Annotated in this window: 54 protein-coding genes (1 of these 54 cut by a window edge); 17 read left to right on the top strand and 37 right to left on the bottom strand. The window is 55.8% G+C overall.

The annotated features are described in order from the left end of the window. Positions 1-320: 320 nt before the first annotated feature. Positions 321-1,244, bottom strand: coding sequence for a transcriptional regulator LrhA (gene lrhA, locus RCF31_RS19480; RefSeq protein WP_033791641.1), 924 nt, complete (start codon positions 1,242-1,244; stop codon positions 321-323). A 968-nt stretch (positions 1,245-2,212) separates the two neighbouring features. Here lrhA and RCF31_RS19475 point away from each other — a divergent pair. Then, positions 2,213-3,430: a pyridoxal phosphate-dependent aminotransferase gene (locus tag RCF31_RS19475; RefSeq protein WP_084876123.1), complete on the top strand. Its 1,218-nt coding sequence runs from the start codon at positions 2,213-2,215 to the stop codon at positions 3,428-3,430. Between the two features lie 70 nt (positions 3,431-3,500). After that, entirely contained in the window at positions 3,501-4,100 is a 600-nt protein-coding gene (gene yfbR, locus RCF31_RS19470) for a 5'-deoxynucleotidase (RefSeq protein ID WP_299445317.1), read from the top strand. A 57-nt stretch (positions 4,101-4,157) separates the two neighbouring features. On the opposite strand, the gene RCF31_RS19465 is transcribed toward yfbR, so the two are convergent. The 3 genes from RCF31_RS19465 to yfbV all read right to left on the bottom strand — a co-directional run bounded on the left by RCF31_RS19465 (position 4,158) and on the right by yfbV (position 5,918). Further along, positions 4,158-4,817, bottom strand: a complete 660-nt coding sequence (locus tag RCF31_RS19465; RefSeq protein WP_416412018.1) for a sugar phosphatase — start codon at positions 4,815-4,817, stop codon at positions 4,158-4,160. A gap of 14 nt (positions 4,818-4,831) precedes the next feature. Beyond that, positions 4,832-5,326, bottom strand: coding sequence for a YfbU family protein (locus RCF31_RS19460; protein ID WP_084876126.1), 495 nt, complete (start codon positions 5,324-5,326; stop codon positions 4,832-4,834). 139 nt (positions 5,327-5,465) lie between these two features. Then, the gene (gene yfbV / locus RCF31_RS19455; protein ID WP_084876127.1) at positions 5,466-5,918 is read right to left on the bottom strand and encodes a terminus macrodomain insulation protein YfbV; all 453 of its coding nucleotides are present in this window, start codon (positions 5,916-5,918) and stop codon (positions 5,466-5,468) included. A 339-nt stretch (positions 5,919-6,257) separates the two neighbouring features. On the opposite strand from yfbV, the gene ackA reads away from it, so the two are divergent. Together ackA and pta are read left to right on the top strand one after the other, a co-directional pair. After that, complete coding sequence (gene ackA, locus RCF31_RS19450) at positions 6,258-7,460, top strand: acetate kinase (protein ID WP_299445312.1); 1,203 nt, start codon at positions 6,258-6,260, stop codon at positions 7,458-7,460. A 70-nt stretch (positions 7,461-7,530) separates the two neighbouring features. Further along, on the top strand, positions 7,531-9,675 hold the full coding sequence (gene pta, locus RCF31_RS19445) for a phosphate acetyltransferase (protein WP_208715910.1): 2,145 nt from the start codon (positions 7,531-7,533) through the stop codon (positions 9,673-9,675). A gap of 110 nt (positions 9,676-9,785) precedes the next feature. On the opposite strand, the gene RCF31_RS19440 is transcribed toward pta, so the two are convergent. Beyond that, complete coding sequence (locus tag RCF31_RS19440; RefSeq protein WP_416412016.1) at positions 9,786-10,871, bottom strand: ABC transporter ATP-binding protein; 1,086 nt, start codon at positions 10,869-10,871, stop codon at positions 9,786-9,788. Positions 10,872-11,146: 275 nt separating this feature from the next. Beyond that, positions 11,147-12,643, bottom strand: a complete 1,497-nt coding sequence (locus RCF31_RS19435; protein ID WP_299445306.1) for a PLP-dependent aminotransferase family protein — start codon at positions 12,641-12,643, stop codon at positions 11,147-11,149. Between the two features lie 122 nt (positions 12,644-12,765). On the opposite strand from RCF31_RS19435, the gene RCF31_RS19430 reads away from it, so the two are divergent. The 4 genes from RCF31_RS19430 to RCF31_RS19415 all read left to right on the top strand — a co-directional run bounded on the left by RCF31_RS19430 (position 12,766) and on the right by RCF31_RS19415 (position 17,345). Further along, positions 12,766-14,025: a 4-aminobutyrate--2-oxoglutarate transaminase gene (locus RCF31_RS19430; RefSeq protein ID WP_416412015.1), complete on the top strand. Its 1,260-nt coding sequence runs from the start codon at positions 12,766-12,768 to the stop codon at positions 14,023-14,025. Between the two features lie 117 nt (positions 14,026-14,142). Beyond that, positions 14,143-15,168, top strand: coding sequence for an ABC transporter substrate-binding protein (locus tag RCF31_RS19425; RefSeq protein WP_299445302.1), 1,026 nt, complete (start codon positions 14,143-14,145; stop codon positions 15,166-15,168). A 69-nt stretch (positions 15,169-15,237) separates the two neighbouring features. Further along, entirely contained in the window at positions 15,238-16,506 is a 1,269-nt protein-coding gene (locus RCF31_RS19420; protein ID WP_416412014.1) for an ABC transporter permease, read from the top strand. An 11-nt stretch (positions 16,507-16,517) separates the two neighbouring features. Then, a complete protein-coding gene (locus tag RCF31_RS19415; RefSeq protein ID WP_299445298.1) occupies positions 16,518-17,345 on the top strand; it encodes an ABC transporter permease in 828 nt (275 codons plus the stop codon). 32 nt (positions 17,346-17,377) lie between these two features. Here the strand turns inward: RCF31_RS19415 and yfcD are convergent, their stop codons facing one another. Continuing rightward, complete coding sequence (gene yfcD, locus RCF31_RS19410; RefSeq protein WP_299445296.1) at positions 17,378-17,896, bottom strand: NUDIX hydrolase YfcD; 519 nt, start codon at positions 17,894-17,896, stop codon at positions 17,378-17,380. Between the two features lie 111 nt (positions 17,897-18,007). Further along, the gene (gene yfcF / locus RCF31_RS19405; protein WP_299445294.1) at positions 18,008-18,649 is read right to left on the bottom strand and encodes a glutathione transferase; all 642 of its coding nucleotides are present in this window, start codon (positions 18,647-18,649) and stop codon (positions 18,008-18,010) included. A gap of 192 nt (positions 18,650-18,841) precedes the next feature. Between yfcF and RCF31_RS19400 the strand changes: the two genes are divergently transcribed. Continuing rightward, on the top strand, positions 18,842-19,735 hold the full coding sequence (locus tag RCF31_RS19400; protein ID WP_416412013.1) for a TIGR01777 family oxidoreductase: 894 nt from the start codon (positions 18,842-18,844) through the stop codon (positions 19,733-19,735). Between the two features lie 94 nt (positions 19,736-19,829). Here RCF31_RS19400 and hisP read toward each other — a convergent pair whose 3' ends face one another. The 16 genes from hisP to RCF31_RS19320 all read right to left on the bottom strand — a co-directional run bounded on the left by hisP (position 19,830) and on the right by RCF31_RS19320 (position 36,794). Further along, positions 19,830-20,603 carry a histidine ABC transporter ATP-binding protein HisP gene (gene hisP / locus RCF31_RS19395; RefSeq protein ID WP_084876139.1) on the bottom strand — a complete coding sequence of 258 codons (774 nt, stop codon included), beginning with the start codon at positions 20,601-20,603 and terminating at the stop codon, positions 19,830-19,832. A 7-nt stretch (positions 20,604-20,610) separates the two neighbouring features. Continuing rightward, positions 20,611-21,327, bottom strand: coding sequence for an ABC transporter permease (locus tag RCF31_RS19390; protein ID WP_084876140.1), 717 nt, complete (start codon positions 21,325-21,327; stop codon positions 20,611-20,613). Continuing rightward, positions 21,324-22,010, bottom strand: a complete 687-nt coding sequence (locus RCF31_RS19385; RefSeq protein ID WP_299445286.1) for a histidine ABC transporter permease HisQ — start codon at positions 22,008-22,010, stop codon at positions 21,324-21,326. The genes RCF31_RS19390 and RCF31_RS19385 overlap by 4 nt, the downstream gene beginning before the upstream one ends. Positions 22,011-22,083: 73 nt before the next feature. Next, positions 22,084-22,866 carry a lysine/arginine/ornithine ABC transporter substrate-binding protein ArgT gene (gene argT, locus RCF31_RS19380; RefSeq protein WP_208715920.1) on the bottom strand — a complete coding sequence of 261 codons (783 nt, stop codon included), beginning with the start codon at positions 22,864-22,866 and terminating at the stop codon, positions 22,084-22,086. 275 nt (positions 22,867-23,141) lie between these two features. Then, a complete protein-coding gene (locus RCF31_RS19375) occupies positions 23,142-23,711 on the bottom strand; it encodes a UbiX family flavin prenyltransferase (RefSeq protein ID WP_084878532.1) in 570 nt (189 codons plus the stop codon). A gap of 202 nt (positions 23,712-23,913) precedes the next feature. Beyond that, positions 23,914-26,247 (bottom strand): inverse autotransporter beta domain-containing protein, encoded by a 2,334-nt coding sequence (locus tag RCF31_RS19370; RefSeq protein WP_416412012.1) that lies wholly within the window; start codon positions 26,245-26,247, stop codon positions 23,914-23,916. A 598-nt stretch (positions 26,248-26,845) separates the two neighbouring features. Next, entirely contained in the window at positions 26,846-28,363 is a 1,518-nt protein-coding gene (purF, locus tag RCF31_RS19365; RefSeq protein WP_299445281.1) for an amidophosphoribosyltransferase, read from the bottom strand. A gap of 36 nt (positions 28,364-28,399) precedes the next feature. Continuing rightward, positions 28,400-28,885, bottom strand: a complete 486-nt coding sequence (gene cvpA / locus RCF31_RS19360; RefSeq protein ID WP_084876145.1) for a colicin V production protein — start codon at positions 28,883-28,885, stop codon at positions 28,400-28,402. A gap of 252 nt (positions 28,886-29,137) precedes the next feature. Beyond that, entirely contained in the window at positions 29,138-29,875 is a 738-nt protein-coding gene (dedD, locus tag RCF31_RS19355) for a cell division protein DedD (RefSeq protein WP_416412011.1), read from the bottom strand. Then, complete coding sequence (folC, locus tag RCF31_RS19350) at positions 29,865-31,133, bottom strand: bifunctional tetrahydrofolate synthase/dihydrofolate synthase (RefSeq protein WP_416412010.1); 1,269 nt, start codon at positions 31,131-31,133, stop codon at positions 29,865-29,867. The genes dedD and folC overlap by 11 nt, the downstream gene beginning before the upstream one ends. Positions 31,134-31,199: 66 nt before the next feature. Further along, on the bottom strand, positions 31,200-32,108 hold the full coding sequence (accD, locus tag RCF31_RS19345) for an acetyl-CoA carboxylase, carboxyltransferase subunit beta (RefSeq protein WP_416412009.1): 909 nt from the start codon (positions 32,106-32,108) through the stop codon (positions 31,200-31,202). A gap of 132 nt (positions 32,109-32,240) precedes the next feature. Continuing rightward, positions 32,241-32,903: a DedA family protein gene (locus tag RCF31_RS19340; protein ID WP_299445273.1), complete on the bottom strand. Its 663-nt coding sequence runs from the start codon at positions 32,901-32,903 to the stop codon at positions 32,241-32,243. Between the two features lie 32 nt (positions 32,904-32,935). Beyond that, the gene (truA, locus tag RCF31_RS19335; RefSeq protein WP_084876150.1) at positions 32,936-33,742 is read right to left on the bottom strand and encodes a tRNA pseudouridine(38-40) synthase TruA; all 807 of its coding nucleotides are present in this window, start codon (positions 33,740-33,742) and stop codon (positions 32,936-32,938) included. Continuing rightward, positions 33,742-34,752, bottom strand: a complete 1,011-nt coding sequence (locus tag RCF31_RS19330) for an aspartate-semialdehyde dehydrogenase (RefSeq protein ID WP_299445269.1) — start codon at positions 34,750-34,752, stop codon at positions 33,742-33,744. Before RCF31_RS19330 ends, truA begins: the two co-directional genes overlap by 1 nt. A gap of 70 nt (positions 34,753-34,822) precedes the next feature. Further along, positions 34,823-35,962, bottom strand: coding sequence for a 4-phosphoerythronate dehydrogenase PdxB (gene pdxB, locus RCF31_RS19325; protein ID WP_416412008.1), 1,140 nt, complete (start codon positions 35,960-35,962; stop codon positions 34,823-34,825). Positions 35,963-36,014: 52 nt separating this feature from the next. Then, positions 36,015-36,794 (bottom strand): AraC family transcriptional regulator, encoded by a 780-nt coding sequence (locus tag RCF31_RS19320; protein WP_416412007.1) that lies wholly within the window; start codon positions 36,792-36,794, stop codon positions 36,015-36,017. Positions 36,795-36,889: 95 nt separating this feature from the next. On the opposite strand from RCF31_RS19320, the gene RCF31_RS19315 reads away from it, so the two are divergent. Continuing rightward, the gene (locus RCF31_RS19315) at positions 36,890-37,795 is read left to right on the top strand and encodes a DMT family transporter (RefSeq protein WP_416412006.1); all 906 of its coding nucleotides are present in this window, start codon (positions 36,890-36,892) and stop codon (positions 37,793-37,795) included. Here RCF31_RS19315 and RCF31_RS19310 read toward each other — a convergent pair. Further along, positions 37,782-39,161, bottom strand: coding sequence for a sensor histidine kinase (locus tag RCF31_RS19310; RefSeq protein WP_416412005.1), 1,380 nt, complete (start codon positions 39,159-39,161; stop codon positions 37,782-37,784). The two genes, RCF31_RS19315 and RCF31_RS19310, sit on opposite strands and share 14 nt — an antisense overlap. Beyond that, positions 39,152-39,823 carry a transcriptional regulator TctD gene (tctD, locus tag RCF31_RS19305; protein ID WP_416412004.1) on the bottom strand — a complete coding sequence of 224 codons (672 nt, stop codon included), beginning with the start codon at positions 39,821-39,823 and terminating at the stop codon, positions 39,152-39,154. The genes RCF31_RS19310 and tctD overlap by 10 nt, the downstream gene beginning before the upstream one ends. A 165-nt stretch (positions 39,824-39,988) precedes the next feature. Between tctD and RCF31_RS19300 the strand changes: the two genes are divergently transcribed. The 4 genes from RCF31_RS19300 to flk all read left to right on the top strand — a co-directional run bounded on the left by RCF31_RS19300 (position 39,989) and on the right by flk (position 44,023). Continuing rightward, positions 39,989-40,921: a Bug family tripartite tricarboxylate transporter substrate binding protein gene (locus RCF31_RS19300; RefSeq protein ID WP_416413298.1), complete on the top strand. Its 933-nt coding sequence runs from the start codon at positions 39,989-39,991 to the stop codon at positions 40,919-40,921. Between the two features lie 11 nt (positions 40,922-40,932). After that, positions 40,933-41,364 (top strand): tripartite tricarboxylate transporter TctB family protein, encoded by a 432-nt coding sequence (locus tag RCF31_RS19295; RefSeq protein ID WP_416412003.1) that lies wholly within the window; start codon positions 40,933-40,935, stop codon positions 41,362-41,364. A gap of 12 nt (positions 41,365-41,376) precedes the next feature. Continuing rightward, on the top strand, positions 41,377-42,885 hold the full coding sequence (locus RCF31_RS19290; protein ID WP_416413297.1) for a tripartite tricarboxylate transporter permease: 1,509 nt from the start codon (positions 41,377-41,379) through the stop codon (positions 42,883-42,885). 106 nt (positions 42,886-42,991) lie between these two features. Continuing rightward, a complete protein-coding gene (flk, locus tag RCF31_RS19285; RefSeq protein ID WP_416412002.1) occupies positions 42,992-44,023 on the top strand; it encodes a flagella biosynthesis regulator Flk in 1,032 nt (343 codons plus the stop codon). A 1-nt stretch (position 44,024) separates the two neighbouring features. Here the strand turns inward: flk and RCF31_RS19280 are convergent, their stop codons facing one another. Further along, on the bottom strand, positions 44,025-44,468 hold the full coding sequence (locus RCF31_RS19280) for a rhodanese-like domain-containing protein (protein ID WP_416412001.1): 444 nt from the start codon (positions 44,466-44,468) through the stop codon (positions 44,025-44,027). 86 nt (positions 44,469-44,554) lie between these two features. Between RCF31_RS19280 and RCF31_RS19275 the strand changes: the two genes are divergently transcribed. Next, the gene (locus RCF31_RS19275) at positions 44,555-45,994 is read left to right on the top strand and encodes a PLP-dependent aminotransferase family protein (RefSeq protein ID WP_416412000.1); all 1,440 of its coding nucleotides are present in this window, start codon (positions 44,555-44,557) and stop codon (positions 45,992-45,994) included. Here RCF31_RS19275 and RCF31_RS19270 read toward each other — a convergent pair. Both RCF31_RS19270 and fabB read right to left on the bottom strand, forming a co-directional pair. After that, positions 45,957-47,138 (bottom strand): MFS transporter, encoded by a 1,182-nt coding sequence (locus RCF31_RS19270; RefSeq protein ID WP_409521655.1) that lies wholly within the window; start codon positions 47,136-47,138, stop codon positions 45,957-45,959. The genes RCF31_RS19275 and RCF31_RS19270 overlap by 38 nt on opposite strands. A gap of 210 nt (positions 47,139-47,348) precedes the next feature. Beyond that, on the bottom strand, positions 47,349-48,569 hold the full coding sequence (fabB, locus tag RCF31_RS19265; protein WP_299449222.1) for a beta-ketoacyl-ACP synthase I: 1,221 nt from the start codon (positions 48,567-48,569) through the stop codon (positions 47,349-47,351). A gap of 155 nt (positions 48,570-48,724) precedes the next feature. Here fabB and mnmC point away from each other — a divergent pair, with 155 nt between their 5' ends. Beyond that, a complete protein-coding gene (gene mnmC / locus RCF31_RS19260) occupies positions 48,725-50,737 on the top strand; it encodes a bifunctional tRNA (5-methylaminomethyl-2-thiouridine)(34)-methyltransferase MnmD/FAD-dependent 5-carboxymethylaminomethyl-2-thiouridine(34) oxidoreductase MnmC (protein ID WP_416411999.1) in 2,013 nt (670 codons plus the stop codon). A gap of 20 nt (positions 50,738-50,757) precedes the next feature. On the opposite strand, the gene RCF31_RS19255 is transcribed toward mnmC, so the two are convergent. The 6 genes from RCF31_RS19255 to prmB form a co-directional block, all read right to left on the bottom strand. Further along, positions 50,758-51,039 (bottom strand): YfcL family protein, encoded by a 282-nt coding sequence (locus RCF31_RS19255; RefSeq protein ID WP_416411998.1) that lies wholly within the window; start codon positions 51,037-51,039, stop codon positions 50,758-50,760. 62 nt (positions 51,040-51,101) lie between these two features. Then, positions 51,102-51,647, bottom strand: a complete 546-nt coding sequence (locus RCF31_RS19250) for an elongation factor P hydroxylase (RefSeq protein ID WP_416411997.1) — start codon at positions 51,645-51,647, stop codon at positions 51,102-51,104. 67 nt (positions 51,648-51,714) lie between these two features. After that, positions 51,715-52,512, bottom strand: coding sequence for a sulfite exporter TauE/SafE family protein (locus RCF31_RS19245; RefSeq protein ID WP_416411996.1), 798 nt, complete (start codon positions 52,510-52,512; stop codon positions 51,715-51,717). Positions 52,513-52,520: 8 nt separating this feature from the next. After that, entirely contained in the window at positions 52,521-53,345 is an 825-nt protein-coding gene (gene mepA, locus RCF31_RS19240; protein WP_299449228.1) for a penicillin-insensitive murein endopeptidase, read from the bottom strand. A gap of 4 nt (positions 53,346-53,349) precedes the next feature. Next, a complete protein-coding gene (aroC, locus tag RCF31_RS19235) occupies positions 53,350-54,435 on the bottom strand; it encodes a chorismate synthase (protein ID WP_416411995.1) in 1,086 nt (361 codons plus the stop codon). Between the two features lie 38 nt (positions 54,436-54,473). Further along, positions 54,474-55,406 carry a 50S ribosomal protein L3 N(5)-glutamine methyltransferase gene (prmB, locus tag RCF31_RS19230; RefSeq protein WP_299449204.1) on the bottom strand — a complete coding sequence of 311 codons (933 nt, stop codon included), beginning with the start codon at positions 55,404-55,406 and terminating at the stop codon, positions 54,474-54,476. A 159-nt stretch (positions 55,407-55,565) separates the two neighbouring features. On the opposite strand from prmB, the gene smrB reads away from it, so the two are divergent. Beyond that, the gene (gene smrB / locus RCF31_RS19225; RefSeq protein WP_208715946.1) at positions 55,566-56,114 is read left to right on the top strand and encodes an endonuclease SmrB; all 549 of its coding nucleotides are present in this window, start codon (positions 55,566-55,568) and stop codon (positions 56,112-56,114) included. A gap of 34 nt (positions 56,115-56,148) precedes the next feature. Here the strand turns inward: smrB and sixA are convergent, their stop codons facing one another. Continuing rightward, the gene (sixA, locus tag RCF31_RS19220) at positions 56,149-56,631 is read right to left on the bottom strand and encodes a phosphohistidine phosphatase SixA (protein WP_299449197.1); all 483 of its coding nucleotides are present in this window, start codon (positions 56,629-56,631) and stop codon (positions 56,149-56,151) included. Positions 56,632-56,826: 195 nt separating this feature from the next. Continuing rightward, positions 56,827-57,671, bottom strand: the 3' end of a protein-coding gene (gene fadJ, locus RCF31_RS19215; protein WP_416411994.1) for a fatty acid oxidation complex subunit alpha FadJ. The gene runs 1,285 nt beyond the window's last position; only the last 845 of its 2,130 coding nucleotides appear in the window; its start codon lies off the right edge, out of view; its stop codon occupies positions 56,827-56,829.

Here is a 57,671-nt window from a genome sequence, read left to right as displayed (position 1 = left end):
CTTGTCCTTTTCAGGGCTATTTTCTTGATCCAGGACACATAACAATGCTTTTTGCTGTAAAAAGAGACAATTCTTGCTGACAGATGCCCAGGGAAAGATGGCACGAAATGAGAAAATCGTTCCACTTCAGATGAAAATGGAACGCATTTCATTTTTTCAGGCGGGGGGAAATTTATTGCAGGCTTGTCAGCATCAGAATGGCAGAGATAAATGACATAAAAAAAGCCTTAGCAGAAAAAAATCATGCTAAGGCTTATTTATCTAAGTTTTAACAATTGCCTGGTATTCTATTTGAGAATGATTACCCGCGCAGATTGTGCTTACTCTTCGTCGTCCAGCAACAGTGTGCCGTCCGGATTTGCACTCAGATTGTACGGATCATTAGTGGACTGCATAGCATTGAAGATGGCCAGCGCCAGTTCATTATCGCTGTCCGGATTACGACACAGCAGATATTGGGTATCCGGCAGAACAGGCAAGCCTTCAGCAGCACCCATCACACGCAGTTCCGGGCTCATCATTTCCACCGGACGCGCGGTAACGCCAAGACCGGCTTTTACTGCCGCACGGACTGCCGCCAGTGTCGAGGCCACATAGGAAATACGCCACGGAATACCCGCTTCGTTCAGATGATCAATTGCCATGTCGCGGTACGGGCTTGGTTCATCCAGCAGCACCAGTGGAATCGCTTCACCGCGCTGGAAGATGTAATCAGCCGCACAATACCACAGGGTCGGCGAGGTACGCAGAACCTGGTGGGTAAAGCTACCCGGACTGGAAGTGGTGACCACCAAATCCACTTCTCCCTGGTTCAGCATTTCCATCATAAATGGATTACGCTTCACGCGGACATCAATCGCCAGCTTCGGATAAACCGAGGTCACACGATTGAGCAGGAAAGGCAGAATGGTATCTGAGGTGTCGTCAGAAGCGCCAATGGTCAGCACGCCCTGAATATTGCTATACATCAGAGAGGTACAAGCTTCGTCATTGAAACGAAGGATTTTTCTGGCGTAGCCCAGCAGTTGGATGCCATGCTCCGTCAGTAATTTATTACGTCCATGTCTGGCAAACAGCTCTTTACCTACCAATTGTTCCAGACGCTGCATCTGCTGGCTTACTGCTGATTGCGTTCTGCACACGGCCGCAGCCGCAGCCGCAAAAGTGTTCAGGTCAGCAACGGCGACGAAAGTTCTCAGCAGATCGAGGTCGAGATTCAGTATCGGACGATTTGCATTAGTCATGTTTTTTCTTCACTTATAAGATTTTTTACAAACTACTACCCTGGTGTATTACCTTACTTATCATTGGGATAAGAGGTAATGGTGCTTAATGACAGTCCTGTGTGGAGACTGTCATGAAAAAACTGGGTCAGGCGGATTCCAACGATTACGTCACTCTGAAAACAGAGCAGCGGCGTCACAAAGACAGAACAACTTCTCGGGCCGAAAGCGTAAATCGCGCAAATGCAGGAAGCTGTGTAGTTGCCTGGTTTCCCGCCAAAAGTGTGCGCGGGTCAAAAAATGATAACTGTATGTTATGGTGATGCGAAGAGGTAAAGTGCATCAAATAATAAATTATACTTAATCATTTTTGCGCCAGAAATGGAAATGTTTTTGTTAGAAAGCTCGTAATTTTTGACCTGTCCCCTTTTCCCGCACATCCTGCCACAAAGCTGTTCATTTTTTAAGCCCCCCTGGTTCCGAAACTTCATAGGGAAAGCTTAAGTTTCAGCGCAAATGCTATTTAATACAGACTACGGACACCGCCCTGCTGCCGATAGTTCTCTGATTCTGTCTCTGAAACTGAATGAGAATCGGGGACAGTTTCTGACGCCAGCGGACAATAAACTGGCAATGACTAATTATTCGACTTCCTACAAGGATTCTTTAACTATTTCATTACGTCGCTAACGATTCAATGCGACAGTTGTGAATAAAAATATACGCAATCCCCTTCTTTACGTCTGGATTAAGGAGTTTACAGCTCCCCGCCCCCCTGTCAGCATTAAATATCAACCCTGGTAACTTTACTGGATAATTCAACCAGATTAATCAGTGTAAAATGCCTTTTCAGCCAGTATCAGCATAAAAAATTGCCAAACTCGCCAAAACCTTTCGTTACCCTTCTTTTGTTCCGGGGAGAGGAGTAAATTGGGCGGGTTTGTTTTTTGAGGCAGGTTAAATGGACTCTGCCCGTTAAGGCGGTAGCGATGAATTTTCAAATTGATAAATCCGGCAAGCTGGATAATGTCTGTTATGACATCCGTGGCCCGGTACTGAAAGAGGCGAAACGTCTCGAAGAAGAAGGCAACAAAGTTCTCAAACTCAACATTGGCAACCCTGCCCCGTTTGGTTTTGAAGCCCCCGATGAAATCCTGGTTGATGTCATCCGCAACCTGCCCAGTGCCCAGGGATATTGTGACTCCAAAGGTCTCTATTCAGCGCGCAAAGCAATCATGCAGCATTATCAGGCGCGCGACATGCGCGATATGACGGTTGAAGACATCTATATCGGTAACGGTGTTTCGGAACTGATTGTGCAGGCCATGCAGGCGCTGCTGAACAGCGGTGATGAAATGCTGGTACCTGCACCGGATTACCCGTTGTGGACCGCCGCCGTCTCCCTTTCCAGTGGTAAAGCGGTACATTATCTGTGTGATGAATCCGCCGGCTGGTTCCCGGACCTGGATGATATCCGCAGCAAAATCACCCCGCGCACGCGCGGCATCGTGATTATCAACCCGAACAACCCCACCGGTGCGGTGTACAGCAAAGAATTGCTGATGGAAATCGTTGAGATTGCCCGCCAGCATAACCTGATCATCTTTGCCGATGAGATTTACGACAAAATCCTGTATGACGAAGCGCAGCATCATTCTATTGCCGCGCTGGCACCCGATCTGTTGACCGTTACCTTTAACGGCCTGTCAAAAACCTATCGCGTTGCCGGTTTCCGTCAGGGCTGGATGGTGCTGAACGGTCCGAAGAAACACGCGAAAGGCTACATTGAAGGTCTGGAAATGCTGGCCTCAATGCGTTTGTGTGCCAACGTACCCGCACAACACGCGATTCAGACCGCGCTGGGTGGCTATCAGAGTATCAGTGAATTTATCGTGCCTGGCGGCCGCCTTTATGAGCAACGCCAGCGCGCCTGGGAATTGATTAATGACATCCCGGGCGTCAGCTGCGTCAAGCCGCAGGGTGCGCTCTATATGTTCCCGCGCATTGATGCGAAGAAATTCAATCTGTTCGACGATCAGAAAATGGTGCTTGATTTCCTGCTCCAGGAAAAAGTGCTGCTGGTGCAGGGTACCGCGTTCAACTGGCCATGGCCGGATCACGTGCGCATCGTTACCCTGCCCCGCGTTGACGATCTGGAAATGGCCATCACCAAGTTTGGTCGCTTCCTGCAAGGGTATCGTCAGTAGCGTCACACGCGTATAGTGAGTGTATTTCGGGGAGAGGCTTCTCTCCCCGCCGTCCGATCAGGAACTGCTCATGACCCGTAGCCACTTTTTCGCCCATCTCTCCCGTCTTAAACTGATCAACCGCTGGCCACTGATGCGTAACGTACGCACCGAGAATGTCTCTGAGCACAGCCTGCAGGTCGCCATGGTCGCCCATGTGCTGGCCGTGATTAAAAACAAAAAATTCAACGGCAATCTGAATGCCGATCGCATTGCCATGCTGGCGCTTTATCATGATGCCAGTGAAGTGCTGACCGGCGATCTACCGACCCCGGTGAAGTATTACAATGCGCAAATTGCCCATGAATACAAAAAGATCGAGAAGATAGCCCAACACAAACTGATTGAAATGCTCCCGGCGGAACTGCAGGAAGAGTTTCGTCCGTTGCTGGATGAGCATCTGCATAGCGAAGCGGAACAGGCAGTGGTGAAGCAGGCCGATGCCCTGTGTGCGTATGTCAAATGCCTTGAAGAACTGTCTGCCGGTAACAATGAGTTTTTGCTGGCAAAAGCGCGTCTGGAAAAAACGCTGGCCCAACGCCGTTCTCCGGAAATGGATTATTTTGTTGAGGTTTTCATCCCCAGCTTCAGCCTGTCGCTGGATGAAATTTCGCAGGATACGCCGCTGTAGCGGCGCGATTTATCGCGCGTCTTTTAAAAACAGCGCGATAAATCGTGCCGCTACAAATTATGCTTGCAGCGACAGGGTAAAACCGCCCTTGCCGTCACCGGTCACTACCAGGGCTTCCAGCGTGGTAAGCGCAAAAGTTACCTCGTCAAGACGCGGAGTATCTTTCGGCGCATTCACCGCAATCACCGCACTGCCCGCATTCAGTCCGGCCAGCACGCCAGCGGGGGCATCTTCCACCACCACGCATTCGGCAGCTGCCAGTCCCAGCTTTTCTGCCCCCAACAAATAGGCATCCGGTTCCGGCTTGCCGCGTTTTACATTCTCGGCGGTGATAAACACGGCAGGTGCAGGCAATCCGGCGGCTTTGTGACGCGCATGGGCAACCGGGACTGAACCTGACGTGACAATCGCCCACGGAATTTGCAGCTCGTTGAGTGTCGCCAGCAGTGCCTGTGCACCCGGCAAAGCACACACCCCGTCAGTATCTTCCGCTTCGATACGCTCCAGACGCAAAAACTCCGCCTGAATCGCCTCCTCGCTCTGGCCCGCCATAAAATGGCGCAGCGAGGTAATTGCCTGTTTACCATGAATGAAGCTCAGGATTTCTTCCGCCGCAAAACCATGACGTTCACCCCATTGGGTCCACGCGCGCTCAACAGCAGGCAGCGAATCCACCAGCGTGCCATCTAAATCAAACAGAAAACCCCTGTACTTCACTCGATGCTCCTTCTTCAGGCATTAAGGATTTGCGCGATCTCGTTCGCGCTCAAATGATACTGACGCGGACAAGTGTGCCACACCGCCAGCATACGTTGGTATTTTTCCCACATCGGCGTTTGGGCATTAAACCCGTGGGTGCCGGAATCAAAGTGGGTGTAGCGCCCTTCGGTATTGACCATAAAACGCACATAGCCGAGGTAGCGTGCTTCCGTGGCGGCGTCAAAACCGAGAAAGGCCAGACGACGTTCCTCAATCAGCGCGGAATCTTTGAGATTGGACCAGGAAACATGCAGCGCGTGGTGCATCTCCATAATATCGATCAGGGTGCGACAGGTGTCTTCGCTCAGCTCGCCGAACTCTTTATCCAGTTCGCGTAACTGCAGGCCATAGCCACGTTCAATGATGGTCTGATAACGGCGGTAACGTTCAGCGTTGTCCGGCTCCAGCATCGCCATCATTTTGTACTGATTCGACAGGATGAGCCGCTGTGCGTGGGTCATTTCCATGGTTGTTCTCCCGGGGCATCAATTTAGGTATAGAGAAATGATTGCACAAGGGAACAGATGCGGGTATGTCCGCACCACTTTTCTTTGATTTGAACCGGGATCAGCGGCGAATTCTGTCCCGGCGGGAAACGTTTATCGATCAAAGATCGTCAAGGAAGGTCCGATCCAGCTGTTTAAATGCCCGTTTCAGCACATCGGCCAGTGCCTGGTAGGTCGGTTTACCTTCGACCGGCGCAATCGCCTGTCCGGCTTCTTCCAGTTTGGCGCGGACCTCATGGAACCATTGCAGTAAAGAAGGTGGCAACGGTGTCATCGAGCGTTTACCCAGCCACCATAAACCCTGCATCGGCAGGCTACAGGCAAACAATGCCGTCGCCACCGCTGGCCCCAGCTGTCCCCCCATGGCGATCTGCCACGTCAGGGTAAAAATTGCCAGGGGAGGCATAAAGCGAATGGAAAAACGTGTCGCCGTCACCACACGATTTTCAGGAAACACCGGAGCCAGGCGTTTATCGGCTGGCCAGGTCTTCATGTAATGCTGGCCGCGCTGAAATAAGCCGAACCAGCCTGGATTACCTGTATCATTCGCCATGGTAGACCTCAACTATTACTGCAAGATTTAAAATAAACTGACAACCACACAACTTTACGTGACATCCTTCAAAAGTTTTTGTCTTTAAGGGTGACACTGGGTATTCTGACGCCGTTTTAGCAACATTACCGGAAGCTTCTGCTCAATAAAAGCGCAGTTTAGAGCCATGTTTCGCTAAGCTGATTTAAAAAAATCGCGTAAAATTACCAAAATTTTTTTGCGGATCGGTCTCTTTTTGACTACCGCATGATGTTAATCATTAATTTACCAGCTTTCATGAACTACGCTGTTAGTCTGATTGCGTTATTTCTCGCCACTATTTAACCAATAGGTACTTCCATGTCGACGAAGTTAGTTCTGGTTCTGAACTGCGGCAGCTCCTCACTCAAGTTTGCCATCCTCAACCCCGCCAACGGCGACGAATTCCTCTCCGGTCTGGCTGAATGCTTCCACCTGCCTGAAGCGCGTATTAAATGGAAACTCGAGGGTAGCAAACAGGAAGCCCCTCTGGGCGCGGGCGCAGCGCACAGCGAAGCCCTCAACTTCATTGTTAAAACTATTCTGGCACAAAAACCAGAGCTTTCGGCACAAATCGCTGCAATCGGCCATCGTATCGTTCATGGCGGCGAACAGCTGACGAAATCTGTCGTGATTGATGAGTCCGTTATTCAGGGCATTAAAGATGCTTCTTCATTTGCTCCGCTGCACAATCCGGCACATCTGATCGGTATCGACGAAGCAATGAAAAATTTCCCGCACCTTTCAGATAAGAATGTGGCGGTTTTTGATACAGCATTCCATCAGACAATGCCTGAAGAATCGTATCTCTACGCTCTGCCGTATAAATTGTATAAAGAACACGGCGTACGTCGCTATGGTGCCCACGGTACCAGCCACTACTACGTGACCCAGGAAGCGGCAAAAATGCTGGGTAAACCGGTAGAAGAGCTGAACGTCATCACCTGCCACCTGGGCAACGGCGGTTCTGTTTCTGCCATTCGTAACGGCATTTGCGTCGATACCTCAATGGGTCTGACGCCACTGGAAGGTCTGGTGATGGGCACCCGCAGCGGTGACATCGATCCGGCCATCGTCTTCTTCCTGCATGACACCCTCGGCATGAGCGTTGATGCCATCAACAAACTGCTGACCAAAGAGTCTGGCCTGCTGGGTCTGACCGAAGTGACCAGCGACTGCCGCTACGTGGAAGATAACTACACCACCAAAGAAGATGCCAAACGCGCCATGGACGTGTTCTGCCATCGCCTGGCGAAGTACATCGGCGGCTACACCTCGCTGATGGAAGGCCGTCTGGATGCGGTAGTCTTCACCGGCGGTATCGGTGAAAATGCCGCGATGGTGCGTGAGCTGTCACTGCAAAAACTCGGCCTGCTGGGCTTTGAAGTGGACCACGAACGTAACCTGGCGGCGCGTTTCGGTAAATCCGGCTTCATTAATAAAGAAGGCACCCGCCCAGCGGTGGTGATCCCCACCAACGAAGAGTTGGTCATCGCCCAGGACGCCGCGCGTCTCACCGCGTAAAGGCTTCTCTCCGTCAGCTCAGGCTGACGGAGTTGTTTTTGACACCCTGCAACACCTGAGAGGTTATAAAGTGTCACGTACAATTATGCTCATTCCAACCGGCACCAGCGTCGGTCTGACCAGCGTCAGTCTTGGCGTGATCCGTGCGATGGAACGCAAAGGCGTGCGCCTGAGCGTATTCAAACCGATTGCGCAGCCACGTACTGGCGGCGACAAACCGGACCAGACCACCACCATCATCCGTAAGAACTCCACGATCCCAGCCGCTGAACCGCTGCTGATGTCACGTGTTGAGTCGCTGCTGGGTTCGAACCAGCAGGACGTGCTGATGGAAGAGATCATCGCCCGCTACCATGAAAACACCAAAGATGCCGAAGTGGTGCTGGTGGAAGGTCTGGTGCCGACACGCAAACACCAGTTTGCCTCCGCACTGAACTATGAAATCGCCAAAACCCTGAACGCCGAAATCGTCTTCGTCACCGCCCTGGGTAACGATTCTCCGGCCCAGCTGAAAGAACGTATCGAACTGACGCAAAGCAGCTTTGGCGGCAGCAAGAACAAAAACATCACTGGCGTGATCATCAACAAACTGAATGCTCCGGTGGATGAACAGGGACGCACGCGTCCGGATTTGTCAGAGATTTTTGATGACTCTTCCAAAGCCAGCATCGCCAACATCGATCCTAAAACGCTGTTCACCAACAGCCCGCTGCCGGTGCTGGGTTGTGTGCCGTGGAGCTTTGATCTGATCGCCACCCGCGCGATTGATATGTGCCGTCACCTGAACGCCGACATCATCAACGAAGGCGAAATCCAGACGCGCCGGGTGAAATCCGTTACCTTCTGCGCCCGTAGCATCCCGCACATGCTGGAGCACTTCCGTCCGGGTTCTCTGCTGGTGACCTCCGCAGACCGCCCTGACGTATTGCTGGCAGCCTGCCTGGCCGCGATGAACGGCGTGGAAATCGGGGCCATTCTGCTGACCGGTGGTTACGAGATTGATGAACGTATTGGTCGTCTGTGCGAGCGCGCCTTCCAGACCGGCCTGCCGGTATTTATGGTGAAAACCAACACCTGGCAGACCTCGCTCAGCCTGCAAAGCTTCAACCTGGAAGTCCCGGCTGATGATACCCAGCGTATTGAAAAAGTGCAGGAGTACGTCGCCAGCTACATCAATGACGACTGGATCGAATCGCTGACCGCCACTTCCGAGCGCAGCCGTCGTCTGTCACCGCCAGCCTTCCGCTACCAGCTGACCGAGCTGGCACGCAAAGCAGGCAAGCGTATCGTTCTGCCGGAAGGCGACGAACCGCGAACCGTGAAAGCCGCCGCCATCTGTGCCGAACGCGGAATCGCCACCTGTGTGCTGCTGGGTAACCCGGATGAGATCCAGCGTGTGGCTGCGGCTCAGGGCGTGGAACTGGGCAAAGGCATCGTCATTGTCGATCCGGAAGTGGTGCGTGAAAACTATGTGCCGCGTCTGGTTGAACTGCGTAAGAGCAAAGGCATGACCGAAGTGGTTGCGCAGGAACAGCTGGAAGACAACGTGGTGCTGGGCACCATGATGCTGGAAAGTGGTGAAGTTGATGGCCTGGTTTCCGGTGCCGTACACACCACCGCCAACACCATCCGTCCGCCGTTGCAGCTGATCAAAACTGCGCCGAACAGCTCACTGGTTTCTTCGGTGTTCTTTATGCTGCTGCCGGAGCAGGTGCTGGTGTATGGCGACTGCGCCATCAACCCGGACCCGAACCCGGAACAGCTGGCCGAAATCGCGATTCAGTCTGCCGATTCTGCTAAAGCCTTCGGTATCGACCCGCGCGTCGCGATGATCTCCTACTCCACCGGTAACTCCGGTGCCGGTAGCGACGTTGAGAAAGTCCGTGAAGCCACGCGTATCGCGCAGGAAAAACGCCCTGACCTGGTGATCGACGGTCCGTTGCAGTATGACGCCGCCATCATGGAAGACGTGGCGAAATCCAAAGCGCCGAACTCGCAGGTTGCAGGCCGTGCCACCGTGTTTATCTTCCCGGATCTGAACACCGGTAACACCACCTACAAAGCGGTACAGCGTTCAGCGGACCTGATCTCCATCGGACCGATGTTGCAGGGTATGCGCAAGCCGGTCAACGACCTGTCACGCGGTGCGCTGGTGGATGACATTGTCTACACCATCGCCCTGACAGCGATTCAGTCGCAGCAGGCTGAAGGTTAAAACGCTTAAGGCGTCCCTTGGGACGCCTTGTTTTGCGCGATAAATCGCGCCGCTACGTACACTGCACACATTTGTAGCGGCGCGATTTATCGCGCAAGGTCAACAGCGATTTATTGCAACATCACATCCAGCGCACGCAGATGCTGCGGCTGCCACGACAGGCTTACCTGTGCGCCCGGCTGCCAGCTTTTGTCCATCTTCGACGGCGACAGCTTCACCATAAAGTTCTCCTGCCCGGCCACGCTGGTCAGCATACGAACATGGTCGCCCAGGTAAATAAACTGCTGGATCTGCGCCTGCACGATCTGATCGCCCTGCTCCGGTGCATTGACGTTCACACGCTCCGGGCGAATGCTGAGCTGGATCTTTTTGCCCGGTGAACTGGGGCGCACTTTCAGCGCATCAAGCTGCGTACCATCATCCAGTTTCACCTGATAGAAATCACCGTTCTGCGCCACCTGCGTCGCCAGTAAGCTGTTGTTTTCGCCAATAAACTGCGCGACAAACGCATTCTCCGGCTGCTCGTAAAGTTTATCCGGGCTGTCCATCTGCTGGATCATGCCATCGTTGAATACCGCGACCCGATCGGACATGGTCATCGCTTCGCTCTGATCATGCGTCACATAGACGATCGTCAGGCCCAGAATATCGTGTAACTGTTTGATCTCCATCTGCATATGTTCACGCAGTTGCTTATCCAGCGCCCCGAGCGGTTCATCCATCAGCACCAGCTTCGGTTCAAACACCAGCGCACGCGCCAGGGCCACACGTTGCTGCTGCCCCCCGGACATTTGGGCCGGATAGCGATCCGCCAGTGACGTCAGTTTGATCATATCCAGAATGCGATCAACGCGGGATTTGATGTCGGCTTTGTTCATGCGGCGGATCGACAGCGGAAAGGCAAGATTTTCCGCCACCGTCATATGGGGGAACAGCGCATAGTTCTGGAATACCATGCCGATGTCGCGCTGATGCGGTGGCAAGGTATGCAGCGGTTTATCACGCAATAAAATCTCGCCATCGGTCGGCGTTTCAAAGCCCGCCAGCATCATCAGGCTGGTGGTTTTACCTGAACCGGATGGACCAAGCAGCGTGAGAAACTCCCCTTCCTCCACGTCAAGATTGAGGTTACGCACCACCAGCTTATCGCCGTCGTAACTCTTTTTTATGTTCCTGAAACTAACGAAATTTCTCATGACGTTCTCTCGTAAAGCGTGAAGGAAAAGTAATTCGGCACGATTCCTGCATCGACATGTCTGACATGCGCATGCTGGCGGCTCTTTTTTTAGCACTATCACAACGCATTTCAGGAACACAAGAGAAATTTGACAATTTTAATACAAAGTTAGCCTGAATCAAAAACCGCAGGCTATTGATTTCTATTGTCTTTTAAAAATTAACGTTGCAAAAATGTTAATAATACCGCTAATGCACTGATTACGTGCCCTGCACCGGGACAGGGCAGCATCGGTCACATCGGCACCGGTGTGGTTTTGAGATGGTGTTGCAGGCGTTGCAGAATCGGCGCGAACGCAGTGGCCATCTGCGCTTCGTCAACGCAGGCATAGCCCAGCAGCAGGCCGCGACGCAACGTCCCGCGCTGGTAGTACGAGGAGAGCGGACGTGTCAGCACACCGTTCTGCTCCAGCTCGGCACTGAAAGCCACATCGTCGATACTTTCCGGCAGGCCCAGAATCAGGTGCAACCCGGCGTTGCTGTGGTGTACCACCCAGGACGCGCCGAGGGTGTCGGTAATCAGCGCCACCAACGCCGCACGGCGACGGCTGTAAATCTGCCGCATCCGCCGCACATGGGCTGCGTAGTGCCCTTCACGAATAAACTCCGCCAGCGTCAGCTGCACCAGGCCATATCCGCCACGATAAAGCTCCGAATGGGCCATTTTCATACGCGTCGCCAGCGGTTTTGGCACCACCATGTAACTCAGACGAATCCCCGGGTAGAGCGTCTTGCTGAAGGTGCCGAGATAAATCACTGGTGCATCCGGCGACAAGCCCTGGAGCGCCGGAATCGGGCTGCCAGCAAAGCGGAACTCACCATCGTAATCATCCTCAACCACCCAGCTACCGGTACTTTTGGCGCGATTTAATAACTCATGGCGGCGTTGCAGGCTCATCACTGCCCCCAGCGGATACTGGTGCGAGGGGGTGACGCAAATCAGGCGTGGCGCAGGACGGTCACTCTGTTCCGCGGGCAGCACCAACCCCTGCTCGTCCACCTCGGTGGGGATCAGGTCGATACCATTGACTGCCAGCACGTTGCGGATGCCCCAGTAACCCGGCTCCTCCACCAGCGCACTGTCGCCCGGATCGCACAGCATTTTCGCCAGCAAATCGAGCGACTGATGGGTGCCCGCCGTGACCAGCACCTGTTCCGCCGTACAGTTGACCGAACGGATCACCCGCAGATACTCAGCCAGCGCCTGTTGCAGCTCGACGCATCCACCGTGGTTGGCATAGCTCAGTGATTCCACCGGCAGACGTCGGCTGATGCGCAGCTGGATTTTGCGCCAGATATCGTGCGGCATATAACTCACATCCGGCACGCCCGGCATAAACGCCCCCCACTGAAACGCCCCGGCACCACTTTGCGACAGCAGACGCGCCCCGCGTCGTGACAGGCGGATAGTATTCATACCACGTGCACGTGGAACGGGTGCCGGGGCCACTTCCGGGCTTTGTTCCGGCAGCACCAGGCAGACGAAGGTACCACTTCCGGTGCGAGTTTCCAGATAGCCTTCCGATTGCAGTTTTTCGTACGCCGCCAGTACGGTATTACGCGATACCGAAAGCTCGCGCGCCAGGTCACGGCTGGCGGGCAGCCGCACTCCGGTGGCGATGGCACCTTCCTGAATCGCCCCCTGCAACACGTCGTACAGGCGCTTGGCCAGCGAACCGCCGGAAAGCTGATTTAAACGCTGAAACAGCAGGTCACCCAGTAAGCTGCGCAAAATTGGTACCTCAAAATAAAAAAAACTGGCTCTGGATTATAAAACCCTGAAAACGCTAAAAAGCAAGCAGGGCAGTTTTCCGGCGTGAAGTCAGCCGGCGAATCACATGATGAGGTTGAGCTATGAGTAACAGCGAATTACAGGCACGTCGTTTAAACGCCACCCCACGTGGTGTTGGTGTGATGTGCGATTTCTATGCCGTGAAAGCGGAAAATGCCACGCTCTGGGATCATCAGGGCCGTGAATACACCGATTTCAGCGCCGGTATTGCGGTACTAAACACCGGCCACCGTCACCCGAAAGTGATGGCCGCGGTGAAACAGCAGCTGGATTGCTTCACCCACACCGCGTTCCAGGTGATCCCTTACGAGAATTACATCAGCCTGGCCGAGCGCCTGAATGAGCGCGTACCGGTTACCGGTCCGGCCAAAACCACTTTCTTCTCCACCGGAGCCGAAGCGGTGGAGAACGCGGTGAAAATTGCCCGCGCGGCTACCGGTCGTCCCGGCATCATCGCCTTTACCGGTGCGTTTCATGGCCGTACCCATATGACCATGACGCTGACCGGCAAAGTGGTCCCCTACAAGACCGGCTTTGGTCCGTTCGCCAGCTCAGTATTCCATGCCCGCTATCCCAATGCACTGCATGGTCACAGCGTGGCAGCGGCACTGGAAAGTCTCGAAGCCATCTTCAAGTGCGATATCAGTCCGCAGCAAGTCGCCGCCATCATTTTCGAGCCGATTCAGGGCGAAGGTGGTTTTAACGTGGCACCGCCGGAATTTGTCAGCGCGCTGCGCACGCTGTGCGACCAGCACGGCATTTTGTTGATTGCCGACGAAATTCAGAGCGGCTTTGCCCGCACCGGTAAGCTGTTTGCCAGCGAATATTATGACGTGAAGCCTGACCTGATCACCATGGCGAAAAGCCTGGCGGGCGGCATGCCGTTGTCGGCGGTATCCGGACGCGCTGAGGTGATGGATGCACCGCAACCGGGCGGTCTCGGCGGCACTTACGCCGGTAGCCCGCCAGCGATTGCTGCGGCACACGCGGTACTCGACGTGATCGACGAAGAACAACTGTGTCAGCGCGCTAACCAGCTCGGCGCAAAATTGAGTGAAACCCTACAGGGTGCCGGGTGCCGTTCACTGGCTGAAGTACGCGGTCGCGGTTCAATGATTGCGGCGGAGTTTAATGACGCCGCAGGTAAACCTTCCGCCGATATCGCGCGCGCCATCCAGCAGCAGGCACTGGCACAGGGGTTGATTCTGCTGACCTGTGGCGTGCACGGTAACGTGATCCGCTTCCTTTACCCGCTCACCATCCCGGACGCGCAGTTCAACAGCGCATTGCAACTGCTGTCCGGCATTCTGGCGCAACACTAAATCTCTCCCCCGATGCATAGCGCCGTTCCCGCTATGCATCGGTACCTGGCATAAAAGCTGCATTGCAAACACTACGCAGGTTCGCCTGCACATCAATAATAATTCAGGAGTTGTGGGATGGTTAAAAAGTTAGCTGTACTCATTTTCGCTACCATAGCACTGCAAGCACAGGCAGAAACCCTGACTGTGATCTCTTTTGGTGGCACCAACAAGGACGCCCAGGACAAAGCATTCTATAAACCCTTTACCGCTGCCGGGAAAGGCACCATTGATGCTGGCGAATACAACGGCGAGATGGCGCGTATCCGTGCCATGGTGGAGACCAAACAGGTCGGCTGGGATGTGGTTGAGCTGGAAACCCCGGAACTGCTGCGTGGTTGTGATGAAGGCCTGTTCGAGACGCTCGACTGGAGCAAACTGGGCAACAAAAGTGATTTCATTCCTGGCAGCGTCAGCGAATGTGGTGCCGGGATTTTTGTCTGGTCTACCGTGCTGACCTACGACGCCGACAAACTGAAAACCGCCCCCACCAGTTGGGCTGATTTCTGGGATGTGAAGAAATTCCCCGGCAAACGCGCGCTGCGTAAGAGCGCCAAATACACCCTCGAAATCGCGCTGATGGCGGATGGCGTGAAGCGTGAAGATGTCTACAAAGTGCTGGCGACCCCGGCCGGTGTGGACCGCGCCTTCAAAAAGCTGGATGAGCTGAAACCGAATATCCAATGGTGGGAATCCGGCGCACAGCCGCTGCAATGGCTGGTATCGGGTGACGTGGTGATGGCATCGGCTTATAACGGCCGTGTCGGTACCGCCCAGGCGGAAGGCCACAACTTCAAAATCGTCTGGGACGGCGGCCTGTATGACCTGGATAACTGGGCCATCGTCAAGGGATCGAAACATAAAGCCCTGGCAGAACAGTTTATCGCCTTCGCCAACCAGCCCGAAAACCAGAAAGTCTACGCCGAAAATATTCCTTACGGCCCGACCAATATCAAGGCCGGTGCCCTGCTGGCACCTGAGCGCCTGAAGCAGCTGCCCACCTCGCCGGATAACCTGGCGAAATCGGTGCAGGTGGATGCCAATTTCTGGCTGGAACACGGCGAAGAACTGGAACAGCGCTTTAACAGCTGGGCCGCGAAGTAATGTTGTCCGGTAACGGCGCGATCTAACGCGCCGTTGCACAGCACAGAATTTTCAGTAAGGAGTCCGGCCATGAGCCAAAATCCCGTTTTGGATCCCCCAGCACAATCAGTGCATAACCCGCGCGTTCCGACGCTGCGCCAGCGTCTGCAACGTAGCGAGTTTGCGAGGACGCGACGTTCGCTGCTGCTGATTGCACCTCTGCTGGTGTTCGTGGTGGTCTGCTTCCTGTTCCCAATTGGCTCGATCCTGAGCATGAGCATCAATAACCCGGAGCTGCCGGAAGCATTGCCGCAAACCAGCAAAGCGTTGCAGCAGTGGTCTGGCGACGCGCTGCCAGATGAGCGCGTTTATGCGCTGCTGGCCAAAGAGTTGATCGCAGCCCGCGATCAGGGGCAAATCTCCAGCGTGGCGAAACGTCTCAGCTACGAAGATGCCAGCTACCGTCGCCTGATCCTCGCCGTCCCGCGCATCGCCCCTGCCGACGGGGTGGATGTGAAAAACACGATGATGGCTAAACAGCCGCTGTGGGGCGATCTCACCACCTGGCGCACGCTGCAACGTGCCGCAAAACCCTTCACCAGCCTCTACCTGCTGTCGGTGTTTGACCGTAAAGTCGATGCCAAAACCGGTGACATCGTCAACCAGCCAGCTGACCAGGCGCTGTACGTGAATGTGCTGCTGCGCACCTTATGGATGGCGACAGTGGTGACGCTACTGTGCGTCGGTATCGGTTATCCGCTGGCCTACTGGCTGGCGAAGCAACCTTCTGGCCGCGCCAATCTGCTGATGATTCTGGTGCTGCTGCCGTTCTGGACCTCACTGATTGTGCGCACCGCCAGCTGGATTGTGCTGCTGCAATCGGGTGGTCTGATTAACCGTGCGCTGATGGGCATCGGGGTGATCGACCATCCACTGACGCTGGTATTTAACCGCCTGGGTGTTTATATCTCGATGACCCATATTCTGCTGCCGTTTATCGTGCTGCCGTTGTACGCAGTAATGAAAGGCATTTCTCCCAGCTATATGCGCGCCGCTATCTCGCTCGGTGCGCATCCGTTCCTCGCCTTCTGGCGCGTCTACGTGCCGCAAACTTTTGCCGGTATCACCGCTGGTGCGCTGCTGGTGTTTATGATGGCGATTGGTTATTACGTCACCCCCGCGCTGCTCGGCGGCCCGGATGACCAGATGGTCAGCTATTTCGTGGCCTTCTTTACCAACAGCACCATGAACTGGGGCATGGCCGCCGCGCTGGGGAGCCAGCTGCTGATTATCGTGATGCTGCTGTACATCGTTTATATCCGTGTCACCCGTACCTCCGCAGAATCGGCGGCGCGCTAAGGAGCGAAGAAATGAAACAACAAGGTTCTACCCTGCTGCGCCTGTGGGGCGCGTTCTTCAACTTCTATGGCGCGGCGGTGCTGCTGTTTTTAATTCTGCCAATTCTGGTGATCGTGCCGCTATCGTTTAACTCCAGCTCATTTCTCAGCTATCCGCTGAGCGGCTTTTCACTGCGCTGGTATCAAACTTTCTTTCATTCGCAGGAGTGGCTGGGCGCGCTGGGGAACAGTTTGCTGATTGCGCCGCTGGCGACATTGCTCGCCACCATTCTGGGGGTGCTGGCGTCAATGGGACTGGTACGCGGCGAATTTCGCGGCAAAGGCATCGTAATGGCGATTATCATCTCGCCGATGGTGGCACCGGTGGTGATTATCGCGGTAGGGATGTTCTTCTTCTTCGCCCGGTTATCGCTGCTGAACAGCTACCTCGGACTGGTGCTGGCGCATACGCTGCTTGGCGTACCCTTTGTGGTGATTACCGTGGTGGCGGTGCTGAAAAGCTATGACACCAACCTGTCACGCGCGGCAGCCAGCCTGGGCGCATCACCGCTGCTGACCTTCCGCAAAATCACCCTGCCGCTCATCGCTCCAGGGGTGTTCTCTGGCGCGTTATTTGCCTTTGCCGCCTCGTTCGATGAAGTGGTGGTGACGTTGTTTCTCGCCAGCCCGAGCCAGCGTACCCTGCCGATTCAGATGTTTGCCGGGATTCGCGAAAACCTCGATCCCACCATCGCGGCAGCGGCGACGCTGATGATTGCGGCGTCACTGGTGCTGCTGATTGTGATGGAGATACTGCGGCGGCGTGGTGAGCGTATGCGTCAGTCGCATCCCGCCCATTAATGCAAAAGGCACCTCTTGCGGTGCCTTTACTTTTAGGATTCGCTGTTGCGACTCAACCACAACGACAAGGCTTTCAGCGAATCATCGGTGAACTCATCACAGCGGGCAGTGATCTCTTCCGGTGTCATCCAGAAGACTTCATCCACCTCCTCTTCCTGCATCGCAAACGGACCGTGCGACACGCAGCTGAACAAACCGCCCCAGACGCGGCAATGTTCATCTTCGAAGTAGAATTTTCCATGCTCAGCAAACGGCACCGCGGCAATACCCAGTTCTTCTTCCGCTTCACGACGCGCCGATTCCAGCATGTCTTCACCGCTCTGCACCACACCACCGGCGGTGGCATCGAGCATACCAGGCATGAAGTCTTTGATTTCAGTACGACGCTGCACCAGAATCTTGCCCATGCCGTCATGCACCACGATATAGGTGGCGCGATGACGCAGGCACTGCGCACGCATCTGCGCGCGACTGGCCTGCGCAATCACTTCATTCTCTTCGTTAACGATATCTACCCATTCGATACCGTTATCTGCAGGTTGATCCACCATCCGTAACCCTTTTCTGTTTAGGCGTGCCGGGCACGCGCCTGTTTACTGTTCTTTATTAGAGTGTGCGGTAAGGTAAAGGGTTCTTTTCCCCACCGCAAGACCTCTTCGTGCTTAGCGTTGTTTGCCCGATTCCGTCAGCCAAAGCTGGACCGAAGCACGCTGCCACTGGAACTCAGCATAGTGCTGTAGCTTCACCGGTAGCACATCACCATGCAGCGCCAGACGATTTATCATCACCGCCAAATCGGTATCCGCAATCGACCATTCGCCAAACAGGTTCTGCTGTCCATCCGGCAACAGACGTTGCACCGCCGTAATCAGCTTCTGTGCCGCCTGCTCTCCTGCGCGGCTTAGCGGCGCAAAACGTTCACCGGCAAACAACACTTCGGTTGGGCGCTCCTGACGTAGCGGCATCAGGTCGCTGCGCAGCCATGCCTGAATCTCACGGGCATGGGCGCGCTTTTCCCGGTCGCGGGGGTACAGACGTTCGTACTCCGGTGCCGGGAAGCGCTCCTCAAGATATTCGGCAATCGCTGAGGATTCATTAAGAATAAAATCATCAATTTGCAATGTCGGCACCCGACAGGTGAGCGACAGCGCACGATAATCATCATCCCATTGCGCATTACGCGACAGATCAACACGTTTCAGGGTGAAGGGAATGCCCTTTTCGGTCAGTGCCACGTAGACCGACATGGCATAAGGGCTGAAGAAAGAAGCATCGGACCACAACGTCATGTTCGGGTAATTCATCGGCTGCCTCGGATGTGCATCTGGAGTGCTTCATGTTTACCGATTTTTATTTAGTAAGGCAATGTGGATCTGAACCGGTAAGACCAGCGCAGACTACGGTTTTTTCATCGTAAGCGTCGGTGCGGTCACGCCAGCCGTGTGCTTCTCTTCTATGCTGAAACTGAGCACATAACAAGCACAAGGAGGCTCAACATGCATCTGCTTATTACCGGCGGCACGGGTTTGATTGGCCGCCATCTGATCCCGCGCCTGTTACAGCTTGGTCAACAGGTGAGCGTGGTGACGCGTGATGTCGCAGCCGCACGCGAGAAGCTGGACCCACGCGTTGCCTGCTGGTCCGGCCTTGCGCAGCAGCAGGATCTCAATGGTATCGATGGGGTGATTAACCTTGCCGGTGAGCCTATCGCCGACAAGCGCTGGACCGCAGAACAAAAACAACTGCTGTGCGAAAGCCGCTGGCAGGTAACCGAACGCCTGGTGTCGCTGATCCATGCCAGCAGCCAGCCGCCGAAATTTTTGATCTCCGGCTCAGCCACCGGTTTCTATGGCGATACTGGCGATTTGGTCCTGACCGAAGACGATCCCGGCCATGAAGAGTTTACCCATACGCTATGTGCCCGTTGGGAGCAGCTGGCGCTGGCGGCGCAGAGCGATCGTACCCGGGTGTGCCTGCTGCGTACCGGCGTGGTACTGGCGAAGGAAGGCGGTGCGCTGGCAAAAATGAAGCTGCCGTTCAGGCTCGGCGTCGGTGGCCCCATCGGTAGCGGCAAACAATATCTGCCGTGGATTCATATCGACGACCTGGTGAATGCGATCTGGTGGCTGATTGATAATCCGTTGCAGGGGCCATTCAATCTGGTGTCGCCCTATGCGGTCCGCAACGAACAATTTGCTGCCACGCTCGGCCAGGTGATGCATCGTCCGGCCTTTATGCGCACCCCGGCCAGCGCTATCAGGCTGATGATGGGTGAGTCTGCCGTGCTGGTGCTCGGCGGCCAGCATGTGCTGCCAAAACGGCTGGAGGAGTCAGGATTTGGTTTTCGCTGGTATGACTTGCAGGAGGCATTGCAGGATACGGCGGCGTAAACATCCCCCCTCGTAGCGGCGCGATTTATCGCGCAATTCCGTGCGTGATGCAGGAAACGCCCGCGCGATAAATCGCGCCGCTACGGGGAATCGTTTATTTCAGCGAACCTTTGAGGAACTGCTGCAAACGCGGGCTTTTCGGGTTGTTAAACACTTCATCGGGCGCACCCTGCTCTTCAATTTTCCCCTGATGCAGGAAAATCACATGGCTGGAGACGTGACGGGCAAACTCCATTTCGTGGGTGACCACCACCATAGTTTTCCCTTCTTCAGCCAGCTTCTGCATGATGCGCAGCACTTCACCGACCAGCTCCGGGTCGAGCGCCGAAGTCGGTTCATCAAATAACAGCACTTCCGGTTCCATCGCCAGCGCACGGGCGATAGAAACGCGCTGCTGCTGACCACCGGACAGGTGCACCGGATATTTGGCACGGGCGCGTTCGTCGATGCCGACTTTATCCAGATACTTAATCGCACGTTCGCGTGCTTCGGTTTTGCTCAGGCCCAGCACCTGAATCGGTGCTTCCATCACGTTCTCCAGCACCGTCATGTGGCTCCACAGGTTGAAGTGCTGGAACACCATGGTGAGACGGGTACGCAGCGAGCGCAACTGCTCCTTATTCGAGACCTTCAGCTGACCATCAGTGTCGCGCACCAGGTTGATCTGCTCATTGTTAACTGCGATGGTGCCTTCACTCGGTTTTTCGAGGAAGTTAATGCAGCGCAGAAAAGTACTTTTCCCGGAACCGGACGAGCCAATGATACTAATAACGTCACCGGCATCCGCCTGTAATGACACGCCTTTCAGGACTTCATGTTCACCGTAACGCTTGTGCAGTTCGGTAACGCTTAATTTATTTTCAGCCATAGGTTACTCAATGCGATGAAGAAGGTTTCACGTGGGCCAGCCAGCGGCGCTCCGCCATACGGAACAGGCTAATCAACACGTAAGAGATAATCAGGTACAGCACCGCGGCAATACCAAAAGCGACAAACGGCTGATAGGTCGCGGAGTTGATATCACGCGCCACTTTCAGCAGGTCTGGCACTGTGGCGGTAAACGCCAGCGCGGTGGAGTGCAGCATCAGGATCACTTCATTGCTATAGGCAGGCAGCGCGGTACGCAGCGCCGAAGGCAGAATGATGCAACGATACAATTTAAAGGTTGAGAACCCATAGGCGCGTGCCGCTTCGATTTCACCGTGTGGTACGGCGCGAATAGCCCCGGCAAACATTTCGGTGGTATAGGCGCAGGTGTTGAGGGTAAACGCCAGCAGGGTACAGTTAAGTCCGCTGCGGAAGAAGGCGTTCAGCAACTCGGACCCTTTCACTACTTCCAGCGTGTACATGCCGGAGTAGAACACCAGCAGCTGCACATACAACGGCGTACCGCGGAATATGTAGGTGAACAACCATACCGGGGTGGAGATAAAGCGATTGGGTGACACCCGGGCAATCGACAGCAACACCGCCAGACAACCGCCAATCGCCACAGAAATAATCAACAGCCACAGGGTGATAGCCACGCCGGTAAAACGGTAACCATCGGTCCAGAGCAGGGATTTCCAATACTCCTGAATAATATCGATCATAGCTCTGCCCTTTTCACACCCACTGAGTAGCGGCGTTCAAGCCACCACAGCACGCCGTTCGACAGCGTGGTAAACACCAGATAAATCACCCCGGCAACAATCGCGAAGTAGAACGGCTGCCAGGTGCTTTTACCTGCCAGCTGGGTGGCTTTCACCACATCCTCAAGGCCGAGCAGCGAAACCAGCGCGGTCGCTTTGAGGATCACCTGCCAGTTGTTACCGATGCCCGGCAGCGCAAAGCGCATCATCGCCGGGAACAGAATGCGACGGAAAGTTTGCGAGCCGGTAAAACCAAACGCGGTGGCCGCTTCAATCTGCCCCTTCGGCACAGCGAGAAACGCACCACGGAAGGTTTCAGTAAAGTAAGCACCATAGATAAAGCCGAGGGTGATGATACCGGCCACCATCGGGTCGATATCGAACTGCGCGACACCCATCGCATCGGTCAGGGAGTTCAGGGCGATCTGCAGACCGTAGAAAATCAGCAGCATCAACACCAGATCCGGTACGCCGCGAATCAGCGTGGTGTAGCCTTCAAAAAGCATCGCCAGCGGGCGATTGCGGGAAAGTTTGGCGCCAGCGCCAATTAAACCAAGCACCACGGCCAGCAACACCGAACTGAGCGCCAGTTCCAGTGTAACCAGGGTGCCTTTTAGAATGACGTCAGAATAGCCATACAACATGAATTTGATCCTGTCGTGGGGAAATTAACGAAGCACTGCCCGCATGTCGCGGGCAGTCTGGTAGACAGGATAATCAGTCACCGTACACATTGAAATCAAAGTATTTCTTCGCAATCTTATCGTAAGTACCGTCTTTGCGCATCGCTTCGAAGGCTTTGTCGATGGCGGCTTTCAGATCCGCATCATCTTTACGCAGGCCCATACCGGTGCCGACGCCAAAGATTTTATCATCTTTCACCGCCGGGCCAGCAAAGGCGTAGTTTTTACCTACCGGCTGCTTCAGGAAGCCTTCGCTCGCCTGCACTTCGTCCTGGAAAGCGGCATCGATACGGCCCGCATTCAGGTCCTGATACACCAGATCCTGGTTAGCATACGGCGTAACGGTGACACCCTGCGGACGCCAGTATTGATTGGCGTAAGTTTCCTGGGTAGTGCCCTGCAACAGACCAATATTCTTGCCTTTCAGTGACTCAATGGTCGGCTGAATGGTGGAACCTTTTGGTGCAACCAGACGGGCGTTTGCTGCGTAGAGTTTTTCAGAGAAGCCAATCTCTTCCTGACGCTTTTCAGTAATGGAAAGTGAAGAGATGATGGCATCGATCTTCTTCGCTTTCAGCGACGGGATCAGCGCATCGAAATCGCTTTCCACATAAGTACATTTAGTCTTGATGCGTTTACAGATCTCGTTAGCCAGATCAATGTCAAAACCCACTAACTGTCCTTGCGCGTTTTTCGATTCAAACGGCGGGTAAGTCGGGTCAGTCCCGATGCGCAGCGTATGCGGTACCGCCGCGAACACGCTCGCGGCGCTGGACATTGCCAGCATCAGAGAAAGAGCCAGAACTCGCTTTTTCATAGGTAACCCTCAAGTGAAGTGCTTTTTGTTATGTGGTGCGTGATGTGTTTGCGCTGTTTAATTTGCATGTTTCATGCCAGTTGTGCAAATTGGCGAAACCCTGTACAGACGCACTAAATACTGCGCCCACCAGGGGCGCAAGCACTTAGTTTGTGAGGAAAATATAACAGTCGGGTGAGCAGGAAAAAGCGACATTGTTAACTTTTGGTGCATGAAATGCACGAAGAGTGATCCCGAGCGCAATTTCGCACCATAACAGTGCAACTCTGCACCATTTATGCGCCTTGCCAGCGAGTGAACAGATCCTGCGGTAACTCAATATCGAACTGGTCCAGTACGCGATTGACCGTTTGATCCACCAGCTCGGCAATATTTTGCGGACGGTGATAAAACGCGGGTACCGGCGGCATAATCACGGCGCCCAGTTCAGCGGCAGTGGTCATCATACGCAGATGGCCTACGTGCAACGGGGTTTCCCGCACACACAGCACCAGTTTGCGCTGCTCTTTCAGCACCACGTCAGCGGCACGCGTCAGCAGGCTATCGCTGTAGCTGTGCACAATGCCGGACAGGGTTTTCATTGAACAGGGCAGGATCACCATGCCAAGTGTTTTAAATGAACCGGAGGAAATGCTGGCTGCAATATCGCGCACGTCATGCACCACATTGGCCAGTGCCTGCACCTCGCGCAGATTGAAATCGGTTTCCAGCGCCAGGGTCTGACGCGCAGCCTGACTCATCACCAGATGGGTTTCCACCTCGGCCAGCGGTTGTAACACCTGCAACAGGCGCACGCCGTAGATTGCGCCGCTGGCGCCGGAAATACCAATGATGAGTCGTTTCATAATTATTTTGCCCTGCAGGTAAACCACAATCATAACCCGCAGCAGAAGAGGAAGACAAACTGGCTGGCATGTTTACCACTGATATCCAACGGTGACGCCGGATAGATTGAATAATACCGAACAGGTTATGAACATCGACGTGACTGAATGGATAAAAGGCGACTGAACAACCATCGCCTTTCACCTGGATAACTATGCCAGCTTATTGAGGAACAAAAGTAATATTTATGGTTTTGATATCTATACGATTACCATTAAGAAGCGGGTAAACCTTATAGTAAGCCTGGTTCTGAGGCTTAAGACTACTCAGCATACGCGCGGAACCTGCAAGAATGCCGTTCTCGTTAGTTTTACCGTTACTCAGCAATTCTATCTGCCTGCCGTCATATCCATTCAACTCTTTAAAAGAGAGGCCAGATAAATTTGCCAGTGGATTACCAAATTTATCAACCAGGGTGACGTCAAACGTTGCATCGTCAGTGGAGCCAGGCTGACCCGGTTTAAATTTACCTTCATTGGCTCGATAATCTTTGATCGTTGCCGAAGTGAGGTCAGCATTGACCGTTACTGAGACCGCATTAGACGCCAGGTCATTAATATGGCTTGTTACCGTATAGGTGCCTGCTTTTTCGACAGACTTACTGGCCGTCACCCTGCCGTTTTCATCGGTTTTACCCTCATTTGCCGCATTGATGATGTTGCCATTCTCATCGGTAAACTTCACAACAGCATCCTTTAAGGGGTTACCTTCCTTGTCAGTGACCATCGCGGTGAAAGTCATGGTGTTACCTGCGGTGACAACCAGAGTTTCGCTGCCCAGCTCTATTTTAGCGGGAGCAACAACGGGAACCTCTTCTTCAACCGCTTTCAGCGTCAGTTGCTGCTGCCCAAGCACGTCTGCACCATGATACAGCACCAGCGTCACCACGCCGGATTCGGCTCCCGCCGTCAGATCTGCCAGATAGCGGCCTGTCGTCCCCTCTTCTTTGATTTCCCCGACAACAACACCGGAACCACTACGCGCATTTTGCAAAGTGGCTTCCAGACGCAGATTGGCGGCCTGCCCGGTGACGGGTTTACCCTCTGCATCTTTCAACTCAATCGCAGCCTGTGCATGTCCGCTGCCATCCGCGACCAATTCATGAATATCAAGATTAAACACGGTCTTTGCGGCATCAGGCTGTTGGGGTTGCTCGGGTTGTACCGGCTCTTCCGGCTGTATCGGTTGTTCCGGATCAGTCGGTTCTTCGGGCAGGATTTGCTGTGCTTTTTCTACCGTGATTGCGACCTGTGCACGCTGCGAGGCTTTACCTTTGGTGTCATACGCCACCGCGCTCAGGGTGTAATGGTTATCGGTACCCTCCTGATACGCTGGCAGCACCAGCACAGAATTCTCGCCCTGTCCGACGATTTTTCCGCCCGCTGCGACCAGTAAGGCGTCATCCCAGACAATTTTTCCCAACCCATGCTTAGCCCAGATACTGATGCCCAGCGGCTGCGAACTGCCCTCCTCTCCCTGAATGGCGCTCGCCAGCGAGAAGGTAATCACCGTCTGCTCGCGATAATCCATCACGATTTGGTTATTACGCGAAACCAGCTCGTAGCGTGAACCCGCCAGGCTACGCTGTTCCGCCACGGCGGCTGACGACAGGTGCCAGTCAAGTGAGCGACCAAAGTTCCAGTTCAGGTTTAATCCAACCTTGGTATCTTTGCCGCTTTGCATGCTATTGCGCTGCTCGGCCTCCACTGAAACCAATGGAACCGGCGTCCAGTTCAGGCCGACAGTCACGGCTGAAGGATCTTTCTGCAGGGTATTGCGGTTGATCAGCGCAACATTATCACCATAATATTGTTCATATTTCACCTTGCCACCCAGTTGCGGGTAGATCGGCAGCCAACTGGACAATTCAATGTCCCAGCCATTCGCCGGACGTTCATCATAATCAGCCATCAACTTTGACTGATGCCAGCCAGTCAAACCGTAATAACCATTCGCAGCCAGGCGTAGCGCTTCGGTCCACAATTCAGCCCCGATACCCGCACGACGGTTGTTACCGCTAAAATCATTATCAAAAAAGACGTTATTGCCCAGCATCCAGCCATCCGCAAAATAACGGATGCCGAGGCCGATATTGCCGGTGTTGCGATCGTCAACACGACGCGCGCCGAGCTGGGTAAACAACAGAATATTTTGGCGGCTGTCCCACAGGGGTACCAGCACATCGCCGGAATAGTTGTAGTCAGAAAAATCTTTGTCCGAACTGATGGAAATTCGTGAGCTACCACCGAAACCGTCTAACCACTCTTCCGCCTGCTGCCCTGCTAATGCAGAAAGCTGGTTCTGGCCAAACTGACGCGCATCCATATTGCGTGAATTCGATTTACTCTCGGCCTTACGCACCGGCTCCGGTTGCTTCGTCTGTTGCGTCTGCGGCTGTACAGCTGATTTTTTTACCGGCAGCCAGACAGTCTGGCCCGTAGTAGCAGCGAGGAAGGTGGCTTTGTCGCTAAACGCAAAAGAATTAATCTCCCACAAGTGATCAACCGAGATTTTATTTGCACGCGCAATATCCTGAATATTTTCATCCGGCTTTAATTTTACGGATTGAACCGTGGTTTCCTGATAATTCCCCCGCTCGCTGAATGCACTGGCGGGCAGGCATACTAATGAAAGGGAAAGTGGCACAAGAATAGCGGTTGTAATAGCCGAAAGTTTAAATCTCTTTCCAGACGTCATTTGAAATTACCCCAGTAAATTGAAATGCTGAACTAAAGGATGAAAAGCGGGGTGAGTTGAAATTATTTTTCACCACGTTTTCCCTGCGGCATTTTCAAACGCGAGGTATCAAAACAGTTAATGAGATTGTCATGATTTCATCATCAATCCCGGAAGCATGATTTTTATTTATGATTTACTAAATAATTAGTTCACTGAATTCAGATTAATTCACCTCCTTATTATGAGTAAGAGGAACATGGCCAGCACTAAGCTATAGCCTGATAAAATTCTGCTACTGGATAAACAGGAAAGTGAGGGTTTTATATCAAGAATGACACGAGGGGCAGGAGGTTTTATTTCTGATGGGAGATAATAATAAAATGCCCGCTTTTAATTAAAAAGCGGGCAATGCAATTTAACCTTCGTTATGTAATTCCAGACCTTCCACTTCAGTCTGACGTGCGATGGCTTTTGCATCGTCATTACGCAGTGACTGGAGATAGTCAAGATAACGCTGGTCAACGTCTTTGGTGACGTAAATACCGTTAAAGACCGAACACTCAAACTGCGCGATATCCGGGTTCTCTTCGCGTACAGCTTCGATCAGATCGTCGAGGTCCTGGAAAATCAACGCATCGGCTTTAATCAGCTGACGAATCTCTTCCACTTCACGACCATGGGCGATCAGCTCGGTCGCGCTCGGCATATCGATGCCATACACGTTCGGGAAACGAATTTCCGGCGCGGCTGAAGCCAGATAGACGCGCTTCGCACCCGCTTCGCGTGCCATCTCGATAATTTGTTCCGAGGTGGTACCACGCACGATAGAGTCATCCACCAACAGCACGTTCTTATCACGGAACTCAGCACGGTTGGCGTTCAGCTTGCGGCGTACCGCGCTGCGACGCAGATGCTGGCCCGGCATGATGAAGGTACGGCCAACGTAGCGGTTTTTCACAAATCCCTGACGATAAGGCTTATCGAGGATACGGGCGATTTCCAGCGCCACATCGGTAGAGGTTTCCGGAATCGGGATCACCACATCGATATCAAGATCTTCCCACTCACGCGCGATCTTCGCACCCAGCTTGGTGCCCATACGTACGCGCGCACTGTAGACCGAAATTTTGTCGAGGAAGGAGTCCGGACGCGCAAAGTAGACGTACTCGAACAGGCACGGATTGCTTTTCGGGTTCTCAGCACACTGACGCGTGGAGAGCTGGCCCTGCTCGGTGATGTAGACCGCTTCACCCGGTGCCACATCACGAATGAACTCAAAGCCCAGCGTATCCAGCGCCACGCTTTCAGACGCGACCATATACTCGATACGGCCATCGGCGATTTGGCGTTTACCCAGCACCAGCGGACGGATGCCGTTAGGATCGCGGAAGGCAACCATGCCATGACCGATAATCATCGAAACCACCGCGTAAGCACCACGCACCTGCTGGTGCACGGCAGCCACCGCGGCAAAAATGTTGTCAGCTTCCAGTGGGTAATGCTGAAAACGGTCCAGCTCCTGCGCAAAGATGTTGAGCAGGATTTCGGAATCAGAGGTGGTGTTGACGTGACGGCGACCCACTTCGAACAGCTGCTTACGCAGTTCGTGCGCGTTGGTCAGGTTACCGTTGTGCGCCAGCGTAATGCCGTAAGGGGAGTTCACATAGAAAGGTTGCGCTTCAGAGGCACTGGAGCTGCCTGCTGTCGGATAACGTACGTGACCAATCCCGATGTTGCCTTGCAAACGCTGCATGTGGCGTGCTTCGAAGACATCGCTCACCAGCCCATTGGCTTTGCGCAAACGAAAGCAGTTAAGCGCATCGATGGTACAAATGCCGGCGGCATCCTGCCCGCGGTGCTGCAGCACCGTTAACGCGTCATAGATCGACTGGTTTACTGGCATAAAACCGGTGATACCAACAATACCGCACATGTTGTCATTTCCTCATTAGCCGCACTCCCGGTGGCGTCACCGGGGTAAAAAACTCGACGTGCTTTTCAGATAGTCAAAAAACCACCTGATGATGTAACTGAACTGGGGAATGAGTTGGGACTGCTGCCAGTCCGGGCTTTTCGAGAAGCCGGTGAATGTATCAAGGAAGAAGAGAATAGCGGCAACGATTAGCACGCCACGCAACGCCCCGAAACAGACCCCCAACACCCTGTCGGTTCCCGACAGGCCGGTCTTTTCAACCAGCGTGCCGATCACATAGTTCACGATGGCACCCACAATCAGGGTAGCAACGAACAGTACCGCGATAGCGATACCGTTACGAACCAGTTCGTCGTCAAAACCTGTAAACCAGACTGCAAGGTAGGCGTAGTAGTGACTGGCGACAAAAAACGCACATCCCCAGGTAACGAGAGATAAGGCTTCCCGGACAAACCCGCGAACCAGGCTGACCAGAGCCGAAAAACTAACTACCGCAATAATGACGTAATCAATCCAGATCATGAACTCTTCCAGCGCCAGCGCGATTGCACCCCTGCATCCAGTTCGGGGCGCATTCTAACAGAAAAAGAAAACGTTTGCGTAGGGTTTTCCGGTTCCGTATCCATAAAAAGGGCGAAGAAAAAAAATCACCTCGCCCCGACGTATCTCAGCAAGGTAACCAACTGAAATAAAATAATTTTTCTGTCATCAATTTGATGAACAACCTGTGCTATGCCGCGCCTTTTTCTGCTATCGGCGCGGCTTATCAACGGTTTAGCGCGTGCTGTACGGTTTGACGACCCCACCGAGTCCGGAAAGGTTTTTCAGCTCACCCAGCGCCGCCTGCATCTTCGCTTTTGACGCATCCGGCCCGACATAAATACGGGTGATCTGGCCCTGAACCGGCGTTGATGGCACCGTAAAGGCGCGATAGCCCGAGAGACGCAACTGCGCCACAATCTCGTTGACCTTCGCTGCGTTTTTCAACGCCCCGAGCTGCACCACATAAGCCTGACCCGCGGGTGCTGGCGCTTCTGCTTCACTCTGCTTCGGCGTTTCGACCGGTTTCGGCTGTTCCACCGGCTTAGGCTCAACCGGTTTCGGCCTGGGTTGCTCAATCGGTTTTGGCTTAGGCTGCTCAACGGGTTTGGGTTTCGGCGTCTGTACCGGCGCGCTTTGATGGACCGGCGGCGGCGTCACCACGCTGGGTTCGCTATTCTGAGCTGGCTGAGTATTGCCGCTCTCTGCCGGACTGGTGGACGTTTTGCTATTGGTCGCACTCGGCTCGGTCGTCGTACCCGCGCCTTCCGGCGGCTGAGCAGGCAACGGCTGGGTGACCGGTGGCACCATCTCGCTGTCCTGCTGATCATCCGGTTTCGGCACCAGCGGAATGGCAGCGAACTCCTCTTTGTAGTGCTTTTTCTTGCCATCCAGCAGGCCAGGTAAGACGATGACGCCAACCGCCACCAGAATCACTGTGCCAACCAAACGGTTCTGAAACTTACTTGCCACTGCCGTTCTCCGCTGCCATCGATTCCATTACCTGTGCCACGGTGTGGAAAGAACCACACACCAGAATCACATCCTCGGGATGCGCCTGCAACCGCGCTGCCTGCCAGGCAGCATCCACGGTAGCAAATGCTTCACCACTCGCCAGATGGGCAATCAGCTGCTCCGCTGTCGCACCGCGTGGACCCTCAAGGGGAGCGCAGTACCAGCTATCCACCTGGGGTGCCAGCGCCGCCAGCGTTCCCGCGATATCTTTATCATGCAGCATACCTACCACCGCATGAACCTTACCGGAACGCGGCAGTTCCGCCAGACGTGAAGCCAGATAATAAGCGGCATGGGGATTATGTGCTACATCCAGGATCACACGAGGTGATTCACTGACCGTCTGGAAACGACCCGGTAAAATAGCCAGCGGCAGATGCTGACGAATAATCGCCTCGCTAACCGGTAAACCCGACGCACGCAGCGCGATAAGCGCGGTCGCGGCATTGGGTAACGGCACCTGCGGTAACGGCAGGTTGCGCAATTCACCCTGCGCATCCTGCAGCGTCCAGCTGTCGCCATGCTGCTGCCATTGCCAGTCGCGGTTACGCTGCAACAGCAATGCGCCCTTCTCTGCCGCAACGATCGCGATGGTATGCGGCATATCCGGTTCACCCACTACGGCCGGTTTACCTGCACGGAACACCCCCGCTTTTTCACGGCCAATGCTTTCGCGATCCGGCCCCAGCCAGTCGGTGTGGTCCAGCGCGATGCTGGTGACCACCGCCACATCGGCATCGACGATGTTGGTCGCGTCGAGGCGTCCACCCAGACCGACCTCGAGGATCACCACATCCAGCCCCGCTTCACGGAACAGATTTAACGCGGATAAGGTACCGAACTCGAAATAGGTCAGCGAGATGTCGCCGCGCCCGGCTTCAATGGCGGCAAAACTGGCGCTGTGCAAAGCTTCATCCAGCTCCTCGCCCTGAATGCGCACCCGTTCGGTGTATCGCACCAGATGCGGTGAACTGTAGACCCCAACACGGAAACCGGCGGCCATCAGTAACGTTTCCAGCGTACGGCAGGTGGTGCCTTTGCCATTGGTTCCGGCAACAGTGAAGACGAAGGGAGCAGGTTTTAGCAGGTCGAGGCGTGCAGCGACGCGTTGAATACGATCCAGACCCAGTTCGATGGTCTGAGAATGCAGATGTTCAAGATAATGAAGCCACGTGGCCAAAGGCGACGTGGCTTGAGGAAGGTGAAGAGTGTCCATGTTTCCCGTTCAGCATGTGTCGCGGCATTAGTAAAAAGGCGCATTGCTGCGCCTTTCCGTTGCCTGTCAGGCCTCGTTGCTTTCCGGCTCAGCCACAGTGGGCTGATCACCATCCTGCAGCGGCGCTGGCAGGTTCATCATTTTCGCCAGCAGGCTTGCCAGCTTAAAGCGCATTTCCGGACGACGGATGATCATATCGATCGCGCCTTTCTCAATCAGGAATTCACTGCGCTGGAAGCCCGGCGGCAATTTTTCACGTACGGTCTGCTCGATAACACGTGGGCCGGCAAAGCCGATCAACGCTTTCGGTTCCGCGACGTTAAGATCGCCCAGCATCGCGAAGCTGGCAGAAACGCCACCCATGGTTGGGTCAGTCAGTACCGAGATATACGGCAGACCGCGTTCCTGCATTTTCGCCAGCGCTGCACTGGTTTTCGCCATCTGCATCAGCGACATCAGCGCTTCCTGCATACGTGCACCGCCACTGGCGGAGAAGCAGATCAGTGGGCAGTTATCTTCCAGCGCCTGCTCAACTGCACGCACAAAGCGAGCACCAACAACCGAACCCATTGAGCCACCCATAAAGGCAAACTCAAACGCCGCAGCCACCACCGGCATACCGTGCAGCTGGCCTTTCATGACGATCAGGGCATCTTTCTCGTCGGTTTCTTTCTGCGCCGCAGACAGACGATCTTTGTACTTTTTCGAGTCACGGAACTTCAGCAGATCCTTCGGTTCCAGCTCGCTACCTAATTCTACCAGTGTTCCTTCATCCAGCAGGCTATGCAGGCGCTCACGGCCATGCATGCGCATGTGATGGTCGCACTTCGGGCAGACCTCAAGATTACGCTCTAGCTCGGCGCGATACAGCACCTGGCCACAGCTGTCGCACTTAGTCCACACCCCTTCCGGGATACTGGCACGGCGCGTCGGCGTAATATTGCTTTTGTTAAGTATGCGTTCAATCCAGCTCATTGATGACCTTTCTGTTTAAAACCGACCTGGTCCAGTCTTCTCATTGCTGCTGAAATCACCTTCAGCAGGCCGTAAATGTCGCTCATTAAACCACAACCGCTTCTCGCTGTGGATAAAAATCTGGTTTTGCGCTTACTGAGATTTCTGCTGACGTGCCTGACGGCGATGACGCCAGACTTCAATTACGCCCGGCAGAATCGACACCACGATAATCGCGACGATCAGCAGTTTCAGGTTCTCCTGCACCACCGGCAGATCCCCAAACAGGTAGCCCGCGTAAGAGAACAGCAGCACCCACAGCAGCGCACCCGAGACGTTAAAGAGCGCGAAGTGGCGATAAGACATATGTCCCATCCCTGCCACAAAGGGGGCAAAGGTTCGCACGATTGGTACAAAGCGCGCAAGTATAATGGTTTTACCGCCGTGGCGTTCGTAGAAGGCGTGGGTCTTGTCCAGGTAGCTGCGACGGAAAATCTTCGAATTGGGATTGCTGAATAACTTCTCACCAAACAGGCGACCAATGGTGTAGTTAACCGCATCGCCCAGAATCGCCGCGATCACCATCAATGCCACCATCATATGCACATTGAGGTCGTTGCTGGGCAGCGCCGCCAGCGCACCGGCCACAAATAACAGCGAATCACCCGGCAGGAAAGGCGTTACCACCAGCCCGGTTTCGCAGAACAGAATCAGGAACAGGATGGCGTAAATCCAGATGCCATACTGCGCCACCAGTTCGGCCAAATGCACATCAATATGCAGGATAAAATCGACGATAAAATGGATGAACTCCATAAAGCCAGGCTCCTTACATCCTTCGGTAACAGTTAATCTGCGAGGAACAACGGTCCCAGCGCAGGCTGAGGTAACGCAAAGTGGGATGGATAATCCACCGCCACCAAATACAAACCCTCGGCTCGGGCCGTTGCGGCCGCAAGTGTGCGATCTTTCGCTGCCAGTAACGTTGCCATCCAGTCTTCCGGCTGATTACCACAGCCAATTTCCATCAGGCTACCCACGATATTGCGCACCATATGATGCACAAACGCATTGGCCTTAATATCGACAATGACGTATGGCCCCTGGCGCGTGACGTTCAGATGCATCACATTGCGCCACGGCGTACGTGACTGGCACTGCACCGCGCGAAACGACGTGAAATCATTTTCGCCCAGCAGACACTGACCGGCGCGCTGCATCTTTTCGGCATCCAGCGGATGGTAAAAATGGGTTACACCATTGCCGAGAATCGCCGGACGCAGCCGCTGGTTGTATATCACGTAGCGATAACGGCGCGCCGTGGCGCTGAAGCGGGCATGAAACTCGTCCGGCACCGCTTTCACCCAGCGCACCGCGATATCCGGTGGCAGATTGGCGTTGACGCCCAGCGTCCAGGCTCCGTCGGCACGCTGCGAAGTGGTTTCAAAATGCACCACCTGACCGGTGCCGTGCACGCCGGCATCAGTACGCCCGGCGCAGAACACGCTGACCGGATGATTCGCCACTTGCGACAGCGCTTTTTCCAGCTTTTCCTGCACGCTGCGGACTTCCTGCTGCCGCTGCCAGCCGTAGTAACGGCTGCCGTCATATTCAATGCCTAACGCCAGCTTATGCGTGTTACCTTCAGACAACATTAATACAGATACTCCTGCACTAACTTCTCAGCAGTTTTCACCGCCATCAGCGCACCGCCGAAACGGATGTTGTCCGCCACCGACCAGAATTGCAGCAGCTCAGGAATACCATAATCATTGCGGACACAGCCGATGCTCAGCTCACCGTTACCGGAAGCATCCTGCACCTGGGTTGGGTAGTCGCCTTCGTCGCTGAGACGGATATCATCCGCCCGCGCCAGTTCATCCCGCGCTTCTTCGGCAGACAGCGGACGCAGATTCTCCAGGTGTACGATTTGCGCATTGCCGTAGAACACCGGCACCTGCACGCTGCTCACTGCAATCGGTAAGCCTTCGTCCTGCAACACCTTGCGTACCTGATCCACCAGACGACGTTCACTTTCCACGCTGCCCTGGCTGTCCACCAGCTGCGGCAGCAGGTTGAACGCCAGCTGGCGACCATAATAATGTTCATCCGCCGGGACGCCGTTCAGCAAACGCGCGCTCTCTCCGGCCAGCGCATCCACCGCGCTTTTACCATCACTGGAGACGGAAATCAGGTTGGTCACCTGTAAACGGCCCAGACCGGCGGCTTCCACCAGCGGTTTGATGGCACTCAGTAACTGGCTGACCAGGCTATCCGCTACGCAAATGATGTTGCGGTTGCGATAATCCGCCAGCACTTGTGGATTGACATCCGGCACCACCAGCGGCACATCCGGCTCCAGCGCGAACAAATCGCTGCTGTCGATCACCAGGCAACCCTGGCTGGCCGCTTCTTCGGCGTAACGCGCGGCGGCGTTTCGCCCCGCAGCGAAAAACGCCAGCTGGGCCTGGGACCAGTCAAATTCTGCCGCATCCTCTACCCGCACCGAGCGCCCTTCGAAACGCTTAATTTCGCCTGCGCCGTTTTCGCTCGCCAGCAAATAGATTTCACCAACCGGGAACTGGCGTTCCGCCAGCAGTTCCAGTACAGCGTTCCCTACTGCGCCTGTCGCGCCCAATAGCGCAATATTCCAGCCGTCAGACATGTTGGTTTACTCCAGACAATGACATAAAAACAGAAGGCGGTGATATTCACCGCCCATTAATTCGGACAAATCAGGCACCTGCCGGTTGCAGCGTGGCGCGGAACCCGAGTTGATTAAGCATGTCCGCCGCCCCGGCATCATCGCAAATCACCTGCAATGATGACCATTCGCGGCGTTCTTCATATTGCTTACGCAAGCGGTCAAACTCGCCCGGCTGCGCCGCCACTTTACGCAGCGGAGCATCATCGCGGCGCACATCATACACCAGGTGCACCAGACGTTTCAGCACTGGCTGGTCAAGCTTGCCGTGTAAGGTAATGCTGCCAAACTCCGGGGGTGGCAGCAGGCTGTCCAGCGGTACCTGTTGCGGCTGACCGAGAAACTCACACCAGGCTTCAAACACCTGCGTGGTACCGCGCGCTTTGCCTTCGAGGGTGTAACCGGCGATATGGGCGGTGGCAATGTCTACCTTATCCAGCAGTTCCAGCGACAGCTCCGGTTCCGGCTCCCACACATCCAGCACCACGCTGAGATCCTGGCGCATATTCAGCACCTCCAGCAGTGCCGCGTTATCCACCACCGGGCCACGACAGGCGTTGATCAGAATGGTATTTGGTCGCAGCGCCATCAGCAGCGCCGCATCCGCCAGATGCCAGCTTTTATACCGGCCATCTTTAAACAACGGCGTATGGAAGGTGAGAATATCGGCCTGCGCCACCAGTTCATCCAGCGAGTGGAAAACTTCCGCATCACCGCGATCGGCACGCGGCGGATCGCACAACAGGGTTTTCACGCCCCACGCCTGCAAGCGTTTTTGCAGACGACCACCGACATTGCCCACGCCGACAATCCCCACGGTACGATCGCGCAGGTTAAAACCATCGCGCTCCGCCAGCAGCAGCAGCGAGGAGAAGACATATTCCACCACTGCGATGGCGTTGCAGCCCGGCGCGGCGGAGAAGGCGATGCCCGCCTCCACCAGCGAGGTCTCATCGATATGGTCGGTGCCCGCCGTCGCGGTACCGACAAATTTCACCGGCGTACCGGCCAGCAGCGCCGCATTGACTTTGGTGACTGACCGCACCATCAGCCCGCTGGCATCAGCGAGTTCAGCTTCCGGTAAGGGACGTCCCGGCACCGCCAGCACCTCACCGGTGCGGCTAAAGAGTTCACGGGCATACGGCATGTTTTCATCGACGAGAATTTTCACCACGGCAGTCCTGTAAATTCGAAAGGCCCATATTCTGGCACAAAGCCATTGATTAACCTAACCGGCTACGATAGCGATCCGGTGTGGTCCCGGCCTGGTGCTGAAACATGACAATCAGCGCCGAGGCGGAGCTGTAGCCCAACTCAAAAGCAATCGCCTGTACACTCATCCCCTGCTCCAGCAAGGCAATCGCACGCAAAAAACGCAGGCGTTGTCGCCACTCGCTAAAGGACATATGCAGCTGCTGCTGGCAACGCCGCGCCAGCGTACGCTCGGTGGTAAACACCCGTTTAGCCCATTGTGCCAGCGTGGTGTTATCGCCGGGATGCGCCTGGAGCGCGTGCAGAATCGGTGCCAGCAATTTGTCATCCGAGGTGGGCAGATAGCTTTTATGCAATGGCGCGAGGCGCAGCCGGTCACACAGCACCTCGCACAATCGCCAGTCTGCTTCACTGCGTGGCTGCTCCAGGTTGCGTTGGGCAAACTCGTCCATAATGGCATGAACGATGGCATCCGCATTCAACAGGCAGGCTTGTGATGGCAAGCCCAGGCAAAGATCGGCGGCAATATTGAAGGTGCGAAACTGCGCTTGACGATGGTTATAGCTGCTGTGGCGCTGGCCGGATGGGATCCAGATCGGCATATCGGCTGGCGTCAGCAGGCGCTCCCCTTCCACCTCCATCTCCAGCACATGGCTTTTGACGAAAATCAGCTGCCCCCAGGGATGGGCGTGGGGCAGATATTCGGTATTGGCGTTGGCCTGCTCGAAGCGCATAAAGTAGCGCAGCTGTGAGGCATCGAGCGGCGGCTGATATTCAACCTGTAAACTCATTCTGTCCGGTCATTAATGATTTTTGTCCGATTTTAGTTATCTGTCTTAAACCGGTCAAATGTAAACTTTTCGCGTTTACTTTCTGGAGCCGTACGATGAATTTTCTCTTTCCGCTGGTGGCGGTGCTGATCTGGTCGATCAACACCATCGTCAGCAAACTCTCCGCCGGGAGCATCGATCCCGCCGCCATCTCCTTTTATCGCTGGATTCTGGCGCTGGTGGTGCTGACGCCGTTTGCGTTGCCTGACGTCTGGCGTCATCGTCGGCAAATTATCGCCAGCAGCGGACGCCTGCTGATCCTCGGCCTCCTCGGTATGGTGCTGTATCAAAGCCTTGCCTATTACGCGGCGCATAGCGTATCGGCGGTGATGATGGGGATTCTTGGGGCCACCATTCCACTGCTGACCATTCTGCTCAGCCTGGTGGTGTTACGTCTGGCTCCGACGCGCGGGATTTTAATTGGCGGATTGCTGTCGTTTGCCGGTCTGGTGTGGCTGGTCAGCGCTGGCAACCCGGCACAGCTGCTGCATCAGCGCCTCGGCAATGGTGAATTGATGATGCTGGCCGCTTCAACCTCCTACGCGTTGTACGGCGTGCTGACCAAACGCTGGGCCATCCCTCTGCCGACCTGGCAAAGTTTATATGTGCAGATTTTCTTTGGCGTGCTGTTGCTGCTGCCCGGCTTTCTGCGCACGCCGGATGTGTCGCTTAATGCGCATAATATCCCGCTGGTGCTGTTTGCCGGGCTGTTCGCGTCGATCATCGCCCCATTCCTGTGGATCCTCGGCGTGCAGCGCCTCGGGGCCAGCACCACCAGCATCTTTATGAATTTTGTCCCGGCCTTTACCGCCGTCATTGCGATCCTGTTCCTGCATGAACAGCTGCATGGTTATCACTGGATTGGCGGCGGCATGACGTTGCTGGGGGTGATTCTGGCACAGCGGCTGCGCACGCCGTTACGTCGCCCCCGGACAGTCACGCCCCCTGTCAGTGGAAGCTGATCGTCACCCGTAGCCCGCCCAGTTGCGGGCTGCGGTCCAGCCTTAACTCAGCGCCATGCCAGGCGCAGATATCTTTTACCAGCGCCAGACCAATACCGGCACCGGGTTGTTGCTGGACGTTATCCAGCCGCGAGAAAGGTTGCAGCGCCTGTTGCTGCTGGGCATCGTCAATCCCTGGCCCGCTATCCTCAATGGTCATCACCCCGCAGGCGATGCATGCCGTCACGGTGCCGTGTACGGGGGTGTACTTGATGGCGTTATCCAGCAGGTTGCTGCACAACTCCGCCAGCAGCAGCGCATCGCCCTGTACCTGACATTGGCTATCCCCTTCGTAACCGAGATCGATCTGCTTATGGCGCGCCGCTGCATAGCCACTGAAGCATGCCTGCTGCGCAATGGCCGCCAGCTCAACACGCTCCAGCGGTTTATCTTCGCCGTGGCGGGCTTTAATCTGCGCCAGCTGCAACAGTCGATCGGTGAGATGTACGGTGTCGTCCAGGGTATGGCGCATCCCCTGTAGGCTTTCACGCCATTGCCGTGGATCGTCGCTGTTAAGTGCCACGCCCACCTGGGTTTTCAGAATGGTGAGCGGCGTGCGCAGTTGGTGGGACACATCGGCGCTAAAACGTTCCTGACGCGCCAGCAAACCACGCAACCGCTCCAGATGACGGTTGAACGCGATAATCAGCGGCTGTAGCTCGGACCAGGGCAGCAATGACGGCAAAGGCTGCAACTCCCCCGGAGCACGGCGCAGAACGATGCGCGACAAACGACGCAATGGGCGTAGCACCTTACGCAACAACAACCCCGCCAGAATCAGGGTGATCAGCACCAGAATGCTTTGGCTGATCAGCGCGGTACGTAATAAACCCTCGGCAAAGGCATGGCGAGAATTAAGGGTTTCCGCCACCAGTACCAGCGCCATGCCCTCCACGCCCTCTTCACTAATCGGTTGCCACAGGGCAACCACCCGAATCGGCTGCTGGCGATAGCGGGCATCGTAGAAATGAACCAGCGCCGGAAACAAGGTGGAAAGCGGCGCATTACGCGGCAGCGGCGGTAAATCCTCGTAGCCTGACAACGTTTGCCCTTCTGGCGAGATCACCTGATAGAAAAGTTGATCGTTCATATTGCGTTCAAAACTGTCGAGCACCACCCAGGGAACATCCACCTGCAATTGTCGCTGCCGCACCACCAGCCGTTCAGCCACGGTGCGCGCGGAAGCCACCAGCGAACGATCATAAGCCTGATTCGCCGCCTGAAGCGCGCTGTAATAATGGGTGTATACCGATAATCCCCACAGCAGCAGCAGCGGCACACCCAGCCATAGCAGCAACTCGCCGCGCAGCGAGCGAATCAGGCGCATGGCTGACACTCAAGGCTATAGCCCAACCCGCGCAGCGTGACGATCGCCACATCACTGCCCGCCAGTTTTTTACGCACCCGGTGCACATATAACTCTATGGTTTCCGGGCTGGCCTCATCACACAGGGAAAAAGTTTGTTCATAGAGATGCTGGCGCGATACCGGGTGGCCGGGACGCCGCATTAAGGTGGTCAGCACGCTGGCTTCACGCGGGGTCAGATGTAATGGCTGGCGATTCAGCAGGAAACAACCTTCATTGTCCCGCTCCAGCTGGCCGATCACTTGCGATTGCGGCGTTTGCCCGTGGCTGCGGCGCAGCAAGGCACGCAGCCGGGCTTCCAGCTCATCCAGCTCGAAGGGTTTGGTCAGATAATCATCTGCCCCGGCGTTCAGCCCCTGTACCCGCTGTGCCAGCGCGTTACGTGCGGTCAGCAGCAAGACGGGGACGTTCTGCCCACGCCGTCGGAGCCGCGCCAGCACCTCAAGACCATTCATACGCGGCAGCGTCACGTCCAGCACCACCAGGGCATACTCTTCGCTTTGCAGCACATGATCCGCCGCCACACCGTCAGCCACCCAATCTATCGTAAATCCTTTTTGTGTCAGCGCTTTTTGCAACCAGCTCGCCAGCTCGACCGTGTCTTCCACCAGTAAGAGACGCATGTCACACCCCGCCATTTTCCCCGAGGAATGAAAGGTAAATGAAAGGTTGTCACCTTAACAATTCATTAACCGCGAATTTTCGGCGGTAATCACAAACTGGAATCATCAATGGAGCGACAAATGAAAAACAACATTCGCACCCTCCTCGCCACAACCTTACTGGCTATGTCGGTTTCCACCGCGTTCGCGGCGGCACCAGAGCGTACTGAATGTATCGCCCCGGCAAAACCGGGCGGTGGTTTTGATCTCACCTGTAAGTTGTTGCAGGTTTCGATGCAGGAAACCGGACAAATCACTACCCCAATGCGCGTTACTTATATGCCAGGTGGCGTAGGTGCGGTGGCGTACAACGCCATCGTTGCGCAACGTCCGGCAGAAGCCGGGACGGTCGTTGCCTATTCCGGTGGGTCATTGCTCAATCTTTCCCAAGGCAAGTTTGGTCGCTATACCGTGGATGATGTGAAGTGGCTGGCGGCAATCGGGACTGATTACGGCATGGTTGCGGTACGCAATGATGCACCGTGGCAAAACCTCGGTGAACTGATGGAGGCAATGAAAAAAGATCCCACCAAAGTGGTGGTGGGTGCGGGGGCTTCCATCGGCAGCCAGGACTGGATGAAGACCGCACTGCTGGCGCGCGAGGGCGGTATCGATCCACGCAAAATGCGTTACGTCGCCTTTGAGGGCGGCGGTGAGCCCGTCACCGCACTGCTCGGGAATCATATCCAGGTCGTCTCAGGAGATATGAGTGAAATGGTGCCTCATCTGCAAAGTGGCAAGTTACGCGTGCTGGCAGTGATGGCCGACCAGCGCCTGCCAGGCGAGCTGGCTAACGTCCCCACCGCTAAAGAGCAGGGATTCAACGTTTCCTGGCCGATTATCCGCGGTTACTACCTCGGCCCGAAGGTAAGTGATGCCGATTATCAATGGTGGGAAGCGGCGTTTAAAAAGCTGGTCACGACGAAAGAATTCCAGCAGCAGCGCGATATGCGCGGCCTGTTCGAATTCAACATGTTCGGCAGTGAGCTGGATAGCTATGTGAAGAAGCAGGTTGCTGACTACCGCGAACAGGCTAAATCCTTCGGTCTGGCAAAATAATGGGGGCGATAATGAGCGATCGTATTTTCGCCGCTATCTGGCTGGCGCTCTGTATCGGCGGGCTGTTTATCGCCTGGCAAATTCAAAGCGAATACAGCTATGAGCCGGTTGGACCCCGTCCGTTTCCGATGATGTTGCTGGGGCTGATGGCGGTATGCGCGTTACTGATGCTGCTGCGTAAGCCCGATAACGTGCAGTGGCCTGCGCCTGCCACGCTGAAGAAGCTACTGATACTTTGTGTGTTGCTGCTGCTGTACGGCTGGTTTTTTGAACGACTGGGCTTTGCCCTGTGCACCACGCTGCTGACCTTCGGCATTGGCCTGCTGTTTGGTGCGCGCTGGTGGGCAGCGGTGATTTCCGGCGGCGTGATGGGTATTGCGCTGTTTTATGCCTTCGATCATCTGCTGGATGTCACGCTGCCGGTCGGCAGCTGGTTCAGTTAACGGGAGATAATGATGGATACCTGGTCTTTTCTGATGCAGGGTTTCGCCGTCGCCATGACGCCGGAAAACCTGATGATCGCCCTGATCGGATGCTTTATTGGCACCGTTGTCGGGTTATTGCCTGGTCTTGGGCCGATTAATGGCGTTGCGATTTTGATGCCGCTGGCGTTTGCCCTGCACTTACCGGCGGAGTCGGCGCTGATCCTGCTGGCGACAGTCTATATTGGCTGTGAATATGGCGGGCGCATCTCCTCGATTTTGCTCAATGTGCCGGGCGATGCCGGGGCGATTATGACCGCTCTCGACGGCTACCCGATGGCGCAGCAAGGCAAAGCAGGGGTAGCGCTTTCCATCTCCGCAGTCAGTTCTTTCGTCGGTTCCACCATCGCCATCATCGGCATCATTCTGTTCGCACCGCTGCTGGCTAACTGGTCGCTGGCGTTTGGTCCGGCGGAATACTTCGCGCTGATGGTGTTCGCCATCGCCTGCCTCGGCAGCATGATGAGCCACAACCCGCTGAAGTCATTTCTCGCCGCGTTGATAGGGCTGGGTATGGCGACGGTAGGCGTTGACGCCAATACCGGCGTGTATCGATTCACCTTCGACAGCGTGCATCTCTCCGATGGCATCCAGTTCGTGGTGGTAGTCATTGGGCTGTTCTCGGTCAGCGAGATTCTGCTGATGCTGGAATCCACCAGCAGCGGTCAGAAAATGGTGCGAGCCAGTGGCCGGATGATGTTCAATATGAAAGAGGCGGCGATGTCGACCGGCGCGACACTGCGCGCGTCCTTTATCGGCTTCTTTGTCGGCGTGCTACCCGGTGCCGGTGCGACCATTGCCAGCGCCATCGCGTATATGAGTGAGAAGAAAATCAGCGGCAGCGATCAATTCGGCAAAGGGGATATTCGCGGCGTGGCCGCGCCGGAAGCGGCGAATAACGCCTCCGCCTGCGGTTCCTTCATTCCGATGCTGACGCTGGGGATCCCCGGTTCCGGCACCACGGCGGTAATGGTGGGTGCGCTGACGCTGTACAACATCACCCCCGGCCCGGCGATGTTTACCGAACAGCCCGATATCGTCTGGGGATTGATTGCCGCGTTGTTGATCGGCAACGTGATGCTGCTGATCATGAACATCCCGATGATCAATATTTTCGCACGGATGCTGACCATTCCATTGTGGTTCCTGGTTCCGGCGATTGCCGCGATATCGGCAGTGGGTGTTTACGCGGTGCACAGTACCACTTTCGATTTATTGCTGATGGTGGGCCTGGGTATTTTCGGTTATATCCTGCGTAAGATGGATTTTCCGATGTCGCCGCTGATCCTCGGCTTTGTGCTGGGAGAAATGCTGGAGCAAAACCTGCGGCGCGCCTTGTCAATCAGCAACGGCAATCTGCCGATCCTATGGGAAAGCCTAATCTGCAAGGTATTGCTGGTGCTGGCGGTGTCGGTACTGGTCGTGCCACCATTGTGGAAACGCTGGCGACGTAAACGCCTGAAGCTGGCCGAGGCAAAATAATTTCCTGCTGCCTGCTGCCCCCGTGGATTTCCCGGGGGCTTTTGCTATCATATGGCCTCGTTTTTCCGGCGCACCCGGATCTGACTCAGTTTTCAAGGATTCCGCCATGCAACCTCTCAGCGGTCCCGGTGTGCCCTCGGGCGATCGTTCCCCTCTTACCAACGCAGCTGGCTCTGCGCGCCCTGGTGCCCCGGCAGGCGAACAGCCATTATCTCCCGCTCAGCGCACCACGCTGGAACGCCTGATCGTACGTATCATGTCGCTCAGTACCCTGAAAGCCCCGGAATTGTGGGCCGGAGTGCGCCATGAAGTTGGCGTGAAAAACGATGCTGAACTGCAATCGCGCCACTTTCCCGCCGCCGAGCAGCATCTCAATAGTCGCTTAACCCAGGTGCAGGACAGCCACGCTACACGTCAGCTGTTGCAGCAACTGCTGGAGAAACTGCCGCTGGGCAATAACCGCCAGGCGGTGAGTGATTTTATCCGCCAGCAATTTAACCAGACGGTACTGAGCGCGCTGTCACCGGACCAGCTGCGTCAGGTGCTGACCATGCTGCAGAACGGCCAGATGGCGATCCCACAACCGCAGCAGACGCGTATCAGCGATCGATCACTGCTGCCTGCCGAACATCAGGCGCTGAATCAGCAGGTGACGCGCCTCGCCGCCAGCACCGGTGAATCGCCGGTGAAAGTGCTGGGGGATGTTCTGAAGTTGGTTAACCTGAAAAGTGGCGATCCGATTCCGTCACGCCATTTCCCGCTGTTGACGCAATATTTACAGGTGCGTCAGACGCTGAGCCAGCTGAGTTCGCCTACGCTGCACATGCTGGAAAGCTCGCTGAAGCAACCTTTGAGCGCCGATGAGCAGCGCTTGCTGGAGGATTACAGCCAGCAGCGTTTTCAGGCCACGCCGCAGATGGTACTGACCCCGGCGCAAACCCAGGATCTGCTCAACCTGCTGTTCAGCCGCCGCGCCGAAAAAAACCTCGAGCAGCCGCTGTCCGCCAGCGAACTGCGCCCACAACCCATCTGGGCACCGATCTTCAATCAGTTACCGGCACCTCTGGCGCAGCGCCCGGCGCTGACGTTAAGCCTGGCGCTGGTGGTGTTTATTTTCCTGATGTGGATATTCCTCTGATTCAGCAACCACATTGCGCGGCCGGGGCAGCGGTGGGCCATTCGCCCACCGCACTGCCCCACGCCATCGGGTGACCGTCTCGCTTCCAGAAATCCAGCCCACCAATCAATTCCTTGACCTGAAAACCTAATGCCGCCAGCTTCAGTGCCGCTTTGGTCGAACCATTGCAGCCGATGCCGTCACAATAGGTGATGTAAACTTTCTGCCGATCCAGCTGCGCGGTGGTAGCTTCGTTCATGGTGCGATGCGGGAAGGAGATCGCGCCGCAAATATGACCGGCCTGATACGCCTCCGTGGCACGTGCATCAAACACCACAATCTGCGCGATACCCGCCGCCAGATCTTCGGCTAAATCCCAGGCATCGGTGTAATACGCCAGTTTGTATTGCAGATAAACCAGACTTTCAGCGGCACTGGCCGGGGGGAAGGCTAAAACCGATGACATCGCATTCTCCTGTTGTGAATTTCCCTCAGTGTACGGCAAAGTGGTCTGCATCCTGATACCACTTTATCACCCCGGATAAGACCACTATGACGTCATCTCCCTTGCTGGCCCTGTTCAGTCATCAAAGCCAAGGCGGCCTGCGCGAACGGTTGTGCGGCACACTGCGCCAGGCGATTGCCAGCGGCCATCTGCGCTATGGACAAAAGGTGCCTTCCAGCCGCCAGCTGGCGATGGATCTCGGTCTTTCCCGCGTCACCGTGGAAGCCGCCTACGCTCAGCTGGAAAGTGAAGGCTATCTGCAGCGCCAGAGCGGACGCGGTACCTTTGTTGCCATCGCTATGCCAATGCGTGCGCAACCGGGTAAACAGCATGACATCCTGAATTTTTCAGTGCGTGGCAGCCAGGTGCTGGCAACGGGAGGATGTCAGGACCCACCGTTCCCGCAGGCATTTGCTGCCGGTTCACCAGAATTACGTGCGTTTCCACATACAGCATGGCGACGCATCAGCGCCAGCTTACAACGTTCACTGGGCAGCAAAGTGATGGGTTATGGCGATCCCTGCGGTTATGCGCCATTACGTCAGGCGGTGGCCGATTATCTGGCATTGTCGCGCGGCCTGCGTTGTGACGCCGGGCAGGTGATGATTCTGACCAGCTCACAACAGGCGTTACAGCTGCTGGCACTGATGTTTCTCGATAGCGGCGACGACGTCTGGCTGGAAGAACCGGGATATCCGGGAGCACGCAATGCCTTCCTCGCCGCCGGTGCGCACTGCCGCGCAATGCCACTGGATACTGAGGGGGCGGTCCCCCTCAGCGGCCGCGCAAAGCTGGTCTACCTCACCCCATCGCACCATTATCCCACTGGCATACCCATGAGCCTGGCGCGGCGATTACAGTGGCTGGCGTGGGCACGTCAACAGGATAGCTGGCTGATTGAGGATGATTACGATAGCGAGTTTCACTATGGTGAACGCCCACTGCCTGCGCTGCAGGGGCTGGAAGCGGAGAGCCGGGTCATTAGCCTCGGCACCTTTTCCAAAACGCTGTTCCCGTCACTCCGCCTCGCCTGGATGGTGGTGCCTCCGACGCTGGTTGATGCTCTCGGCCGCGCACGCAGCGTGCTGGACGGACACAGCGCGCTGTTGCCACAGGCGATCACCGCCGAATTTATCCAGCAGGGGCATTTTGCCAGCCACCTGCGCCTGATGCGCCAGCTGTACCACAGCCGTCGTGATGTGCTGCTGCAACAGATGTGCACACGCTGTGGCGACTGGCTGACGCCGCTCCCGGCAGCAGGTGGCCTGCAGCTGACGGTGAATTTATCGCAGGGCGATGAAGCGAAGTTGACCGATGAGGGGCGAGCGAGGGGCCTGCAACTGCCGCGTCTGTCGCCACTGTACGCGGGAGAGACGCAGCAGACTGGCTGGATACTGGGTTTCGCCGCGCTGACGCCCGGCGAAATTGTGGCTGCCTGCGATAAGCTGGTTATGCTGCTGTCGCGTGACGGGCAAAGCGCCAGGTAACCAGCATACCGAGCGCCGCACAGCAGGCGCCCGCGACATACACTGAACCGTAACCGAGCGCCGTCGCCAGCAGCCCGGTCAGCGGGCCACTGGCCCCGTAAGCGATATCCTGAAACGCGGAGAAGCCACCCAGCGCGGTTCCGCGAATCTGCGGCGAGACGCGTTTGATTACCTCCACGCCGAGCGCCGGGAAGATCAGCGAACAACCACAGCCGGTGAGCGCGGCCCCCAGCAACGCGACCCAGCCTTGTCCGGCCAGCGCCAGTAGCGTCAGACCGGCGGCTTCCACCAGCAGCGAGACCATCGCCACTCGCACACCACCGTGACGATCCGGCAAACCACCAAAGAACACGCGGACCAGCACAAAAGCACAGCCAAAGGCGGTCAGCGCGAAACCGGCGTTGCCCCACTCTTCAGCAGCAAAATAAAGCGAGGTAAAGGTACCGATGACCGCAAAGCCGGTACCCTGGAGCGCCAGCGCCAAACCGGGTTGAAAGATGGTTTTTATTACGCTGAACAGTGATGGGCGTTCTCCCCCCACCACCGGCACCGCTGAAATCCAGCTGTTTAACGCCAGCGACAGCAACGGTAGCAACAGGGCTGCCCCGCCGAGCGCGGCAAATCCGGCGTAATCGTGGATCAATAAACCCAGCGGCGCACCGGCAGCCAGCGATCCATAAATCGCCATCCCATTCCATGACATTACCAGCCCGGAACGTCTGGTCCCGACCAGGCCCATACCCCAGGTGAGATTGCCGGTTAGCAACAGGCTTTCACCGAAGCCGAGCAGCAGCCGACCTATCGCCAGCAGGCCGAACTTCGCCCACGGCGACACCGGCAGCAGCGCCGCCGCCAGATAGGCCACGCCCACCAGCGCGATCGCCATCATGCCATGCTGAGTGGTGAGTTTTGCGCCGTGCTGATCGGCACGCCGACCGGCGAAACTGCGCGTCAGCAGGGTGGCAAAGAACTGAATCCCCACCGCCACGCCAACCATGACGTTGTTCATGCCCAGCTCCTGGTGGACATACAACGGGATAACCGGCAGCGCCAGCCCTGCGGTGAGATAAGTCAGAAACACCGCAAAAGAGGTGCAGGCTAGAGGAAACACAGATTGCGTCTGCGCGTTTGCAGCCATAGACATAATGGACGTAACTCCTTGTTCTGAGACGTGCCATGCAGGCGAAAACCAGACACACGCACGTCTTCTGTGATTAACAGAAACGGGTGCGTTGATTCACGTGAACGCTTACGTATTACGAGATGAGGGAATTGATTGTGGCAAGCGAAGCGCAGAATGTCAAAATAGCGAGAGCCGGATTAACCGGCCCTCGAGGGAAAAATAGCCCTGAAATCAGGCGTTATATTTACGCATGGTCAGGGTGGCGTTGGTACCGCCGAAGCCGAAGCTGTTCGACATCACAGTAGTCAGCGCTTTTTCGGTCGGCTTAGTCACGATGTTCATGCCCTTCGCCGCGTCGTCCAGTTCTTCCACGTTGATGCTCGGGGCAATGAAGCTGTTTTCCAGCATCAGCAGGGTATAAATCGCTTCCTGCACGCCCGCCGCACCCAGTGAGTGGCCGGTCATCGCTTTGGTCGCGGAGATGTACGGGGTGTTGTCACCGAACACTTCGCGAATCGCCCCCAGTTCTTTCACATCGCCAACCGGGGTAGAAGTCCCGTGGGTGTTGAGGTAGTCGATCGGTGCGTCCAGACCCTGCATCGCCATTCTCATGCAGCGCACTGCGCCTTCACCTGACGGAGCGACCATGTCAGCGCCATCAGAGGTTGCACCGTAGCCGACGATTTCAGCATAGATGTGCGCACCACGAGCCAGTGCGTGCTCCAGTTCTTCCACCACAACCATACCGCCGCCGCCAGCAATGACGAAGCCGTCACGGTTAGCATCATAGGTACGTGAGGCTTTTTCCGGGGTTTCGTTGTATTTGGTGGAGAGCGCGCCCATGGCATCGAACTCACAGGCCATTTCCCAGCTCAGTTCTTCACCGCCGCCAGCAAACACGATGTCCTGTTTGCCCAGCTGGATCTGCTCAACCGCGTTACCGATGCAGTGTGCAGAAGTCGCACAGGCGGAGCTGATGGAGTAGTTCACACCGTGGATTTTGAACGGGGTTGCCAGGCAGGCAGACACGCCAGATGCCATGGCTTTGGTGACCACATACGGGCCAACCGCTTTCAGACCGCGCGGGCTGCGCATAGCATCCGCACCGAACACCTGAAAACGCGGGGAACCGCCGCCGGAACCGGCAATCAGGCCCACACGCGGGTTGTTCTGATACTGTTCTTCAGTCAGGCCGGAATCTTTAACCGCTTCCGCCATCGACAGGTACGCGTAAATAGAGGCATCGCTCATGAAACGCACAATTTTGCGATCGATAAGCCCGGTGGTATCCAGTTTTACGTTACCCCATACGTGGCTGCGCATCCCGGCTTCTTTCATCTCTTCGGAGAAAGTGATACCAGAACGCCCTTCACGCAGAGATGCCAGCACCTCCTGCTGGTTATTACCAATGCTGGAAACAATACCCAGGCCAGTAATCACTGCACGTTTCATTAAAATAGTCCTCTTCCACTTCTTTTGGATTGACGTGCACTCTAGCTTACAGTTGTAAGCCGAACAAGTCCGATCAGCCATTTCCTTTTGTAAATTTGCGTCATGTGATGGCTCTCGCTAAAATCACGCCACTGCCTGAAATATGGACCTTTCCCTTGAAGTTATCCCCGGTTGAACACGCACAGCTAAACTGGAACGAACAGGGTACACCTGTTTCGCAAGCCTTCGGCGATGTCTACTTCTCCAATGACAATGGTCTGGAGGAGACGCGCTATGTCTTCCTTGATGGCAACCAGATTCCGCAACGCTTCCCTGATCATGATCGTGACCTGTTTATCGTGGCGGAGAGCGGTTTTGGCACTGGCCTCAACTTTCTCACGCTGTGGCAGGCATTCGACCGTTTCCGTACTCAGCACCCCACCGCCCGCCTGCAGCGCCTGCACTTTATCAGCTGTGAAAAATTCCCACTGACCCACCCGGACCTGGTGGCGGCTCACGCCCACTGGCCGGAACTGCAACCCTGGGCCGAACAACTCCAGCAGCAATGGCCAGCGGCGTTACCGGGCTGCCAGCGGCTGCTGTTTGCTGGCGGTGAGGTCACGCTGGATCTGTGGCTAGGCGATATTAACGCGCTAATTGATACCTTTGATGACAGTCTGCATCGTCAGGTGGACGCCTGGTTTCTCGATGGTTTCGCGCCAGCGAAAAACCCGGAGATGTGGACGCCAGGCCTGTTTGCCGCCATGGCACGGATGGCGCGCCCGAACGGCACGCTGGCGACCTTCACCTCCGCCGGATTTGTCCGTCGCGGTTTGCAGGAAGCCGGGTTTAGCATCACCAAACGCAAAGGCTTTGGTCATAAACGCGAGATGCTGACCGGTGAGTTAACCACCGCCCCTACCCTGCCGCCGCGTCAGCCGTGGTATGCGCGACCAAAAGCGGATAGCCAGGACGTGGCGCTGATTGGCGGCGGCGTTGCCAGTGCGGTGCTGGCACTGGCGCTGTTGCGTCGCGGCTGGCGCGTGACCCTGTATTGCGCTGATGCAGCGGCGGCGCTGGGTGCTTCCGGCAATCGCCAGGGCGCGCTCTATCCGCTGCTGAATCAGCACGATCCCGCACTGGCTCGCTTTTTCCCGGCAGCATCCAGCTTTGCCCGCCGATTGTATGACGTGCTGCCGGTGAGCTTTGAGCACGACTGGAGCGGCGTGCTGCAACTCGGCTGGGACGAGAAAAGCGCCGACAAAATTTCCCAGATGCTGGATATGGGGCTGCCGCCGGCGATCGCCTACGGGGTCAATAAAGAACAAGCTGAAGCGCTGGCCGGTGTCGGGCTAGGTATGGGTGGCATTTATTATCCGCACGGTGGCTGGCTGTCGCCCTCAGAACTGACCAGCAACCTGCTGGAATTTGCCCAAAGCCAGGGCCTGCGGGTGCATTGGTTGCATCGCGTCAGCCAGCTGCAATGTCAGGAAGATGGCTGGAAACTGAGTTTTGTCGATAAACACCCGGTGCAGCATCAACAGGTGGTGCTGGCTAACGGCCATGCGCTGCTGGATATCGCCCAAAGTCAGCCGTTACCGGTGTATGCGGTGGCGGGCCAGGTCAGCCATGTGCCCACCAACCCAGCGCTGGGCGCGTTGCGCAGCGTACTGTGCTATGACGGCTATCTCACACCGGTCAGCCCGAATTATGCCACCCACTGCATCGGGGCCAGCTACCATCGCGGCGTGACCGACACCGCGTATCGCGCCGACGATCAGCAGGAAAATCGCCAGCGCCTGATGAATTGTCTGCCAGACGCCGGATGGCCAGCGCAGGTTGATGTCAGCGGCAGCGAAGCGCGTAACGGCGTACGCTGTGCCACGCGCGACCATTTGCCCATGGCAGGCAGCGTCCCGGATTACGATTCGACCCTGACGCAATACGCCCGGCTTGCCGAACAGCGCGCGCAAGGCGAGGTGGTGGCCAACGCCCCACTCTATGCGGGATTGTTTGTGCTGGGTGCGCTTGGATCGCGCGGATTATGCAGTGCGCCTTTGGCTGCTGAAGTGCTGGCCGCACAAATGAGTGGAGAACCACAACCGCTGGATGCGGCCACGCTGGCGGCAATGAACCCCAATCGCTACTGGGTCAGAAAACTACTGAAAGGGAAGAAGGCGGGACGGTAGGCGTTCCCCGCCCCGATTGATCAGGCAGACTTGCGCGCCTGGCTAAACAGATTATCCCACATGCTAACCACCAGCGCCTGGTCACGCGGCGACAGTTCACCCGCCGCAATGGCTTTTTGCAGGCTGTGGGTCACCTGAAGCTGCAATGCTTCCGGCGTGTGTTCACCGGTTTGCTCAATCTCCGCCACTGCCAGCGTCAGATGTCCGCGCAGATAACCGCCCGCAAAAAGCTCGTCGTCACTGGCGTGGTCTACCATATCGTCAATCAGTGCCAGAATGCGTGACTCAAACTCTACGATCATGTTTATCCTCTAATTAAACCCGCGCGATAAATCGCGCCGCTACAGTATGATGTCATTGCTGATTATAGATCTTCCGGCCAGGGAAAATGTGCTGCCGTCAGAGCAGGCGTGCCGTAATAATCGGTTAATGCCTGAATAAAACGCGCCGGACGCGCCGGGATGCCTTGCTCAAGGTAAGTCATCACCTGGGCATGCACCTTGCGCTGAAACGCAATGCGATCTGGCTCACAATCTCCTTCGAGATTGTCACAACTTACGTTGAAGGGAAAGCCCGCCGCCACACAAAACAACCACTCCAGCGCCTGCGGTTTGATCTCTACCGATTCAAACTGGCTTTGCGTCTGCGCATCGCGCCCATCCGGGCAATACCAGTAACCAAAATCCACCAGCTTGCGCCGCTCGGCTCCCGCGATGCACCAGTGAGAAATTTCATGCAACCCACTGGCGTAAAAGCCGTGGGCAAACACCACACGGTGCCACGGCGATGCCTCATCAGCGGGAAGATAGATGGGTTCATCGTCGCCTTTAATTAGACGTGTCTGAAACTCGTCCTGAAAGCAGCTATCGAACACGCTAATCAGCTGCTCGTAATGATGTGTTGTACTCATGATGTCATTGTTCTGTTGAAAACCGGCGTCATTGTCGCATCGGTTGCCACTATTGACGAGTGTTTGATCACAGGGTGGCCATCCATGCCAGCAGCGCGCTACCGTGGCTATCCCATAACAGTTTGGCGCTCATCACCGCTGACACCGTCACCACCATCGGGCGGATCAGTTTCTGTCCACGGCTCAGCACCAGACGCGCGCCGAGCCTGGCACCGCAAAACGCGCCCAGCAGCATGATAAGCCCGGTGCCCCACACCACTTTGCCGCCAAACATAAAGAACAGCAGGCTGCCAAAGTTGGAGGTGAAATTGAGAATTTTGGCGTGTGCGGTGGCTTTTGCCAGGTTGAAGCCGCATAAGATGACGAAGGCCAGTGCATAGAACGAACCCGCACCGGGACCAAAGAAGCCATCGTAAAAACCGACGCAACCGCCGCCCACCAGCGCATAGGCCAAACCGTGCAGGCGCTGCGCGCGATCCTGTTCGCCGATGCGCGGCATCAGCAGGAACCACAGCCCGATACCGATTAGCAGCAGCGGCAGCATCTGGCGCAACACGTCGGCATGCATATGCTGAATCAGCAACGCGCCGCACACCGCGCCGACAAAGGTCATGGCGATATTCAGCCGCTGCGCATGTAGCCTCACCGCGCCGCGCCGCACAAAGTAAAGGCTGGCGGAGAAAGATCCGCCAACCGATTGCAGTTTATTGGTGGCTAACGCCTGAGCGGGAGAAAGTCCTGCCGCCAGCAGCGACGGCAGAGTTAGCAGGCCACCGCCACCGGCGATGGAATCAATAAATGCTGCCAGAACCGACACACCAAACAACACGACCAGCACCAAAGGGCTGGCGACGAACCATTCCATGGGTATTCCTACAGAAGATGTTTATCAAGCAGCGCCTGGCAAGAAGGTGGCAACGGCGGCGGTTCTTTTTTGACCGGTGGCGTACTGCCCGGTTTTTTCGGCAGGAACCAGCTGTCCAGCTCAGCGCCACAGCCATCGCCTGGCGGAGGCGGGGCCTGATCCTGACACTCCAGGCTACCTGGCGGGCAACGCAGACGGACATGCATATGGGCGCGATGGGCAAACCACGGGCGCACTTTATTCAGCCAGGCACGATCACTGCCTGCGTCGGCACAAAGCTGTTTTTTAATTGCCGGATTGACGAAGATACGCGTCACTTCATCATCTTTCGCCGCCAGTTTGATTAGGCTATCAATCTGCGGCTGCCAGTGGCGCGCCACCACCTGTTTGCCGTCGGGAGCGACCAGATCGAGTGGCTGCGGCTGCAGCAGTTGCTGCGCTGTCCAGCGGCTTTGCGGCAATTGCAGCCAGATATCGACATCCAGGCCGGTCTGATGGCTGGCGTGACCGCTGCTAAAACGCCCACCCGCTGCCATCCCCATATCGCCAATCAGCACCTGCCCCAGTTGCAGTTGATGCACCTGGGTACTGAGACGCTGGATAAAGGCGATCAGGTCCGGATGGCCGTAATAGCGACGCTGGTCCTGACGCATTACCTGGTAGTTGGGTGAATTTAGCGGCAATTGCTCAGCACCAACAATACAACCGTTGGCAAAGCTGCCAATCGACTGCGGCGCACCGCTAATCGGTTGATAAATTTGCTGCCAGGGTGTGGCGGCCCCGGCAACCGCACTGCACAGCAGCGCGGCAAGAGTCAGCAGCAGGCGACGCATCGATTTACCAGCGCGGAACAGTGGAGTTAACGTCAGCGCACTGCGCACGCTGGCGCAGCAGATGATCCATCAGCACGATCGCCATCATCGCTTCCGCAATCGGCACCGCACGGATACCCACACAAGGGTCGTGACGTCCTTTGGTGATCATCTCAACTTCTTCACCATCACGGGTGATGGTTTTTCCCGGTACGGTGATGCTGGAGGTCGGTTTCATCGCCAGGTTGGCGCTGATGGTCTGACCGCTGCTGATGCCGCCGAGAATGCCACCCGCGTGGTTGCTCTGGAAGCCATTGGCGCGGATTTCATCACGATGCTGGCTGCCACGCTGGTTCACCACCGCGAAGCCGTCGCCAATTTCCACCCCTTTCACCGCATTGATGCTCATCAGCGCATGCGCCAGATCCGCATCCAGGCGATCAAACACCGGTTCACCCAGGCCCGGCGGCACGTTTTCCGCCATTACCGTCACTTTGGCACCGATGGAATCGCCTTCTTTTTTCAGCGCGCGCATCAGTTCATCCAGCGCTTCCAGCCTGGAAGCATCCGGGCAAAAGAACGGGTTTTCTTCGACGATGCTCCAGTCCTTCAGCTCACAGGCCACATCGCCAATCTGTGCCAGATAGCCACGCACCTGAATACCGTATTTCATTTGCAGGTATTTTTTCGCGATGGCACCGGCTGCCACACGCATTGCCGTTTCGCGCGCCGAAGAACGGCCACCGCCACGGTAGTCGCGCAGACCATATTTCTGTTCGTAGGTGTAATCCGCATGGCCGGGACGGAACAGGTCTTTAATGGCGCTGTAGTCCTGTGAACGCTGGTCGGTGTTCTCAATCAGCAGGCCGATTGAAGTTCCGGTGGTGACGCCTTCAAACACACCCGACAAAATTTTCACCTGATCCGGCTCGCGACGCTGCGTGGTGTAGCGCGATGTACCAGGACGGCGACGATCGAGGTCGTGCTGAATATCGGCTTCGGTCAGTGGAATGCCGGGCGGCACACCATCAACAATGCAGCCCAGCGCAATACCGTGCGACTCGCCAAACGTGGTTACTCGAAAAAATTGTCCGATGCTGTTTCCGGCCATGGTAATTCCTTGTTGCGGGCGAACACTCGCCCTCGTTTTTAGTCTTTGAAGAAAGAGAAGTGATGCTGCGCATCAACAATTTGCTGACGGGTCAACATAAATACGCCGTCGCCACCGTTGTCGAACTCCAGCCAGGTAAAGGGCACATCAGGATACTGTTCAATCATATGCACCATGCTGTTACCCACTTCGCAAATCAGCACGCCCTGCTCGCTCAGATAATCCGGCGCACAGGCGAGAATGCGGCGCACCAGCTTCAGGCCATCGCTGCCTGCCGCCAGACCCAGCTCCGGCTCGTGGCGATATTCACCCGGCAGATCGTCCATATCTTCCGCATCCACATACGGCGGGTTGGTGACGATCAGATCGTATTTCACGCCCGGCAGACCACGGAACAAATCGGCGCGGATCGGCGTCACATGGTTGAGCAAACCGTGTTCTTCAATATTACGTTCCGCTACCGCCAGCGCGTCAGTGGAGATATCCACCGCGTCCACTTCGGCTTCCGGGAAAGCGTAAGCACAGGCAATGGCGATGCAACCGCTGCCGGTACACATGTCGAGAATATGTGCCGGATTATCGCCAATCAACCCGGCGAAGCGGTTTTCAATCAATTCACCAATTGGCGAACGCGGCACCAGCACGCGCTCATCGACATAAAATTCGTGGCCGCAGAACCAGGCTTTGTTGGTGAGATAGGCCACCGGAATGCGCTCGTTAACGCGACGAATTACGCGCTCCACGATGCGATGGCGTTCGCTGGCCGTCAGGCGCGCATGACGCATATCTTCCGGGATATCAAGCGGCAGCCAGAGGGTGGGCAGGACCAGTTGTACCGCTTCGTCCCAGGGGTTATCTGTGCCGTGACCATACCAGATACCGGCCGCGGAAAAACGGCTGACAGCCCAGCGCAACATATCCTGAATGGTGTGCAGTTCATTGACTGCCTCATCGACGAAAATTTTGTCCACGTAGCCCTCCAGCAGGCCATAAAATCAATCGGCCGATAGTTTGCCACGAAGCCGGGCAGAATTCAGCGCGGCAAGGTGAAAAAGCTGACATTTGTTAACACTTAAAGGTAAGGTATGGCATCGGGTTCCCCCGCCATTTCTGATGATATCTATTGAGACATGAGTAAGAAGACGCCGCTAAGCCAGGACGATCAGGCGCTGTTTCGCCAGTTAATGAGCGGAACGCGCAAAATGAAACAGGACACCATCGTGCATAAACCGGTGGTGAAAACGCGCGAAGTGCCGCTGAAAAGGCTGCTTTCCGAACAGGCCGACAACAGCCATTACTTCTCCGACGAGTTTCAGCCGTTGTTGTCCAGCGACGGTCCGATGCGCTACGTACGCGCTGACGTCAGCCATTATGAGCTGAAAAAACTGCGCCGTGGCGACTATACCCCGGAAATTTTTCTTGATCTGCACGGCTTAACCCAGATGCAGGCCAAACAGGAACTCGGTGCGTTAATTGCCGCCTGCCGTCGTGAGCATCTGTTTTGCGCCAGCGTGATGACCGGGCACGGTAAACACATCCTCAAGCAGCAAACGCCGCTGTGGCTGGCACAACATCCGTGGGTGATGGCATTCCATCAGGCACCGAAAATGTTTGGCGGCGACGCCGCGCTGCTGGTGCTGATTGAAGTAGAAGAGTGGCAACCGCCAGAACTGCCATAAAAAATCAGGGCCGCACAGGCGGCCCACAGCGGGATTACATCGCTTTAGCCAATTTCGATGGACTGACCTGCCATTCCAGCTTGCCTTCGCAGGCTACCGGGTCAAAATTGACACAGGCAATCGCCGAAGTGGCAAACATCGGCGGTGTTTCCTGCGGGCAGAGTTCAGAAACCAGATATCCCACCAACGGCAGATGCGAAATCACCAGCACCGATTTCACGCCTTCGTTCGCCAGTGCCTGTAAATAACAGGCCACCAGTCCCGGATCGCCCCCTGGCGTCAGCTCTGGCAACACATCCTGCTCTTCCGGCAGAGTCAGAGCTTCACGTACCGTTGCAAGGGTTTGCCCGGCACGCAGATAGGGGCTTACCAGCACCCGTTCGATATCCAGCGCCTGGCCGTTAAGCCAGCTCGCCATCTGGCGTGATTCGTCGCATCCACAGATCGTGAGTGGCCGGACTGAATCACTTGCTGCTTCCAGAGCCGCATCGCCATGACGCATGATAAAAACTTGCATAAAGCACCGCTGTTGTTTGTCGATATCGTCCGGTACCACAGCACCAGACGCTTCATTCTGCGAATGAACGCTGTGTTTTACCGCAATGGCTTCAGTATAGTCAACCGGTTGTTTATTAAATAAGCATATCTCGGAATGCTACCGCGTAAGCCATTTCTTAGCAGGCTATCTAACCCGCTGAATCTGTAAGCCTATTCAGATTTGTGCAGAAATGTAAAATTTCGTTTGTTGTTGTAGCGCCGTCATCAGGGCGTCACAAGGGGTGAAACGATCGCCATGGCGCTGCATTAAAGCGTTTAATGTATTGACCATCTCCCCGGCCCCGCGCTGATCCATATAATGGAAAGGCCCGCCGAGAAAGGGGGGAAAACCAATACCAAATACGGCGGCAATATCGCCGTCGCGTGCGCTACGAATCACGCCTTCGTCCAGACAACGTGCGGCCTCGTTCAGCATCATCATCACGCAACGCGTAGCAATTTGTAACTCACTCTGCTGCGCCTGCGGTTTAATCCCCAGCAGACTGTAAATCGACGCATCGGCTTTGCGTTTCGTCGGCCAGCGGCTGCGCTGGTATAAATAAAAGCCTTTGCCGTTTTTACGCCCTTTACGATCGTCGGCCAGAATCTTCCCGACTGCCTCGGGGGCGCTGAAACGTTCACCATAAGCCTGTTGCAGAATCGGGCTGATTTTACTGCCAACGTCGATACCGACTTCATCCAGCAGTTGCAACGGCCCTACCGGAAATCCAAACTTCACCAGCGCCCGATCGATATGTTCAATCGGCTCACCTTCCAGCAGGCAGCGCATCGCTTCATTTATATAGGGCGCGAGAATGCGATTGACGTAAAACCCCGGCCTGTCCGCCACCACCACTGCGGTTTTACCCAGCTCACGCGCCAGTTGCACCGTGGTCGCCAGCGTCTCCTCCGAAGTGCCATCATGGGGAATCACCTCCACCAGCGGCATTTTATCCACCGGACTAAAGAAATGCAGGCCGATAACGTTTTCCGGGCGCTGCGCATGGGCCGCAATGTCAC

It is taken from the genome of Pantoea sp. App145 (assembly GCF_047947045.1).
Classification (GTDB): domain Bacteria; phylum Pseudomonadota; class Gammaproteobacteria; order Enterobacterales; family Enterobacteriaceae; genus Pantoea.
This window is presented reverse-complemented; position numbering and strand designations above follow the sequence as displayed.

Bases quoted from the DNA above. Each gene is read 5' to 3' on its own strand.
- lrhA (WP_033791641.1), bottom strand. From the start codon at position 1,244: ATGACTAATGCAAATCGTCCGATACTGAATCTCGACCTCGATCTGCTG.
- RCF31_RS19475 (WP_084876123.1), top strand. From the start codon at position 2,213: ATGAATTTTCAAATTGATAAATCCGGCAAGCTGGATAATGTCTGTTAT.
- yfbR (WP_299445317.1), top strand. From the start codon at position 3,501: ATGACCCGTAGCCACTTTTTCGCCCATCTCTCCCGTCTTAAACTGATC.
- RCF31_RS19460 (WP_084876126.1), bottom strand. From the start codon at position 5,326: ATGGAAATGACCCACGCACAGCGGCTCATCCTGTCGAATCAGTACAAA.
- yfbV (WP_084876127.1), bottom strand. From the start codon at position 5,918: ATGGCGAATGATACAGGTAATCCAGGCTGGTTCGGCTTATTTCAGCGC.
- ackA (WP_299445312.1), top strand. From the start codon at position 6,258: ATGTCGACGAAGTTAGTTCTGGTTCTGAACTGCGGCAGCTCCTCACTC.
- RCF31_RS19440 (WP_416412016.1), bottom strand. From the start codon at position 10,871: ATGAGAAATTTCGTTAGTTTCAGGAACATAAAAAAGAGTTACGACGGC.
- RCF31_RS19430 (WP_416412015.1), top strand. From the start codon at position 12,766: ATGAGTAACAGCGAATTACAGGCACGTCGTTTAAACGCCACCCCACGT.
- RCF31_RS19425 (WP_299445302.1), top strand. From the start codon at position 14,143: ATGGTTAAAAAGTTAGCTGTACTCATTTTCGCTACCATAGCACTGCAA.
- RCF31_RS19420 (WP_416412014.1), top strand. From the start codon at position 15,238: ATGAGCCAAAATCCCGTTTTGGATCCCCCAGCACAATCAGTGCATAAC.
- RCF31_RS19415 (WP_299445298.1), top strand. From the start codon at position 16,518: ATGAAACAACAAGGTTCTACCCTGCTGCGCCTGTGGGGCGCGTTCTTC.
- yfcD (WP_299445296.1), bottom strand. From the start codon at position 17,896: ATGGTGGATCAACCTGCAGATAACGGTATCGAATGGGTAGATATCGTT.
- yfcF (WP_299445294.1), bottom strand. From the start codon at position 18,649: ATGAATTACCCGAACATGACGTTGTGGTCCGATGCTTCTTTCTTCAGC.
- RCF31_RS19400 (WP_416412013.1), top strand. From the start codon at position 18,842: ATGCATCTGCTTATTACCGGCGGCACGGGTTTGATTGGCCGCCATCTG.
- hisP (WP_084876139.1), bottom strand. From the start codon at position 20,603: ATGGCTGAAAATAAATTAAGCGTTACCGAACTGCACAAGCGTTACGGT.
- RCF31_RS19390 (WP_084876140.1), bottom strand. From the start codon at position 21,327: ATGATCGATATTATTCAGGAGTATTGGAAATCCCTGCTCTGGACCGAT.
- RCF31_RS19385 (WP_299445286.1), bottom strand. From the start codon at position 22,010: ATGTTGTATGGCTATTCTGACGTCATTCTAAAAGGCACCCTGGTTACA.
- argT (WP_208715920.1), bottom strand. From the start codon at position 22,866: ATGAAAAAGCGAGTTCTGGCTCTTTCTCTGATGCTGGCAATGTCCAGC.
- RCF31_RS19375 (WP_084878532.1), bottom strand. From the start codon at position 23,711: ATGAAACGACTCATCATTGGTATTTCCGGCGCCAGCGGCGCAATCTAC.
- purF (WP_299445281.1), bottom strand. From the start codon at position 28,363: ATGTGCGGTATTGTTGGTATCACCGGTTTTATGCCAGTAAACCAGTCG.
- cvpA (WP_084876145.1), bottom strand. From the start codon at position 28,885: ATGATCTGGATTGATTACGTCATTATTGCGGTAGTTAGTTTTTCGGCT.
- folC (WP_416412010.1), bottom strand. From the start codon at position 31,133: ATGGACACTCTTCACCTTCCTCAAGCCACGTCGCCTTTGGCCACGTGG.
- accD (WP_416412009.1), bottom strand. From the start codon at position 32,108: ATGAGCTGGATTGAACGCATACTTAACAAAAGCAATATTACGCCGACG.
- RCF31_RS19340 (WP_299445273.1), bottom strand. From the start codon at position 32,903: ATGGAGTTCATCCATTTTATCGTCGATTTTATCCTGCATATTGATGTG.
- truA (WP_084876150.1), bottom strand. From the start codon at position 33,742: ATGTTGTCTGAAGGTAACACGCATAAGCTGGCGTTAGGCATTGAATAT.
- RCF31_RS19330 (WP_299445269.1), bottom strand. From the start codon at position 34,752: ATGTCTGACGGCTGGAATATTGCGCTATTGGGCGCGACAGGCGCAGTA.
- RCF31_RS19320 (WP_416412007.1), bottom strand. From the start codon at position 36,794: ATGAGTTTACAGGTTGAATATCAGCCGCCGCTCGATGCCTCACAGCTG.
- RCF31_RS19315 (WP_416412006.1), top strand. From the start codon at position 36,890: ATGAATTTTCTCTTTCCGCTGGTGGCGGTGCTGATCTGGTCGATCAAC.
- RCF31_RS19310 (WP_416412005.1), bottom strand. From the start codon at position 39,161: ATGCGCCTGATTCGCTCGCTGCGCGGCGAGTTGCTGCTATGGCTGGGT.
- tctD (WP_416412004.1), bottom strand. From the start codon at position 39,823: ATGCGTCTCTTACTGGTGGAAGACACGGTCGAGCTGGCGAGCTGGTTG.
- RCF31_RS19300 (WP_416413298.1), top strand. From the start codon at position 39,989: ATGTCGGTTTCCACCGCGTTCGCGGCGGCACCAGAGCGTACTGAATGT.
- RCF31_RS19295 (WP_416412003.1), top strand. From the start codon at position 40,933: ATGAGCGATCGTATTTTCGCCGCTATCTGGCTGGCGCTCTGTATCGGC.
- RCF31_RS19290 (WP_416413297.1), top strand. From the start codon at position 41,377: ATGGATACCTGGTCTTTTCTGATGCAGGGTTTCGCCGTCGCCATGACG.
- flk (WP_416412002.1), top strand. From the start codon at position 42,992: ATGCAACCTCTCAGCGGTCCCGGTGTGCCCTCGGGCGATCGTTCCCCT.
- RCF31_RS19280 (WP_416412001.1), bottom strand. From the start codon at position 44,468: ATGTCATCGGTTTTAGCCTTCCCCCCGGCCAGTGCCGCTGAAAGTCTG.
- RCF31_RS19275 (WP_416412000.1), top strand. From the start codon at position 44,555: ATGACGTCATCTCCCTTGCTGGCCCTGTTCAGTCATCAAAGCCAAGGC.
- RCF31_RS19270 (WP_409521655.1), bottom strand. From the start codon at position 47,138: ATGTCTATGGCTGCAAACGCGCAGACGCAATCTGTGTTTCCTCTAGCC.
- fabB (WP_299449222.1), bottom strand. From the start codon at position 48,569: ATGAAACGTGCAGTGATTACTGGCCTGGGTATTGTTTCCAGCATTGGT.
- RCF31_RS19255 (WP_416411998.1), bottom strand. From the start codon at position 51,039: ATGATCGTAGAGTTTGAGTCACGCATTCTGGCACTGATTGACGATATG.
- RCF31_RS19250 (WP_416411997.1), bottom strand. From the start codon at position 51,647: ATGAGTACAACACATCATTACGAGCAGCTGATTAGCGTGTTCGATAGC.
- RCF31_RS19245 (WP_416411996.1), bottom strand. From the start codon at position 52,512: ATGGAATGGTTCGTCGCCAGCCCTTTGGTGCTGGTCGTGTTGTTTGGT.
- mepA (WP_299449228.1), bottom strand. From the start codon at position 53,345: ATGCGTCGCCTGCTGCTGACTCTTGCCGCGCTGCTGTGCAGTGCGGTT.
- aroC (WP_416411995.1), bottom strand. From the start codon at position 54,435: ATGGCCGGAAACAGCATCGGACAATTTTTTCGAGTAACCACGTTTGGC.
- smrB (WP_208715946.1), top strand. From the start codon at position 55,566: ATGAGTAAGAAGACGCCGCTAAGCCAGGACGATCAGGCGCTGTTTCGC.
- sixA (WP_299449197.1), bottom strand. From the start codon at position 56,631: ATGCAAGTTTTTATCATGCGTCATGGCGATGCGGCTCTGGAAGCAGCA.